The organism is Flavobacterium aquiphilum (assembly GCF_027111335.1).
In the GTDB taxonomy this organism is placed as follows: Bacteria; Bacteroidota; Bacteroidia; order Flavobacteriales; family Flavobacteriaceae; genus Flavobacterium; species Flavobacterium aquiphilum.
Genome location: NZ_CP114288.1, coordinates 4,497,960 through 4,555,630, shown reverse-complemented (window position 1 = coordinate 4,555,630; position 57,671 = coordinate 4,497,960). Strand labels below are relative to the sequence as shown.

Sequence of the window (57,671 nt, the reverse complement as noted above, 5' to 3'; positions counted from 1 at the left end):
AGAGTCTTCAATTTAAATGTATTCTTAAAAATAGTCTTTGCATTTTTCATAAAAAATAACATTACAATGAAATTATATAAACTACTTGCCTTTTCTTTTTTACTAGCGACATTAACAAGCTGCACTTTTACTGAAAACATTTACATCAACGATAATGGAACTGGGAAATTCTCAGTAGATATGGATGGTTCTGCCTTAATGAGTATGGCTGGTGACCAACTTGGAGCCCAACTTGGAGCTGGTAAAAAAAATGACATCGATTCTACTTTTACTTTCAAACAATTATTTGAAGCTAAAAAAGACAGCATTGCCAAATTATCTCCTGAGGTTCAAAAAGAAATTAAAAAGTTGGAAAATTTCGTGGTTACAACAAAAATGAGTTCAGAGAAAAAACAACTTTTAATGACTTTGGCAACTGATTTTAAAAATGTAAATGAACTTCAGGATATTTTGCAAACCGCCAGTACTATGCAAAAATTAGAAGGAGGTGCAAATGCAAGTCCTCTTGGTAGTGGATTTGGGGATAATAATAGCAAACTAAATTACTTTTACGACGGAAAGAAATTTACCCGAAAAGCGGTAATCGATAAGCAAAAATTAGCTGAAAAGGTAAAAGATACCGCTGCAGATATGTCTAAAATGGTTTACGCATCGTCTAATTATATTGTTAAATATCATTTTCCAAAAAAGATAAAGAAAGTTTCAAATCCAGATGCTTTGTTCAGCGACGATCGTAAATCAATTACAATTCAATATTCTTTTACGGATTATATGGATAATCCTGATAAGCTTAACTTTGATGTTGAGTTTGAAAAATAACTTGCAGTAAAATGAAGTGCTAAGAACTTTGTACATTTGCAAAAACTTTTAATTATGCTCGCTCCCCTCTCGAAAGTAGAGGGGTTGGGGGTGAGGAAAAAAAATGAATAAAAAAATTCAACTTCAAGATTTAGGAAATAAGGATTATCAGGAAACCTGGGCGTATCAGGAAGAACTTTTCAAGGGAATCGTTGATTTGAAGATTCAAAACAGGAGAGACGAAACAACACTTGCAACCCCAAATTATTTCCTGTTTGTCGAACATCCGCATGTTTATACTTTAGGGAAAAGCGGTGATTTCAGTAATTTGCTTTTATCCGAAAAACAGTTGGAAGCCAAAGGTGCCACTTTCTACAAGATCAACCGTGGTGGAGATATAACTTATCACGGGCCCGGACAGATTGTGGGTTATCCTATTCTGGATTTGGAAAATTTCTTTTCAGACATTCATAAATACTTGCGTTTTCTGGAGGAAACCATAATTCTGACCTTGCAGGAATACGGATTAGAATGTGGCCGAAGCGACGGCGAAACCGGTGTTTGGCTTGGTGTGGGAACGCCATTTGCTCGCAAAATATGTGCGATGGGAGTGCGAGCTTCCCGCTGGGTTACGATGCATGGTTTTGCTCTCAATGTTAATGCCGATTTGGGTTATTTCGACAATATAATTCCGTGCGGAATCCGTGGCAAAGCGGTTACTTCTTTAAACGTTGAACTGGGTGTAGAAAAAGTTGATGAAGCCGAAGTAAAAGCCAAAATCCTGAAACATTTCAAGCAATTATTCGAAGCGGAATTCGTGAATAAATAGCCCATGGATTTTACGGATAAAACGGATTGACACGGATTTTTATTTTTTAATTGTAAAAGTCTTTGTGAACTTTGCGTTATCCTTTGCGCTCTTCGCGGTTAAATCTGAAATCAAAAATCGTTAATCTACAATCTTAAATCAGAATTCTAAACTCAGCTGTTCCGGCAAAAGTCTGAAACTCATTCGGTGGTATTTTGTGGTGCCGTATTTTTTAATGGCTTCACGGTGTTCTTGGGTTGGGTAACCTTTGTTTTTTTTCCAGTTATACATGGGGAATTCTTCGTGAATTTTGTCCATATATTCATCCCGATAAGTTTTTGCTAAGATGGATGCAGCAGCGATACTCAAATATTTGGAATCTCCTTTTATGATACTTTGATTAGGAATTGATTTAAGCAATTCAATTTCGGCTTTGGTGAATTGTTTACCGAAGGAGTTTTTTAAACCCAATTTGGCATTCAACGAACGGTTACCGTCCACGATTATAAATTCGGGAGTTTGGGACAGTTTTAAAACACTTTCCTGCATGCCTTTCATTGAGGCATTCAGTATGTTTATTTCGTCAATTTCTGCCGGATGCAGATGGGTTACGGCAAATGTAATGGCTTGTTCTTCAATAATTGGTCTTAGTTTTTCTCTCGTTTTTTCAGATAGTTGTTTACTGTCATTTAGGATTGAATTTTTAAAATCAATTGGCAGGATCACTGCTGCCGCTGTGACAGGTCCGGCAAGACAACCACGTCCGGCTTCGTCGGTTCCGGTTTCGAGGAGGAATGAAGAAAAATTATTTTGAAGCATATTGAATTTTTTGTGTGCAAAGATTAATTTTTTTAGCCACAAATTATACTAATTTTTACAAATTTGAATGTTTTCAGTTTGTTGTTTAGGAACAGTTTTTCGCGAGAGGGATGGGAGTAAGTTACCTTGTAACACGGACAGCCCGACAGCATCCTGATAAAAGGGCGTGTACGCGCAAACTAAATTAGCCCTTTTATCGGGATGGTGGCTCGCCCAACTAATTATTATGAAAAGGAAATTAAATTATGTTTTGCGGTTTCTCTTATAAATTGCGGTGTTTTTTCATTTATACATTTTTATCCTTTACCTTTGCTCGGTCTATCGATTAAAATAATTTGCCTAATTATAATTTTTTCAAATGAGGATTTTCTTTTCGTTGTTTTTTTTAGCTTTTCCGGTTCTCCTGTTTTCGCAGAAAAAGAAGGATGTCAATAGTGCTAAAGAAATTGATTATAATTCAAAATACAATGCTACAGATTCGATAAAGAAGAAAAAAGCACCTGAGGCAACTATTGATATGTATCAGATTATTTCGTTGGACAAGGATACCACCTACATTGATACTACACAATCTATTCGAAAAGAGCATAGTTTTAATTATTTGAGAAAAGATAATTTTGGGCTTTTGAGTTTTCCAAATGAAGGGCAAACTTATAATACTTTGCAATATGGATTGAATGGCTTTACTCCTTATCCGGGTATGGGATTTACAGCAAAACGCTTTAATTATAGTAATGCCGAAGATATTAGATATGCCAATGTTGCTACTCCGGTAACCGAGTTGTATTTTAAAACAACTTTAGTTCGAGGGCAATCTACTGATGTGTTTTTTTCTTTGAATACCTCTCCACGCTTGAATTTCTCTATTGCTTATAGAGCTTTGCGTTCTGAAGGGAGATATATTAACGTTGATTCTAGAACTGGGAATTTCAGGTTTACTACCAGTTATAATTCCAAGGGCGGACGTTATATTGCCAATGCACATTATGTAGCGCAGAAAATTCAGAACGAGGAAAATGGAGGTATTAGCAATGTGAGTGATTTTGAAAGTGGTGATCCTCAGTTTGACAACAGACAGCGATTGGGGGTATATTTTGAGGACGCTATGTCTTTGTTGAAAGGAAAACGTTTTTTTGTAGATCAAACCTTCAGGATAAATCCAAAAAAAGGTGACAATAATTTGTATGTTACTGAACAGTTCAATTACGAAGATATCTATTTTAATTATACCCAACAGACTGTTCCTTCGAGTGTAGGCGGTAAGATTGTGGATCGCTTTGGTGAGTCATTTGTTACTAGTGGGATCAGTGATAAAACTACCTATAATAAAATGTATAATAAACTGGGAGCGGTTTATGAAAACATGCTTTTGGGATCTTTTACTTTTTTTGTAGATGATTTGCATTCCAATTATTTTTACAACAATATCTTGTATTTCGATGCCGAAACGGTTCCAAACTTGTTAAGTCAGGCCATAAACAATATTGGTGGTCAGTATAATTATCGTAAGGACAAATGGAATGGGAAATTTTTATATTCGAAATCGGTTACTGACCAAAATTTATCCAATCTAGACGCATCGGCGGTATATGAAATTAATGATGAGAATCAGATATCATTTCGATACCAAAACATGAATAAATTGCCAAATAATAATTTTGATTTGTTCCAAAGCAGTTATAAAAAGTACAATTGGTCGAATGATTTTGTAAATGAAAAAATAAATTCTATTAGTGTTAATGCCGAAACAAAATGGGGTTCTGTGTCCGTTTTGTTGAATTCGATAAATGATCATTTGTATTTTGCTGATGTATCGACCGATGCAGAAAGAGCAGCAGGTACTCAAATTATTGCACCTGCACAATACGGTAAAGCAATAAATTATGCTTCATTGAAGGTTTCGAAAGAGTTTGTTTTTGGCAAATGGGCATTAGACAATACGTTGTTGTACCAAAAAGTAGATCAGCCTGACTTTATTTTGAATGTTCCGGAATTTCTAACTAGAAATACGTTGTATTACTCGAATCATATGTTTGATAGAAAATTGTTTTTTCAAACAGGAGTAGAATTAAATTATTTCACAAGTTATTATAGTAACAGTTACAATCCTTTGATAGGCGAGTTTTTTGTTCAGGATAAAGTGAAGATTGGGAACTTTCCGCTTCTTGATTTCTTTTTTAATGCAAAAATCCAACGCACCCGAGTTTATTTGAAAGCAGAACACTTCAATTCGTTGTTTTCAAAAAGCAATTATTTTTCTGATCCTAATAATCCGTACCGCGATTTCCTAATTCGTTTTGGATTAGTTTGGAATTTCTTCAATTAATTTAGAACTTAGTAACTTAAAAGTTAAGCTTTCAATCGAAAAATGAGTTAACTTTGTTTTGTATATTAATTATATAGATATAGTATAGTTTAAAATTGACTCAAATATTGACACAATGGAATATTCAGAAAATATATTAGGTACTATTGGAAACACTCCATTGGTAAAGCTCAATAAAGTGACTACCGAGGTAGATGCTTTGGTTTTGGCCAAGGTTGAAACATTCAATCCCGGTAATTCGGTAAAAGATCGAATGGCTGTAAAAATGATTGAAGATGCCGAAGCCGATGGAAGATTGAAGCCAGGAGGAACGATAATTGAGGGAACTTCCGGAAATACTGGAATGGGGTTAGCGCTGGTTGCTATTGTTAAAGGATATAAATTGATTTGTGTTATGTCCGACAAGCAGTCCAAAGAAAAAATGGATATTCTTCGTGCGGTGGGAGCCAAAGTGGTGGTTTGTCCAACGGATGTCGAGCCAAATGATCCGCGTTCTTATTATTCGGTTTCTAAAAAATTAGCCGAAGAAACGCCTAATTCCTGGTATGCCAACCAATATGATAACTTATCCAATTCAGTGGCACATTATGAACAAACGGGACCTGAAATTTGGAGACAGACAGATGGTAAAATCACGCATTTTGTTGTTGGAGTAGGTACAGGAGGCACTATTTCCGGAGTTGGTAAATATTTAAAAGAAAAAAATCCGAATATCAAAATCTGGGGAATTGATACCTATGGTTCTGTTTTTAAAAAATATCATGAGACCGGAATTTTTGACGAAAATGAAATTTATTCCTACATCACCGAAGGAATAGGTGAAGATATTTTGCCAAAAAATGTTGATTTTTCTATCATTGATGGATTCACAAAAGTAACCGATAAAGATGCGGCACTTTATACGCGAAAGATTGCGCTTGAAGAAGGAATTTTTGTGGGTAATTCGGCCGGTGCAGCAATAAAAGGCTTGTTGCAGCTCAAAGAACATTTCAAACCGGAAGATGTGGTTGTGGTTTTGTTTCATGATTCAGGAAGCCGTTATGTAGGCAAAATGTTCAATGACGATTGGATGAGGGAAAGAGGATTTCTTGAGGAGGATTACACCAAAGCCGAAGATGTTATCAAAGATCATATGGACAAACAATTGATTGTTGTCCGTACAGAAGAACTGGTTTCGCATGCTATTGAAAGGATGCGTAAGCATAATATTTCGCAACTTCCAGTAGTTGATATTTCTGGTTTTGTTGGTTCTGTTGATGAAACCGATTTGTTTAGAAGTTACGTAGCCGATAAAAATGTGATTGATAAACCGATCAAAGAAGTAATGGGGAAATCGTTTCCTATTGTAAAATTAAATACGCCGTTAGAAAAAGTATCCCGATTGTTTACCAAAGAAAATGATGCCGTTTTGGTTGATCTTGAAAATGGACATCATCAAATCATTACCAAGTCAGATATAATTAAGTCGATGAAGTAAATTATTACAATTTTAAAATCAAAAATCATAATTCGTTAATCTTAAATCTCAAATAAAATTGACCTTCACTGCAATAGATTTTGAAACCGCAACCGGATACCATCCTTGTTCCGTTGGTATTGTTACTGTAGAAAATGGTGTTATTGTTGATGAGTTCGTGACTTTAATCAAACCGCCCAATAATGAATATAATCCTTATACGATAAGAGTTCACGGAATTTATCCGAGTGATACGTTAAACGCAAAGACATTTTTGGAAGTGTTTCCTGAAATTCAGAAAAGACTTCAAAATAGAGTCGTTGTGGCTCATAATGAGAGTTTCGATCGTAATGTTTTGTCAAAGTCAATGGATCTTTACGGTTTGAAGTACGAGGATTTAAATATTGGTTCCCGTTGGGAATGTACAGTCAAAATTTATAAGTCCAAAGGATTGAAACCTACTACTCTGAGTGATTGCTGTAGAGCAATGAAAATTCAGCTGAATCATCACGAGGCGCTTTCGGATGCACGTGCTTGTGCTAAATTATATTTGTTGAAATAATTTTTCCGAATAGGTATAATTGAAGAATTGTCTTTCTTTTTATTTTTTTTGTAAGTTAAGTTGTTGTTTTTTTATTACATTAGACAATTAGTTTATTGTCTAAGGAGTTTATAAAAACGGAACAAAATGAAAGAAGATTTTCTCCATTACCTTTGGAAATTCAAAAAGTTTGACACTTTAAATTTAAAAACTTGTAACCAAGAGGAAATTATAATCGGTAATGTGGGGCAGTTTCTGGAATTGGCTGGTCCTGATTTTTTCAATGCACAAATAACTATTGGTAATCAAAAATGGGCAGGAAATGTTGAAATTCATATTAAATCATCCGATTGGTATTTGCATCATCATGAAAAAGATTCAAATTATGAAAATGTAATTTTGCACGTGGTTTGGGAACATGATTCGGAAATTTACAGAAATAATAATTCTGAAATTCCGGTTCTTGAACTTAAGAATTATGTTAGTAAGGAAACTTTAGATAATTATAAAAAGCTGCTGACGCCCAAATCTTGGATCTTTTGCGAAAAGCAATTAAAGGGAATCCCTCAATTTGAATTAACGAATTGGCAGGAGCGCTTGTTTTTTGAACGCTTGGAACGAAAATCAAAACCTATTTTGGAATTGTTACAGTCAACTAACAATGATTGGGAAGCTGTTTTATTTTGTCTTTTGGCAAAGAATTTTGGATTAAATACTAATGGCGAAATTTTTTTTAAGATTGCTCAGGCTATTCCTTTTTCAGTTATTCGAAAAGAATGTTTTGAAGTCGAAAATCTGGAAGCATTATTGTTTGGATCTGCCGGATTGCTGGATGCTGAGAAAGAAGATAGCTGTTTCAAAGATTTAAAATTCAGGTATTTTTATTTGCTTCATAAACACCAAATTGAAAAGAGTCGCGTCGAACCCGTTCAGTTTTTTAAACACCGTCCTGATAATTTTCCAACAATTAGACTTTCACAATTAGCAAATTTGTATCACAGTCAGCAAAATCTGTTTTCCAAAATAACCGATTTGAATTCTGTCGAAGTTGCTTATGAAATTTTTCGTATTTCGGTAACTCCTTACTGGGAAACGCATTATCAATTTGATAAAGAAAGTCCTAAGAAGACAAAAAAATTAACCAAATCCTTTATAGATTTGATAGTTTTGAATACAATTATTCCGCTTCAATTTGCTTATGCTAAAAGTCAGGGAAAAGAAGTTTCAGAAGATATAATTGCTGTTTTGAATGAAGTTGAACCTGAAAAGAATTCCATTATTGAAAAATTCAGCTCTTTCGGAATAAAAGCTAAAAATGCATTTGAAAGTCAATCACTACTGCAACTTAAAAATGAATATTGTAATAAGAATAAATGTTTGGATTGTGCTATTGGAATGGAATTGCTTAGAAATAATTAGATAAATAGAAAATGTGGGTAATTAGATAATTTGTAAGTTTGTAAAAAAATAAAAATGCGAGCAATTTTAAAACTGAAATTCTTTTTTGAAAAATATGGTTTCCATGTTTCTTCCCGATTGGCAGATAAATTAGGAATGCGTGTGACCAATGTTCGTTTGTTTTTTATATACATATCATTTGTTACTGCAGGTTTGGGATTCGGGGTTTATCTTACGCTGGCATTTTGGATTCGGCTAAAAGATTTAATTCGGGCGAAAAGGACTTCCGTTTTTGATTTGTAGAAATGATTTATACGTACAAATTATAAGAAATAAAAAAGGGATTTTAAAGTGGTTAAGCTTTGAAATCCCTTTTTGTATATATGAATTAATTTAGTCTTTCGATTTTTTGAGACTATACGAATAAACGAATATATGTATAAAAGCAAATGCTAATGAAAAGTAGAATAGAAAATCTTCATGTACTTTTGGATCCAAGTAATTGATTAAAGATACGATAACTAAAGCTACTACCATTCCTAAACCAGAACTTGCAACAGTTTTGTAGTTGTTTAGGCTGAAATTTCCTTTGTTAAGTATGCTGTTTTTCATTCCGTAAAACAAATACAAATCAAAACCAATCATCATCCATACAATTAATCTAATCCAAGTATCTAATGGTAAGAAGATCATCATGAATAAACATACTAAAACACCGGCAATCGGAACAATCGGAACAAAAGGTGTTGAAAATGCTCTCGGTGCTTCAGGCATCTTTTTACGCATGATTAATACACCTATACACACAAGTATAAAAGCAAATAAAGTACCAATACTTGTCATTTCTCCAACTACTCTTGCAGGAACAAAAGCGGCAAAAAGACTCACGATAACCATGAATAATAAATTGTTTTTGGCAGGAGTTCTGAATTTTTCGTGTACTTCCGAGAAAATTTTTGGCATTAGTCCATCTTTACTCATAGAGAAAAACACTCTACTTTGTCCCATTAGCATTACTAAAATAACCGAAGAGTAACCTCCTAAAATTGCTAATATAATTGCATTGTTTAGCCAAGGATAGGCGGGAGTTATTAATCCATTTGCGCCCATAGATCCCATAGCATCAACAGCAATGGCTACTGGTGCAATACCATCTTTACCCGCAAAAGCTTGATAATTTACTACTCCTGTCATTACGTGAGCAAAAAGAATATAAAGGATAGTGCATATTGCTAACGACAATAATATCCCGATTGGCATATCTCTTTTTGGGTTTTTGGCTTCCTGTGCAGCAGTTGAAACGGCATCAAACCCAATGTAGGCAAAAAATACAATGGCTGCGGCTCTAATAATTCCTGAGAAACCGAATTCTCCAAATTTGCCTGTATTTTCAGGGATATATGGATGGTAGTTTTCTGGTCTTATGTATTGCCATCCTACTGCAATAAAAACTAAAACAACTGTGACTTTTAATAGTACAATTAGACCATTTACTAAAGCCGATTCTTTTGTTCCTCTTATTAATATTAATGACATAATCATAACGATGGCAACTGCTGGAATATTGATGATGCCGCCTTCAAATGGAGAAAGCATATAGGCTTCGTTTAGATGAATTCCGTAACTACTCAAGAATTTTCCAAAATACCGTGACCAACTGATAGAGACTGTCGCAGCACCTACTGCATATTCTAAAACTAAATCCCAACCAATTATCCAAGCGACAAATTCACCCATTGTTGCGAATGAGTATGTGTAGGCACTACCCGCAACTGGAATCATTGAAGAAAATTCTGCATAGCATAAACCTGCAAAAATGCAACCAAAAGCAGCTACTAAAAAAGAAATGGTTATTGCAGGACCAGCATTCATTGATGCTGCTAGACCTGTTATTGAAAATAATCCAGCTCCGATAATTGCACCAATTCCTAATGCAACCAATCCAGGTGCTGTTAATGTTTTCTTTAATCCTTTTTCAGAATCCGCTGCTTCTGCTAATAGTTGAGCTAATGGTTTTCTTTTCCAAATAGACATGGTTTATGGTTTAAGTGTTATTAAGTGCCAAATGTATTGTTTTTTTACAAAAAAGTAAAAATTATAATTTCATTTTGCTAACAAATTTTAGAGTTTTCTTATTTTTTTATTTGGAAAAAAAGTAGTAATGATGATTTTTGTAAAATATTCACAAAGAATTGCAATTAATATTTTTCTTTTAAAAAAATATAACTGTTATATTTTTCATATTTTTAGAAATAAAAGAAGTTTCTTTAAAATCTCAAATTTGTGTTATGGCTTTCAATAAAATTAAAGAATATACAAAATTTTCGCGCGATCAGAGGACAGGGATTTTTGTCTTGTTTGGAATCGTGATAGTGTTGCAATTAGTTTGGTTTTTTGCTGATTTTAGTAAAATTGAGAAGATAACTCCGGAAGCACAAAAATGGCTTGCATTGCAATCTGAAGTTGAGGATGCAAAAAGAACAGTTCAGACCGATATGCCAAAGATGTATCCTTTTAATCCTAATTTTATAACAGACTACAAGGGATACAAACTAGGAATGTCGGTTCAGGAAATAGATCGTCTTTTGGCTTTTAGAGAGAAAAATAAATATGTTAATTCTGCTAAGGAATTCCAGGAAGTCACAAAAGTTTCAGATTCATTGTTGAATTTGATTGCTCCGTTTTTTAAATTTCCGGATTGGGTAAATCACAAGAAAGATTTTGTAGAACACAAATATGTTCAAAATTTGGCTTACGCCAAAAAAGAAAAGATAGTTTTGATTGATATTAATCAGGCAACCAAAGAAGATTTGATTATGGTAAATGGAGTTGGTGAGACGCTTTCTGTGCGTATTTTAACCCAAAAGGAAAAACTTGGAGGATTTGTTTCTATGGAGCAACTGAAAGAAGTTTGGGGTTTGTCTCCGGAAGTAATACAAAATCTAAATGTGTACTTTGGTGTTTTAAAGCTTCCAAATTTGAATAAAATTAATGTCAATAATGCTTCATTAAAGGAGCTGTCTCAGTTTTTTTATTTCAAATATGACCTGGCAAGACAAATTGTAAAATTCAGAAGCATGAATGGTGATTTTAAAAATATTGAGGATTTGATAAAAATTAATGGCTTTCCTGTTGAAAAAGCAAATTTTATTGCTTTATATTTGAGCTTTTAATACGAAAGATGTTTATGATGAATTTTGATTACAGTGAAACTCAATCTTTAATAGCGCAATCTATAAGAGATTTTGCCGAAAAAAATATAAGACCACATATTATGGAATGGGACGAAGCTCAGACTTTTCCAGTTCCGCTTTTTAAAAAATTAGGTGAAATGGGATTTATGGGGGCGCTTGTTCCTACTGAATTGGGAGGTTCAGGGCTAAATTACCATGAATACATAACGCTTGTTGAAGAAATTTCCAAAGTTGATCCTTCTATAGGTTTGTCTGTTGCTGCACATAATTCTTTATGTGTGAATCATATTTTGACTTTCGGTAATGAAGAGCAAAAGAAAAGATGGATTCCAAAATTGGCTTCTGCCGAACACATTGGTGCTTGGGGTTTGACTGAGCATAATACGGGGTCAGATGCTGGAGGAATGAATACTACTGCTGTTCGTGATGGAGACTTTTGGGTTGTTAATGGTGCTAAAAACTTTATTACCCATGCGATTTCAGGAGATATTGCTGTGGTAATTGTTCGTACCGGAGAAAAAGGTGATTCTAAAGGAATGACCACCTTTGTTTTTGAAAAAGGGATGATGGGATTTACTTCGGGGAAAAAAGAAAATAAACTGGGCATGCGTGCCAGCGAAACAGCTGAATTGATTTTTGATAATTGCAGAATTCCAGATGCTAATAGGTTGGGAGAAGTAGGTCAGGGATTTGTGCAGGCTATGAAAATTTTGGATGGAGGTCGTATCTCGATTGGTGCATTGGCGTTAGGGATAGCTAAAGGTGCGTATGAAGCGGCTTTGAAATATTCTAAAGAAAGATATCAATTTGGGCAGCCTATTTCAGATTTTCAGGCAATCTCCTTTAAATTGGTTGATATGGCTACCAATATTGAAGCTTCGGAATTGTTGTTGCACAAGGCGGCTTTTTTGAAAGGGCAAAACAGATCGGTAACTACATCCGGGGCAATGGCTAAGATGTATTCATCGGAGATGTGTGTAAAAGTGGCTAATGATGCTGTTCAAATACATGGTGGTTATGGTTATACCAAAGATTATCCTGTAGAGAAATTCTATAGGGATTCAAAATTATGCACAATAGGAGAGGGGACTACCGAAATTCAAAAATTGGTTATTTCTAGAGATTTATTGAAAGATTAAAGAAGAAAATAGAATAAAATAGAATAAAGAGAAAAGAGCCAAGAAGTAAGAAAATGCGTTTGGCTCTTTTTTTGTCTTTTCTCTTGTGTCTATCTTCTTACTTCTATTTTTTTTAAAATAATTCATAATTTATAACTCATAATTCATAATTAATTTTTACTTTTGCAGCCTTAACGAAAGGAGGTGATAAAATTATGCTAATTATACCAATTAAAGACGGAGAAAATATCGATAGAGCACTAAAGCGCTATAAAAGAAAATTTGATAAAACTGGAACTGTAAGACAGTTAAGAGCTCGTACAGCTTTTATTAAGCCTTCAGTTGTTAATAGGATGAAATTCCAAAAAGCCGCTTATATCCAAGGCTTGAGAGATAGTATCGAGAATATCTAATATTGTCATACATTTTGAAATAAATTACCGTTAGTAATTAAAGTTTCTTAACTTTGATTCTAACGGTTTTTTTATGGCTATAAATAATAAAGATGCATTTAGGGATTATTTGCAATTAGAAAAAAAATATTCTCCACATACCATTAATGCTTATTTGAATGATGTTGGTTATTTTGAATCATTTAATAAGGAGTGTTTTGGTGAGGAAGCCATTGATCAGGTAAATTACAGTCAAATTAGAAGTTGGATTGTTTCGCTTGTTGAGGATGGGATTTCGAATACTACAATAAATAGAAAGATTGCTTCTTTAAAATCTTTTTATAAATTTCTTTTAAAAACAAAACAAATTCAGGTTAATCCGTTGTTGAAACACAAGGTTTTAAAAACGGAAAAAAAACTTCAAATTCCATTTTCTGAAAAAGAGTTGGTCGAGGCTTTGTCTCAAAAATCAACCTCTGACGATTTTCAGGAAATTAGGGATAAGCTTATTGTGGAGTTGTTTTATACTTCGGGAATGCGCAGGACTGAGTTGATTCATTTAAAGCTTTTTAATGTTAATTTGATGAGTGGAACTTTAAAGGTGTTGGGAAAAAGGAATAAAGAACGCATTTTGCCGATTTTGCCAATAGTGGCTGAGCAACTATCTTTATATATAAGAGAGCGTTCAAAATTGGAAAATATAGTTGATGGGGATTATTTATTTCTCATAAAAAAAGGGTTAAAATTGAATGATTCTTTTGTGTATCGATTAATAAATTCATACTTTAGTAGTGTCTCCGAAAAGGTAAAAAAGAGTCCGCATATATTAAGACATACGTTTGCGACTCACTTATTGAATAATGGAGCCGATTTGAATTCAGTTAAAGAGTTATTAGGACATTCTAGTTTGGCTTCCACGCAGATTTATACGCATAGTAGTTTGTCAGAACTTAAAAAGGTGTATCAGGAGGCTCATCCTAGGAATAAAAAGTAATTCTTGAAATGTTTAACCATATAAAAAGATTGATTATGAAGGTAAATGTTCATGCAGTTAACTTTACTGTTGACAAAAAGCTGGTAGATTTCGTTCAAGAGAGAATGGATAAGTTGGAGAAATATTATGATAGAGTTGTCTCTTCAGATGTTTTTATGAAAGTGGAAAAGACTAGTGAAAAGGAAAATAAAATTGTGGAGGTAAAGATTAATGTCCCTGGGGATGATTTTTTGGTTAAGAAGCAGTGTAAATCCTTTGAGGAGGCTGTAGAGCAGGCGGCGGAATCGCTGGAAAGATTGTTGGTGAAACGTAAAGAAAAGTTAAGAGCACATATTTAATTAAAATTTTTTTCAAAAAATGTTTTGATTAAAGGATAAAATATCTACATTTGCAGTCCGTTAGAAATAGCGGACTTTTTTTATTGATAACGCCGATGTAGCTCAGCTGGCTAGAGCAGCTGATTTGTAATCAGCAGGTCGTGGGTTCGAGTCCCTCTATCGGCTCAAAAGGTAAAAGTTTTAATAGAAAAAGTTGGGAAGATACTCAAGCGGCCAACGAGGACGGACTGTAAATCCGTTGGGTAACCTTCGCAGGTTCGAATCCTGCTCTTCCCACAAGAATTGTTTTTTTTGGATTACGGATTTTGAGTGGTAGATTGAAAAATTTAAGATCAAAATTTAAGCTCTTCTAAAAATCAAGGATTCTGCCGACTTAGCTCAGGGGTAGAGTGCTTCCTTGGTAAGGAAGAGGTCACGGGTTCAAATCCCGTAGTTGGCTCAAGTAAGTAGGAAATTGAAATAAATATATAAACTAGATTAAAAATTAAGTAAAATGGCAAAAGAAACCTTTAACCGTTCGAAACCACACCTAAATATAGGTACGATCGGACACGTAGATCACGGTAAAACTACTTTAACAGCAGCAATCACAAAAGTGTTATCTGATGCTGGTTACTGTCAAGCAAAATCATTTGATCAAATTGATAATGCTCCAGAAGAAAAAGAAAGAGGTATTACAATTAATACATCTCACGTAGAGTACGAAACAGCTAACCGTCACTATGCTCACGTTGACTGTCCAGGTCACGCGGATTACGTAAAAAACATGGTTACTGGTGCTGCTCAAATGGACGGAGCTATCTTAGTAGTTGCTGCTACAGATGGTCCAATGCCACAAACTCGTGAGCACATCCTTTTAGGTCGTCAGGTAGGTATTCCAAGAATCGTTGTTTTCATGAACAAAGTGGATATGGTTGATGATGCTGAGTTGTTAGAGTTAGTTGAAATGGAAATCAGAGACTTGTTGTCTTTCTATGAGTATGATGGAGATAACTGTCCAGTTATTCAAGGATCTGCTTTAGGAGGATTGAATAATGATCCAAACTGGGTTCCTAAAATCATTGAATTGATGGAAGCTGTTGATAACTGGATCGAAGAGCCAGTACGTGACGTAGCTAAGCCATTCTTGATGCCGGTTGAGGACGTATTTACAATTACAGGTCGTGGAACTGTTGCTACAGGTCGTATCGAAACTGGAGTTGCTAATACTGGAGATCCAGTTGAAATCATTGGTATGGGAGCTGAGAAATTGACTTCTACAATTACTGGAGTTGAGATGTTCCGTAAAATCCTTGATAGAGGTGAAGCTGGAGATAACGTAGGTTTGTTGTTGAGAGGTATTGATAAAGCTGATATCAAAAGAGGTATGGTTATCATTAAACCAGGATCTGTTAAACCACACGCTACTTTCAAAGCTGAGGTGTATATCTTGAAAAAAGAAGAAGGTGGACGTCACACTCCATTCCATAATAACTACCGTCCACAGTTCTACGTACGTACAACTGACGTAACAGGAGTTATTACTTTACCAGAAGGTGTAGAGATGGTAATGCCAGGTGACAACTTAACTATTAATGTTTCTTTGTTAAGCCCAATCGCTATGAGTGTTGGTTTACGTTTCGCTATCCGTGAAGGTGGTAGAACAGTAGGTGCAGGTCAGGTAACTGAAATTGTAGCTTAATACTAAATAAATTCAATAAGCCAGCGTCGTGCTTATTACGACACTGGTTTTTTTCTACGGGCGTAGTTCAAGGGTAGAATAGCGGTCTCCAAAACCGTTGATGGGGGTTCGAATCCCTCCGCCCGTGCAAAATAAACTAATCACTATGACAAAAGTTGTTAATTACATATCAGAATCATTTGAAGAATTAAAATCAAATGTAACTTGGCCTGCTTGGGCTGAAGTACAACGTCTTACAATCGTTGTTGCTGTTTTTTCAGTGGTATTCGCTTTAGCAACGTGGGGAGTAGATGAAGTATTTGCAAAAACATTAGCTGTGTTTTTTAATTGGATAAAAGCATAATTTTTTCTAATGGCAGATAATAATATAAAAAAGTGGTATGTCGTTCGTGCAGTAAGCGGACAAGAAAATAAAGTGAAAGCTTATATCGAAACTGAAATTGCTCGTTTAGGAATGAGTGATTATGTTTCGCAAGTTCTTGTGCCTACCGAGAAAGTAGTTACTGTAAAAGAAGGAAAGAAATTATCTAAAGATAAAGTTTATTTTCCGGGATATGTTATGTTGGAAGCCAATTTAGTTGGTGAGATTCCTCATATTATTAAGTCTATTACAAGTGTTATTGGATTCTTAGGAGAGACTAAAGGAGGAGAACCTGTTCCGTTAAGAATGTCAGAAGTAAATAGAATGCTAGGTAAAGTTGATGAGTTAGCTGTTAACACAGATACTCGTGCTATTCCTTTCAACGTTGGAGAAACTATTAAAGTGATCGATGGTCCATTTAATGGTTTTAACGGTACAGTTGAAAAAATTAATGAAGAAAAGCGTAAACTTGAGGTAATGGTGAAAATTTTCGGTAGAAAAACACCTTTGGAATTGAGTTTTATGCAAGTTGAAAAAGTATAATTTTTGTTACATCTATAATAACCACTGCAATCGCTTCCAATGATTGTTGTGTTAAATTTTTTAAAAATGGCTAAAGAAATTAGTAAGGTAGTTAAACTACAAGTTAAGGGAGGTGCTGCGAACCCGTCGCCACCGGTTGGACCTGCTTTAGGAGCTGCTGGGGTAAACATCATGGAGTTCTGTAAGCAATTTAATGCTAGAACTCAAGATAAACCTGGCAAAATTTGTCCAGTGCAAATCACTGTGTACAAAGACAAATCATTTGATTTTGTTGTTAAGACTCCTCCTGCTGCTGTCCAGTTATTGGAAGCTGCAAAGCTAAAGTCAGGATCTGGTGAACCAAATCGTAAAAAAGTAGCTAGCGTTACTTGGGATGTTATCAAGGCAATTGCCGAAGATAAAATGGTAGATTTAAATGCATTCACAATCGAATCTGCAATGAGCATGATTGCTGGAACAGCTAGATCTATGGGTATAACCGTATCAGGAGATTCTCCTTTTTAATTAAGAGAAAGACATGGCAAAATTGACAAAAAAGCAAAAAGTGGCTGCTTCAAAAATTGAGAAGAACAAATTGTACTCTTTGAAAGATGCTGCGGCATTGATTAAAGAGGTTGCTTCTGCAAAATTTGATGAGTCAGTTGATATCGCAGTTCGTTTGGGTGTTGATCCAAGAAAAGCGAATCAAATGGTGAGAGGTGTAGTAACATTACCTCATGGAACAGGAAAAGATGTTAAAGTATTGGCATTGGTTACTCCAGATAAAGAAGCGGAAGCTAAAGAAGCTGGTGCAGATCATGTTGGTCTTGATGATTATCTACAAAAAATTAAAGATGGTTGGACAGATGTTGATGTAATCATCACTATGCCTGCTGTTATGGGTAAATTAGGTCCATTAGGTCGTATTTTAGGACCTAGAGGTTTAATGCCAAACCCTAAAACAGGTACTGTAACTATGGATGTTGCAAAAGCTGTTGCAGAGGTAAAAGCTGGTAAAATTGACTTTAAAGTTGATAAAACTGGTATCGTACATGCAGGAATTGGTAAAGTTTCTTTTGGAGCTGAGCAAATTGTTGACAACGCACACGAAATTATTCAAACATTAATCAAACTTAAACCAACTGCTGCTAAAGGTACATACATCAAAGGTATCCACCTTACAAGCACAATGAGTCCTGCAATTGCATTGGATCCAAAAGCAGTATAATTGGTAGTTAATAATTTTTAGTATGACTAGAGAAGAAAAATCAATCGCGATTGAAGATTTAACTGCACAGTTAGCTGGTACAAATATCATTTATGTATCTGATATTTCAGGGTTAGACGCAGAAACAACTTCAAACTTGAGAAGAGCTTGTTTTAAAGCAGGTGTTAAATTAGAAGTAGTAAAAAACACTTTGCTTGCAAAAGCAATGGAAGCTTCTGATAATGATTATGGAGATTTACCTTCTGTATTGGCAGGTAACAGTGCTATATTCATTGCAGATGTTGCAAATGCACCAGGAAAAATCATCAAAGATTTCAGAAAGAAAGCTGCAAAACCTATTTTAAAAGGTGCTTTTATCAATTCTGAGATTTATATCGGTGATGATCAATTGGATACATTGGCTACAATTAAATCTAGAGAAGAGCTTATCGGTGAAATCATTGGATTGTTACAATCGCCAGCTCAAAGAGTTATTTCTGCTTTACAAAACCAATTCGCAGGTAGCGAAGAGGCTGAAGCTTAATAACCAAAGCAAGGAGTTTCTCCTTGTTGCTTGAATTAGCGCACAATAAATAAATTATATTTTTACAAATCATTTTAAAAAAATAGAAAAAATGGCAGATTTGAAACAATTCGCAGAGCAATTAGTTAACTTGACAGTTAAAGAAGTTAACGAATTAGCAACAATATTGAAAGATGAGTACGGTATCGAACCAGCTGCTGCAGCTGTAGTAGTTGCTGCTGGAGGTGGTGAAGGTGCTGCTGAAGAGGCTCAAACAGAATTTACAGTAGTATTGAAAGATGCTGGAGCTTCTAAATTAGCTGTAGTAAAATTAGTTAAAGAACTTACAGGTTTAGGTTTGAAAGAAGCTAAAGATGTAGTTGATAGCGCTCCTAGCAACGTTAAAGAAGGTGTAACTAAAGAAGAGGCTGAAGGTCTTAAAAAATCTTTAGAAGAAGCTGGAGCTGTTGTTGAGTTAAAATAATAAAACGTCAGTTTTAAAGTAGGTTTAGACCTTGGACGAAAGCGTCCAACGGTCTAAACCATTTTTCGTATAATAAAATATATCAAGTTTTATTATAAAATAGTTTAAAATACGAAAAGGTTTTTGATCAATACGAAGAAAGAAAATGTACAAAGAGTTTCTTGGTTTATTTTTAAAGATGTATTGATTATAAAAAGAAAGTATAGATTGTTTTATAAATTAAACAGTGTTTTTACACAAATAACTACTTTTTTTTAATCAAAATTTTGTCCATTGATGATAACAAATCAGACTGAAAGATTGAATTTTGCCTCTACCAAAAACATACCTCAGTATCCGGATTTCTTGGATGTTCAGGTAAAATCGTTTAAAGATTTCTTCCAATTAGAAACTAAATCTGACGAAAGAGGCGACGAAGGGTTATACAATACCTTCATGGAAAACTTTCCAATTACAGACACAAGAAACAACTTTGTATTGGAATTCCTTGATTACTTTGTAGATCCACCACGTTACACCATTCAAGAATGTATAGAAAGAGGTCTTACTTATAGTGTGCCTTTAAAAGCTAGGTTGAAACTATATTGTACAGATCCTGAACACGAAGATTTTGAAACTATTGTACAAGACGTTTATCTTGGAACAATACCTTACATGACACCAAGTGGTACTTTTGTTATCAATGGAGCAGAGCGAGTTGTAGTTTCTCAATTACACCGTTCTCCGGGTGTTTTCTTTGGGCAGTCATTCCATGCAAATGGAACAAAATTATATTCTGCGAGAGTTATTCCTTTTAAAGGATCTTGGATAGAATTTTCTACCGATATCAACAGCGTAATGTATGCGTATATTGATAGAAAGAAAAAATTACCTGTTACAACTTTATTCCGTGCAATTGGTTTCGAAAGAGATAAGGACATCCTTGAAATTTTTGACCTTGCTGAAGAAATTAAAGTTTCTAAAACAGGACTTAAAAAATATATTGGAAGAAAACTTGCTGCCCGTGTATTGAACACTTGGCATGAGGATTTCGTGGATGAGGATACTGGAGAGGTTGTTTCTATCGAGCGTAATGAGATTATCTTGGATAGAGATACCATCATCGATAAAGATAATGTTGAGGAAATCATCGAATCAAACGTTAAATCTATCTTGTTACACAAAGAAGATAATAATGCGGTTGATTATTCTATCATCCATAATACATTACAAAAAGACCCAACAAACTCTGAAAAAGAAGCTGTTGAGCATATCTATAGACAATTACGTAACGCTGAACCACCTGATGAGGAAACTGCTCGTGGTATCATTGATAAATTATTCTTCTCTGATCAACGTTACAACTTAGGTGAAGTAGGTCGTTATAGAATTAACAAAAAACTGAACCTTGATACTCCAATGGAAAAGCAAGTGCTTACCAAAGAAGATATCATTACTATCGTTAAATATTTGATCGAGTTGATTAACTCAAAAGCTGAGATTGACGATATCGACCACTTGTCAAACCGTCGTGTTAGAACTGTTGGAGAGCAATTGTCTCAACAATTTGGTGTTGGTTTGGCTCGTATGGCTAGAACTATTCGTGAGAGAATGAACGTTAGAGATAACGAGGTGTTTACACCGATAGATTTGATCAATGCTAAAACATTATCGTCTGTTATCAACTCTTTCTTTGGAACTAACCAGTTGTCTCAATTTATGGATCAAACGAATCCATTGGCTGAGATTACACACAAAAGAAGATTATCTGCACTTGGACCAGGTGGACTTTCGAGAGAGAGAGCTGGATTTGAGGTTCGTGACGTTCATTACACGCATTATGGTCGTTTATGTCCAATTGAAACTCCTGAGGGACCAAACATCGGTTTGATTTCGTCTCTTGGTGTTTATGCTAAAGTTAACGGAATGGGATTCATTGAAACTCCTTACCGTAAAGTAACCAATGGAGTTGTTGATTTAGAATCTACTCCTATTTACTTAAGTGCTGAAGAAGAAGAAGGAATGTTAATTGCCCAAGCTAACATAAAAATGGAAGCTTCAGGTCAAATTACTGCCGAAAACGTAATTGCGCGTCAAGAAGGTGATTTCCCTGTAATTGACCCTTCTCAAGTACATTACACTGACGTTGCGCCAAACCAAATCGCTTCGATTTCTGCATCTTTGATTCCTTTCTTGGAGCATGATGATGCGAACCGTGCGTTGATGGGATCGAACATGATGCGTCAGGCCGTACCATTGATACGTCCTGAAGCTCCAATTGTTGGTACAGGTTTAGAGCGTCAAGTAGCTTCGGATTCCAGAGTATTGATTAATGCAGAAGGACATGGAGTTGTAGAATATGTTGATGCTAATATCATTACTATCAAATACGATCGTTCTGAAGAAGAAAGAATGGTGAGTTTTGATGCTGATGAAAAAACATACAACTTAATTAAATTTAGAAAAACCAATCAAGGGACAAGTATCAATCTTAAACCTATCGTAAGAAAAGGGGACAGAGTGATTCCTGGTCAAGTGTTGTCTGAAGGATATGCAACTCAAAATGGAGAATTAGCTTTAGGTAGAAACCTTAAAGTTGCGTTCATGCCATGGAAAGGTTACAACTTTGAGGATGCGATTGTGATTTCTGAAAAAGTAGTTCGTGATGATATCTTTACCTCTATTCACATTGATGACTATTCATTAGAAGTTAGAGATACTAAATTAGGTAATGAAGAATTAACGAATGATATACCAAACGTTTCTGAAGAAGCTACAAAAGATTTGGATGAAAACGGTATGATTAGAATTGGTGCCGAGGTTAAACCTGGTGATATTCTTATCGGTAAAATTACGCCAAAAGGGGAATCAGATCCTACTCCGGAAGAGAAATTGCTACGTGCAATCTTCGGGGATAAAGCAGGTGATGTAAAAGATGCTTCATTAAAAGCGTCTCCTTCTTTACATGGTGTGGTTTTAGATAAAAAATTATTTGCAAGAGCAGTAAAAGATAAACGTAAACGTACTCAGGACAAGGATGCTTTAGGAGCACTTGAAATGGAGTTCGAAGTTAAATTTGTTGAGCTTAAAGATAGATTGATTGAGAAACTTTTCAATATTGTAAACGGAAAAACTTCTCAAGGTGTAATGAATGATTTGGGTGAAGAAGTTTTACCAAAAGGTAAAAAATATACTCAAAAAATGCTTTATGCTGTTGAAGATTTTGCTCACTTAAGTAAAGGTCAATGGGTTGCTGATGATGCAACAAATACTATGGTAAATGATTTGATTCATAACTATAAAATTAAATTGAACGATTTACAAGGAGCTTTACGTAGAGAGAAATTCACTATTACTGTTGGGGATGAATTACCATCAGGAATCTTGAAATTGGCTAAAGTATATATTGCCAAAAAACGTAAGTTGAAAGTAGGGGATAAAATGGCAGGACGTCACGGTAACAAAGGTATCGTTGCTCGTATCGTTCGTCATGAAGATATGCCTTTCTTGGAAGACGGAACACCAGTTGATATTGTATTGAACCCACTTGGGGTACCATCGCGTATGAACATCGGGCAAATCTATGAGACAGTATTAGGATGGGCTGGTATGAATTTGGGTAGAAAGTTTGCTACTCCAATTTTCGACGGAGCTTCTCTTGACGAAATCAATGCTTTGACTGATGAAGCTGGAGTACCACGTTTCGGACATACGCACCTTTATGATGGAGGTACTGGAGAGCGTTTCCACCAAGCTGCAACCGTTGGAGTTATCTATATGTTGAAATTAGGACACATGGTTGATGATAAGATGCACGCACGTTCTATCGGTCCATACTCGTTGATTACTCAACAACCACTTGGAGGTAAAGCTCAATTTGGAGGTCAGCGTTTTGGAGAGATGGAGGTTTGGGCTCTTGAAGCTTATGGAGCATCAAGTACTCTTAGAGAAATCTTGACTGTTAAATCTGATGATGTTATTGGTAGAGCCAAAACTTACGAGGCAATCGTAAAAGGTGAAACTATGCCAGAACCAGGATTGCCAGAATCATTCAATGTATTAATGCACGAATTGAAAGGTCTTGGACTTGATATTCGTTTAGAAGAATAAATTTTTTTGTCACAGTAGAGATGTTGCATCGCAGTATCTCTACTTGGCATTTTTACGAGTTTTTAAAGATTTATACCCGTAAACCGTTCCGATTTTTTATAGAATTTTTAAAAGTTTTATAATTAGCACTTCAAAAGTAAGTTTGAAGTTTAGAGAAGTAATTCGAGGTGTACAAATGTTGCATTGCAGCTTTTGTAAAGAATCAATTTTTAATTGCAAATAAATCAATAGTAAAAACTATGATAAATAATAGAAATAATAAAGAAAAGAATCTTGTAAAAAGATTTGACAAAATTTCGATAGGATTAGCTTCTCCAGAATCTATCTTGAAAGAATCAAGAGGTGAAGTATTGAAGCCTGAAACTATTAACTATAGAACTCACAAACCAGAGCGTGACGGTCTTTTCTGCGAAAGAATTTTTGGACCAGTAAAAGATTTTGAATGTGCTTGTGGAAAATATAAAAGAATCCGTTACAAAGGTATCATCTGCGACCGTTGTGGTGTTGAAGTTACTGAAAAGAAAGTACGTAGAGATAGAGTAGGACACATCAACCTTGTTGTGCCTATCGCTCACATCTGGTATTTCCGTTCACTTCCTAATAAAATTGGATATATTCTTGGTCTTCCATCTAAGAAATTAGATATGATTATCTACTACGAAAGATATGTAGTTATTCAACCAGGTATCGCCAAACATGCAGATGGTGAAGCTATTCAAAAATTAGATTTCTTGACAGAAGAAGAATATTTGAACATTCTAGATACTCTTCCTGCTGACAATCAATATTTAGATGATTTCGATCCTAATAAGTTTGTTGCCAAAATGGGAGCAGAGTGTATTATGGATTTATTGGCTCGTATAGATCTTGATGAATTATCTTATGATTTAAGACATAAAGCGAATAACGAAACATCAAAACAACGTAAAACTGAAGCGTTAAAGAGACTACAAGTTGTAGAATCTTTCCGTGAGTCTACTTTGAATAGAGAAAATCGTCCTGAGTGGATGATTATGAAAGTAATTCCGGTTATTCCACCAGAATTGCGTCCTCTTGTGCCACTTGATGGTGGACGTTTTGCAACTTCGGATTTGAATGATTTATACCGTCGTGTAATCATCCGTAACAACCGTTTGAAAAGATTGATCGAGATTAAAGCTCCTGAAGTAATCCTTCGTAACGAAAAACGTATGTTACAAGAATCTGTAGATTCACTTTTCGATAATACTCGTAAAGCTTCTGCAGTAAAAACGGAATCAAACAGACCTTTGAAATCATTATCTGATTCGTTAAAAGGTAAACAAGGGCGTTTCCGTCAAAACTTACTTGGAAAACGTGTGGATTATTCTGCTCGTTCGGTAATTGTTGTTGGACCTGAGTTGAAATTGTTTGAGTGTGGTTTGCCAAAAGATATGGCAGCTGAATTATACAAACCTTTTGTTATCCGTAAATTGATAGAAAGAGGAATTGTAAAAACAGTTAAATCTGCTAAGAAAATAATCGACAAAAAAGAGCCAGTAGTTTGGGATATCCTTGAAAATGTAATCAAAGGACATCCAGTATTACTAAACCGTGCTCCTACTTTGCACAGATTGGGTATTCAAGCGTTCCAGCCAAAATTGATTGAAGGAAAAGCGATTCAATTGCACCCATTAGTGTGTACGGCGTTCAACGCGGATTTTGACGGGGATCAGATGGCGGTTCACTTGCCATTAGGACCAGAGGCTATTTTGGAAGCTCAATTGTTAATGTTGGCTTCTCATAATATCTTGAACCCAGCAAATGGTGCGCCAATCACTGTACCTTCTCAGGACATGGTTTTGGGTCTATATTATATGACCAAAGAGCGTTTGTCAACACCTGAGAAAACTATTTTAGGAGAAGGAATTACATTCTATTCTGCTGAAGAGGTAAATATTGCATTAAACGAAGGAAGATTAGAATTGAATGCTCGTGTGAAAATTAGAGCAAAAGATTTTAATGAAAATGGAGATTTGGTTTACCAAATTATTCAAACAACTGCCGGACGTGTATTATTTAACGAAGTAGTACCGGAAGCAGCTGGATATATCAATGACGTATTGACTAAGAAAAACTTAAGAGATATCATCGGACACGTATTGAGTTCGACTGATGTTCCTACAACTGCAGCTTTCTTGGACAATATGAAAGATATGGGGTATAAATTTGCATTCAAAGGAGGATTATCATTCTCTCTTGGTGATATTAGAATCCCAGAACAAAAACCAAAATTGATTGCAGATGCCAGAGAGCAAGTTGAAGGTATTTCTGCTAACTATAACATGGGTCTTATTACCAATAACGAACGTTACAACCAAGTTATTGACGTATGGACTTCTGCAAATGCTCAATTGACAGAGTTGGCAATGAAAAACATTAGAGAAGACCAACAAGGTTTCAACTCTGTGTATATGATGCTTGACTCTGGGGCGAGGGGTTCTAAAGAACAGATTCGTCAGTTAACCGGTATGCGTGGTTTGATGGCTAAGCCTAAAAAATCTACTGCTGGTGGTGGTGAGATTATTGAAAACCCGATTCTTTCCAACTTTAAGGAAGGTCTTTCGATCCTTGAGTACTTTATCTCTACTCACGGTGCTCGTAAAGGTCTTGCGGATACGGCTTTGAAAACTGCCGATGCTGGATACTTGACAAGAAGATTACATGACGTTTCTCAGGATGTTATTGTTAACATCGAGGATTGTGGTACTCTTAGAGGTATCGAAGTTTCTGCTTTAAAGAAAAATGAGGAAATCGTTGAGACATTAGGAGAAAGAATCTTAGGACGTGTTGCATTACAAGATGTAATTAATCCTTTAACAAGTGAAATTTTAGTACACGCTGGTGAGCAAATTACTGAAGCATTAGTGAAAGGTATCGAAGCTTCTCCAGTAGAGAAAGTAGAAGTGCGTTCTCCATTGGTTTGTGAGGCTACTAAAGGTATTTGTGCTAAATGTTATGGTAGAAACTTGGCAACTGGTAAAATGACTCAAAGAGGTGAGGCTGTTGGTGTAATTGCTGCACAGTCAATTGGAGAGCCAGGTACACAGTTGACATTGCGTACTTTCCACGTTGGAGGGGTTGCAGGAGGTATTTCTGAAGAGTCTAGTATTGTTACTCGTTTTGCAGGTAAATTAGAGATTGAAGATCTTAAAACTGTAAAAGGTGAAGATGCTGAAGGTAATTCAGTTGATATCGTTGTTTCTCGTTCTACAGAATTAAAATTAGTTGACGAAAAAACAGGTATTTTATTAAGTACTCATAACATTCCTTACGGTTCTAGTATTTTTGTGGCTGATGGTCAATCAGTAGCAAAAGGTGATGTAATCTGTAAATGGGATCCATATAACGGGGTTATCGTTTCTGAGTTTACCGGTAAAATTGCTTACGAAGATTTAGAGCAAGGACAATCGTTCATGGTTGAAATCGATGAGCAAACTGGTTTCCAAGAAAAAGTAATCTCTGAGGCAAGAAACAAAAAATTAATCCCTACATTATTGGTTTACGGTAAAGATGGAGAATTAATTCGTTCTTATAACTTACCAGTAGGTGCACACTTGATGGTTGATAACGGTGAGAAAATTAAAGCTGGTAAAGTTTTGGTTAAAATCCCTCGTCGTTCTTCTAAATCTGGGGATATCACAGGAGGTTTACCAAGAATTACCGAGTTGTTAGAGGCTCGTAATCCTTCGAATCCAGCTGTAGTTTCTGAGATTGATGGTGTTGTTTCTTTTGGAAAAATTAAAAGAGGTAATCGTGAGATCGTTATTGAGTCTAAATTTGGTGACGTTAGAAAATACTTGGTTAAATTATCAAGCCAAATATTAGTTCAGGAAAATGACTTCGTAAGAGCTGGTGCTCCTTTATCTGATGGTGCAATTACGCCAGATGATATCTTAAGAATTCAAGGGCCTGCAGCTGTTCAACAGTACTTGGTAAATGAAATTCAAGAGGTATACCGTCTTCAAGGGGTAAAAATCAACGATAAGCACTTTGAGGTAGTAATCCGCCAAATGATGCGTAAAGTACAAGTTGAAGATCCGGGAGATACATTGTTCCTAGAAGATCAATTGATTCATACTAAAGATTTCATCGTTCAAAACGATAATCTTTACGGAATGAAAGTGGTTGAAGATGCTGGAGATTCAAGTGTATTGAAACCAGGTCAGATTATTACGCCACGTCAATTGCGTGATGAAAATTCATTATTGAAGCGTACGGATAAAAATCTTGTTGTTGCCCGTGATGTAATTACAGCGACTGCAACACCAATTCTACAAGGTATTACCAGAGCTTCTCTTCAAACGAAATCATTTATCTCTGCTGCTTCGTTCCAAGAAACAACAAAAGTATTGAATGAAGCTGCTGTTGCAGGTAAACTTGATTTGTTAGAAGGATTGAAAGAAAATGTAATTGTTGGACATAGAATCCCTGCTGGTACAGGTATGAGAGAATATGACAATGCAATTGTAGGTTCTAGAGAAGATTATAATGATATGATGGCTAACAAAGAAGAATATATTTATTAATTCTTTTTGCAATATTTCTCTCTTTGCTTGAGTAGAGAGAGAATATTGAAAAAATATAATTTTTTTATGAGCAATCCTAAACAACAACAAGAACAAATAAATATAGAGTTAGATGAAAATATAGCAGAGGGGATTTATTCTAACTTAGCTATTATTAATCATTCTTCATCAGAATTTGTATTGGATTTTGTATGTATTATGCCTGGTGTTCCAAAAGCAAAAGTGAAATCAAGAATTGTTTTGACTCCACAGCATGCTAAAAGATTGCTCAAAGCAATTGGTGAAAATATCCATCGTTTTGAAATGACACATGGTGAAATCAAAGAGGTTGAACAGCCCCCAATTCCACTAAATTTTGGTCCGACAGGACAAGCATAATTTGAAATTAGAAAAAAAGACTACCTTTTGGGTAGTCTTTTTTTTGTTCTTATTATTTAAAAGAGCATTTGAGTTAAACTCATTACGGTAGAATTTAGTTTTTTTTCTAACGCTTTGATCTAAGAGTTGCATTTAAACGATTTTTTTTATTGTTCAACGACTATTTTTTTTCTCAAAAATGTATTCCAGTAGTTTTGCGCCTTGTTTACAACCCCAAAGTATAGAAGGAATAATGGATAACGTTTTAAAATTGAGAACAAAGAGTAATAAGAGAATTCAATTTTTGATTTCTGTTCTGTTTGTTTTTTTTGCTGGTTCATCTGCATTTGCCCAAAAGGCAGATGTTGAAAGTCGTTTAAATGATATTTCAATAAACAGAAATGATAATGCTGTTGGTACAGCACCAGTTAATGCGTCCAGTAGCGTAAAATTGAATTCAAGTATGAATTTTATTTTATGGTTTATGGGTACAAAAGAAGATGTCGATTGTACTAAATCAAAAGATACATTTTTCACCAAAAAAAGCATTTTAACTTCTGGTAGAGAACCAAATCATTTGCTGTTGAAAACCCTTTTGAAAAAGGCTTTAAATGTTGAATCTTGTTAGAATTTAAGGTTAAATTTAATTTGTATATATGAAAAAACGCCAACTTTACGTTGGCGTTTTTTTTGTATTTTCTAATAATTGAGTTAATCGAATTCAGAAGTGAAAAATAATTTGACACTTGGGTATTTGCTTTGTGTCATTTGGATTGTAAAATCAGAATCGGCTAGAAAAACCAATTGGTTGTATTTGTCCTTAGCCAAAAACTTCTGCTTTATACGCTTGAATTCTTTGAACTCTTCATTTTTGGCATCATCGGGTTTTACCCAACAAGCTTTGTGAACAGGGAAGTTTTCATAAGTACATTTTGCTCCATATTCGTGCTCCAATCGGTATTGGATAACTTCATATTGTAATGCCCCAACTGTTCCGATTACTTTTCTGTTATTCATTTCCAAAGTAAATAATTGAGCAACCCCTTCATCCATCAATTGATCAACTCCTTTGTCAAGTTGTTTGGCTTTCATTGGATCGGCATTGTTGATGTATCTAAAGTGTTCCGGAGAGAAACTTGGAATACCTTTGAAACTCATTATTTCACCTTCGGTCAAAGTATCACCAATTTTGAAATTCCCGGTATCATGTAATCCAACTATATCGCCAGGATAAGAAATATCTACTATTTCTTTCTTCTCGGCAAAAAAGGCATTTGGACTTGAGAATTTCAAGTTTTTCTTTTGACGTACGTGGAAGTAAGGTTTGTTTCTTTCAAAAGTACCGGAAACAATTTTTATGAAAGCCAATCTGTCTCTATGTTTTGGATCCATATTGGCGTGAATTTTAAAAACAAATCCAGACATTTTTTCTTCTTTCGGATCAACTAATCGAGTTTCAGAATCCTTGGCTCTTGGTGATGGTGCAATAGCTATAAAACAATCCAATAGTTCACGAACTCCAAAGTTGTTTAAGGCAGAACCAAAAAAGACAGGTTGTAATTTTCCGTCCAAATAATCTTGTTGATTAAATTTAGGATAAACTTCATCGATCAATTCTAATTCCTCACGTAAACGGTCAGCTGGTTTTTGACCGATTATTTGCTCTAATTCTGGGTTTTGAACATCTGAGAAAGCGATTGTTTCCTCAATGTTTTTACGACTATCGCCACTAAATAAATTTATATTTTGTTCCCAAAGATTGTAAATGCCTTGAAAGTCATAACCCATACCAATTGGGAAACTTAGAGGAGTTACTGTTAAGCCAAGTTTTTGCTCAACTTCGTCCATTAAATCAAAAGCATCTTTTCCTTCTCGGTCTAATTTATTGATAAAAACAATGATAGGAATTTTGCGCATTCTACATACCGCAACCAGTTTTTCGGTTTGCTCTTCGACCCCTTTTGCAACGTCAATTACAACAATTACACTGTCAACTGCTGTCAGAGTTCTAAAAGTGTCTTCGGCAAAATCTTTGTGACCAGGTGTATCAAGAATGTTGATTTTTTTGTCTTTATAATTAAAGGCCAAAACAGAAGTGGAAACCGAGATTCCTCTCTGACGTTCAATTTCCATGAAATCGCTCGTTGCTCCTTTTTTTATTTTATTACTTTTCACAGCACCAGCTTCTTGAATCGCACCCCCAAAAAGAAGCAATTTTTCAGTTAGTGTTGTTTTTCCGGCATCGGGGTGTGAAATAATCCCAAAAGTGCGTCTTCGTTGTATTTCTTTTAAAAAACTCATATTTCGTATAAATAGGTTGCAAAAGTACTATTAAATTGCGGCTTTATAAAAAAATATTAACTTCTTAATTTGGATGTTTGTTTTCGTAATTTTATTGAATAAAAAATAAGGCTGTTTTGAAAACAGCCTTATAATAATTTTTTTAACTTATTGATTAATTGACCAAACTGAATATCCTTTTGGCGGACATTGGATTTTTACCCATTTATCTCCCTGAGTTGTTGGATACCAATTTGAATTTCCTGTAAAATCTTTAATTTGAGTATTGGACCAGTTTGTTTGGATCCATCTTTCCTGCCAATAATCAGAGTTGTTTATGTAAACAACTAATCCTGGATTTCCGTTATATCCATTTCTTCTTGCTACATATTCATCATTATCAGAATATAAAATAGAAGTTGTTCCCGTAGCTTTGTTGTTATGGATCCAGATTAAGTTGTTTAATTTGTTTTTATCTAGCCATTCTTCATAATCTCTATAGAAAATCGTAGGATAACCTTCGTGGGTTAATATGTAGGCATAAGCCAGCATTTTGTTCCAAATTTCATCAGTGTCATGGTTTGTTACAAAAGTTACCGCTTTGAAAGGGTTTCTTTTCCACATCATATCGTCATTTAAAAGAGCCAGATTATTTCCGTCAAAAGCATCATTCATTTTATAATAGCAAGCAAAATCGAAAACAGAACTATTGGCATTATTCGCCCACCATTCCAAAGTATTTACATTAGAATCCCAATATTCTCCAACTGAGAATCCTCCAACATTGGCATTCCAAGCATTTACTACCCATGGTCCAAAACCTTTTACGTAATCAAATCTCCATCCATCAAATTTCATTGTGTTTTTATAATATTTTCCAACACCATCAGCTCTGAGCCATAACCAGTCTTGTACATTTGGAGAGGCATGACACAAATCTGGAAAACCGCCAAATGCACCTTCATCATTATTACCATAACTGTTTTTGTAAAAATCATTGTAGTTACGTTTAAATTTCCCTGAAGCAACTCCAGTGAAATCTGTCCAAGTATTTGTTCCTGTGAAAGGGTTGCTTTCAGAAGCTCCTCCGCTGTTATGATTAATTACAATGTCGGCAAACACTTTAATGTTTTCGGAATGGGCTTTTGTGATTAAATTGACTAATTCTGTTTTGGAACCAAAGCGAGTTTCTAAAGAGCCATTTTGATTGTAGTCTCCAAAATCAAAATAGTCGGTAGGGTCATACCCCATGGAATAAGCCCCGTTTTGGGCTTTGGAAGCGGGAGGTAGCCATATCGATCCAATTCCGGCATTTCCCCAGTCCGTAATTTTTGATGCAATTGTATCCCACCAGTTTCCTCCTGCAGGTACATCCCAGTAAAAGGCTTGCATCATTACCCCTCCGCCGGGATTGTCAACATATTTTCCCGTGAGTGATGTTTTTGAAATTCCTAGGCTAAATGGACGTCCGTCATGCGTTGTAACATTAATAACCTTGAAAGGGGTTGTCGATGAAGTATTTGAATTTTTGATTTCATCCTCAGATGAATTGCAGGAATAAAGCCCAGCTAGTAAAGCGGTTAATAAATAAATTTTAAAAATTGGTTTCTTCATGGTTTGGTTAATTTAAGTTTGGTAATTGGTTTTTTGGTTTAATTAATAATTTTTGCTTCTTGAAAATCTGTTTTGTTTGTACTTTTTTGTGTTTTGTAATCACTTGTAAACTATTAGATTAACTTTTAAGCGTGACGAATGTATTTAAAATACAATAAGATTTATATTTTTTAAATTTCAAATATTTACTATTACGATATAGTGTTTATAAATTGTTTTGAAGAACAATTAATTTGTCGGATTTGGAATAGCTTTTTAGGGATGATAATTATATTGACTATGTTTTAAAAATTATCAAAAAATGCAAAAAGCAATATAATCTTGTGAAAAATGTATTTTTTACATTTTAAAAAGAAATAAATGATAATTTATTAATAAAACAAGGTGAAAGATTGAAGTGAAAAAAAGTGAATTATTGAAAAAGATATTTTTTTTAAGTTTTTACTTTTTTAAATTAGGATCCGTTTCTTGGATTTTGAATTATAATAATAAAGGCTATAAGGAACTTAATAATTTTTTGTTAATAGTACCGAGGAAACTTGTTTAATGCCTTTGAATTGTTATTTTTGTTCGGTTTAAGTTTGGTAAAATGTAAGGATTTTGCAGAATTAATGTGTTTTAGTTCTTTAAAACTTAAATATAAATAAACTTGTTTCGTTATAAAGTATGTTATTTGATATAAAATTGCTTTTATTGTGAAACTTTGGTTGAAATAATATTAATATAAAATATAAAAAATGCCTTTAAAAAATGCACAAATGAAATCCATGACTAATAGAGTTGTGTTAACTTTTTTTCTTTTGTTTTCTGCTTTAACCTTTGTAAATGCACAGGAAATTATAAAAGATAATGCTGTTGCTGATACAAAACAGGTGGCACCTTCCGGAAAAAAATTGAAGGTTGATGGAGTTGTTGCAACTGTTGGGGATTACATGATTTTGGATTCTGATATTGATAAAGGCTTTTTGGAAATTACAGCAAATGGAGGATCTACAAAAGATATAACGAGATGTCAGATTTTAGGGAAATTGTTGGAGGATAAATTATACGCGCATCAGGCGGTTCAGGATAGTATTATAGTTAGTGATTCTGAAGTAAAAGGAATGATGGATGAAAGGTTGAACTATATGCTTGAGCAAATCGGGGGTATGGATAAATTGGTGAAATACTATCAAAAAAATTCGGAAGAAGAATTTAGAACTTACTTCTTTGATGTGTTGAAAGAGCAAAAGCTTACAAGCGAAATGCAAAAGAAAATTGTTGAAAAAGTTGAAATAACTCCTGAAGAAGTCCGCGAATTTTTTAAAAAAATACCAGCTGCTGATTTGCCAGTTTTTGGTGCAGAATTAGAAGTAGCCCAAATTGTGGTAAAACCTAAGGTTACCGAAGCGGACAAGAAAAAGGTAATTGATAAATTGAACGCTTGGAGGAAAGAATGTCTTGAAGGAGCTAGTTTTGCAACCAAAGCGGTATTGTATTCTGAAGATCCAGGATCCAGTAAAAATGGTGGGTATTATAAAATGACCCGAAAAACACCTTTTGTAAAAGAGTTTAAAGATGTGGCTTTTAGTCTTGCTGAAGGTGAAATTTCTGAACCTTTTGAAACTATTTACGGATTTCATATTATTTATGTTGAAAAAATAAAAGGTCAAGAAATTGAATTAAGACATATCTTGATTTCTCCTGAAGTTAGTAAAGAGTCTTTACAAGAAGCTAATGATAAAATTACACTGATAAGAAAAAAGATTCTTGATAAAGAGATTACTTTTGCGGAAGCGGCAAGAACAATGTCGGACGAAAAAGAAACAAGAGCCAATGGTGGAACTTTGGTGAATCCTAAAACACAAGACACACGATTTGAATTGACTAATATGGATCCTTCCATATATAGCCAGGTTTCTAATTTGAAAGACAACGAAATTTCAACGCCATTTTTGGAAAATGTTCAAGGGAAAAAAGATTATAAAATAATGATAGTTACCAATAGAATTGATTCCCATACTGCTGATTATGCCAAGGATTATATTAAAATTAAAGATTTGGCTTTAAAGGATAAACAATTCAAAGCGATTGGTAAATGGTTTGATACAAAAATAAAAGACACTTATATTAAGATTGTTGACGAATATAGAGATTGTCCTTTTACCAATAATTGGTTAAAAAAATAATTTTCATTAAATAGATAAAAAGAGTTAGTTTTATGTTTGATAATACTAACTCTTTTTAATTTAAAAAAAATACAATATAAAATGTCGGATGTAGCAGCGATACAAAATTTAGTTGAAAAACGTAACGAATTAAAAAAAGAAATAGCCAAAATTATAGTTGGTCAGGAAGAAGTCGTTGATCAGATTTTGCTTTGTATCTTTTCAGGAGGTCACGCGCTGTTGGTTGGGGTTCCTGGATTGGCCAAAACATTATTGGTGAATACTTTGGCCAAAGCGTTGGGGTTGGATTTTAAAAGAATTCAATTTACGCCGGATTTAATGCCATCGGATATATTAGGGAGTGAAATATTAGATGAAAACAGACAATTTAAATTTATAAAAGGGCCATTGTTTTCTAATATTATTTTGGCTGATGAGATAAACAGGACTCCGCCAAAAACACAGTCGGCTTTATTGGAAGCGATGCAGGAAAGATCGGTTACTATTGCGGGAGTGAATCATAAGTTGAGTTTGCCGTATTTTGTGTTGGCAACTCAAAATCCTATAGAACAAGAAGGAACCTACCCTTTGCCTGAAGCGCAATTAGACCGATTTATGTTTGCTATAAAACTGGAATACCCTTCGTTTGAGGAGGAAGTTCAAGTGGTAAAACGCACAACTGCAGATGCTGACACAAAGGTAAATGCATTGTTTACAGCTCAAGAAATTATCGATTTCCAACATTTGATTCGTCGCATTCCTGTTGCGGATAATGTGGTGGAATATGCTGTGACACTGGTAAGTAAAACGCGTCCGGATAATGCGCTTTCTAATGGATTTGTGAAAAACTATTTGGATTGGGGTGCAGGGCCAAGGGCTTCGCAGAATTTAATTTTGGCAGCAAAAGCCCATGCTGCTTTTCACGGTAAATTTTCACCTGATATAGAAGATGTGAAAGCAGTCGCAACCGGAATATTACGACACCGAATCATTAAAAACTACAAAGCTGACGCCGAAGGGATTTCTGAGGAAATGATAATTGATAAGCTGATTTAAGGCTAAAAAATAATAAATTGATGAAAAGTGCTACATTCAAATAAAGATGTAGCACTTTTTGTTTTAACAATAGATTTTATTTTTGTTAAAATCCAATTTACCTATTGCTGAATTTGCAAATTTGACAGGTGAAATGTGCTTATTTCTTATTTAAACGTATTGAAATCGTTTATTTTGCAATAATAATTTTTGAAAAAGGGACATCTATTAAATTTTTTAAAATAATCATCTTTAATTATTAAATTTGCAGGACAAAAAAATAAAAAAGACTAATAATTATGGTTTTTTGTATTGAAATAATCAATAAAATAGGCCATTAACCGACTTCAATTATGAATATTTATAACGATTACATCAAGGAGATCGAAGAAAGAAAAATACAGGGACTTCATCCGAAGCCAATTGATGATGCTCAATTATTAAGCGAAATCATTGCGCAAATTAAAGATTTAGATAATGCTAATAGAGAAGATTCTCTTAAGTTTTTTATTTACAACACTTTGCCGGGAACTACAAGTGCTGCTGGGGAGAAAGCGAAGTTTTTAAAAGAGATTATCCTTGGTGAGTCAGTGGTTAAGGAAATAACGCCAGCTTTTGCTTTTGAGTTATTGTCGCACATGAAGGGTGGACCTTCTATTGAGGTGTTACTTGACTTGGCGTTAGGAAATGACGAAGATATTGCAAAGCAAGCTGCGGAAGTTTTAAAAACTCAGGTTTTCCTTTATGAGGCTGATACTGATCGTTTGAAAGCAGCTTACAATAGTGGTAATGCAATCGCTACAGCCATTCTTGAAAGTTATGCTAAGGCTGAATTCTTTACTAAATTACCGGAAGTTGCAGAAGAAATTAAGGTAGTTACTTTTATCGCAGGTGAAGGGGATATTTCTACGGATTTACTTTCTCCAGGAAATCAAGCGCACTCACGTTCTGACCGTGAACTTCACGGTAAATGTATGATCACTCCTCAAGCTCAAGAAGAAATTAAAGCACTTCAAGCACAACATCCAGACGCAAGTGTGATGTTAATTGCTGAAAAAGGTACTATGGGTGTTGGATCATCAAGAATGTCAGGTGTAAATAACGTGGCACTTTGGACAGGAAAACAAGCAAGTCCTTATGTTCCATTTGTGAATTTTGCACCAATCGTTGGGGGTACAAATGGTATTTCTCCAATTTTCCTTACTACAGTTGATGTAACTGGAGGTATTGGTCTTGACCTTAAAAACTGGGTTAAAAAAGTAGATGCATCAGGAAATGTTGTTCGCAATGAAAGTGGAGAACCTATATTGGAAGAAGCATATTCTGTAGCTACGGGAACTGTTTTAACAATCAATACAAAAACTAAAAAATTATACAATGGCGATAAAGAATTAATTGATATCGCTAAAGCATTCACTCCTCAGAAAATGGAATTCATTAAAGCGGGAGGATCTTATGCTATTGTATTTGGGAAAAAATTACAAACATTGGCTGCTAAAACTTTAGGAGTTGAAGCTCCTGCTGTATTTGCTCCATCAAAAGAAATTTCTCATGAAGGACAAGGTTTAACAGCAGTTGAGAAAATTTTCAACAGAAACGCTGTTGGAACAACTCCTGGAAAAGTGTTGCACGCAGGTTCGGATGTTCGTGTGGAGGTAAATATTGTAGGTTCACAAGATACGACTGGTCTTATGACTGCTCAGGAGTTGGAATCTATGGCTGCCACAGTGATTTCTCCAATCGTTGATGGTGCTTACCAATCAGGATGTCACACTGCTTCGGTTTGGGATAAAAAAGCGCAGGCAAACATTCCAAAGTTGATGAAGTTCATGAACAACTTCGGTTTGATCACAGCACGTGACCCGAAAGGTGTTTATCACTCAATGACTGACGTAATCCACAAAGTACTTAACGATATTACAATTGATGAGTGGGCTATCATTATTGGTGGTGACTCTCACACAAGAATGTCCAAAGGTGTTGCTTTTGGTGCTGACTCAGGAACAGTTGCTCTTGCACTTGCTACAGGTGAAGCTTCAATGCCAATCCCTGAATCAGTGAAAGTGACGTTCAAGGGAGACATGAAAAGTTATATGGATTTCCGTGATGTGGTTCACGCTACTCAAGCCCAAATGCTTAAGCAATTTGGTGGAGAGAACGTATTCCAAGGTAGAATCATTGAGGTTCATATTGGAACTCTTACTGCTGACCAAGCCTTTACGTTTACTGACTGGACTGCAGAAATGAAAGCAAAAGCTTCTATCTGTATTTCTGAAGACGATACTTTGATTGAATCATTGGAGATTGCAAAAGGCAGAATCCAAATCATGATTGACAAAGGAATGGATAACCATAATCAAGTTCTTCAAGGATTGATTAATAAAGCAAATAAGAGAATTGCTGAGATTAAATCAGGTGAGAAACCTGCTTTGATTCCTGATGCAAACGCTAAATATTACGCTGAAGTTGAAGTTGATTTGGATCAGATTGCTGAGCCAATGATTGCTGACCCAGACGTAAATAATGCCGATGTTTCTAAACGATACACTCACGATACAATCAGACCGTTATCTTACTATGGTGGAGATAAAAAAGTAGATCTAGGATTCATCGGTTCTTGTATGGTTCACAAAGGAGATATGAAAATCCTTGCTCAAATGCTTAAAAACATTGAAGAGCAACAAGGTAAAGTTGAGTTCAAAGCTCCTCTTGTTGTAGCTCCGCCAACTTATAATATCGTTGATGAGCTTAAAGCTGAAGGCGACTGGGAAGTATTGCAAAAATACTCTGGTTTCGAATTTAATGACGATGCGCCTAAGGGAGCTGCCCGTACTGAATACGAAAACATGTTGTATTTAGAGCGTCCGGGTTGTAACCTTTGTATGGGTAACCAAGAAAAAGCGGCTAAAGGAGATACTGTAATGGCAACTTCTACACGTCTTTTCCAAGGAAGAGTTGTTGAGGATTCTGCTGAGAAAAAAGGAGAATCGTTGCTTTCTTCAACTCCTGTTGTTGTTTTGTCAACTATTTTAGGTAGAACACCTTCAATTGAAGAATATACAGCTGCAGTTGACGGTATCAACTTGACTAAGTTTGCACCATCACATAAATTGTTAGTTAAATAATCGAAAGATTAGTTAATCATAATTCAGAAGCCCGAGTTTTGACTCGGGCTTTTTTTTTGCTTTGATTCCAAAAAGGCCAAATGTTGCCTTTTTAGCCCCGATGGAAGTTTGTATCCTTTTATGCCGGGGTTTGGCATAAAAGATACTGCGGACAGCGGGAACCATGTCTCCAAAAATGCTAAATGTTTCTGCTTCAAAATAATAATCGGATTCAGGTTAATAGATGCTCGATTTTTTTGTAACTTGTATTGTTTAAGGAAAAATAACAAAAACAATTAAATCTTATGGCATTTGATATTGAAATGATTAAAAAGGTGTACGGCACTATGGCAACTCGTGTGGATAAAGCACGTGAGATTGTTGGTCGCCCACTTACTTTAACGGAGAAAATTTTATATAGTCATCTTTGGGATGGAGTTGCTACGCAAGCCTATGGAAGAGGTGTTGATTATGTTGATTTTGCTCCGGACAGGGTTGCTTGTCAAGATGCAACAGCTCAGATGGCATTGCTGCAATTCATGCATGCCGGTAAATCAAAAGTTGCAGTGCCTACAACGGTTCACTGCGATCACTTGATTCAAGCCAAGGTTGGTGCTTCTACAGATTTGGCCGTGGCAAATAGTCAGTCTAAAGAAGTTTTTGATTTTCTGTCATCCGTTTCAAATAAATACGGAATTGGTTTCTGGAAGCCGGGATCAGGAATTATTCACCAAATTGTGTTGGAAAATTATGCTTTTCCCGGAGGAATGATGATAGGTACCGATTCGCATACCGTAAATGCGGGTGGATTGGGGATGTTGGCCATCGGAGTTGGTGGAGCTGACGCAGTGGATGTAATGTCCGGAATGTCTTGGGAACTGAAATTTCCGAAATTAATCGGTGTAAAATTGACCGGAAAATTATCCGGCTGGACGGCTCCAAAAGACGTTATCCTAAAAGTCGCCGATATTCTTACCGTAAAAGGAGGAACCGGTGCTATAGTGGAATATTTTGGCGAAGGCGCTACTTCAATGTCTTGCACGGGTAAAGGGACAATCTGTAATATGGGTGCCGAAATTGGCGCTACAACATCTACATTTGGTTATGATGATTCGATGCGCAGGTATTTGGCGGCCACAGATCGTCAGGATGTAGTGGATGCTGCCGATAAAGTGGCTTCTTACCTGACTGCCGACCCCGAAGTATATGCCAATCCGGAACAATATTTTGACCAACTTATAGAAATCAACCTATCGGAACTGGAACCGCACATCAATGGGCCTTTTACGCCGGATCGCGGAACTCCTGTTTCTAAAATGAAAGAAGAAGCAGCGGCTAACGGTTGGCCAATAAAAGTAGAATGGGGATTGATTGGTTCTTGTACTAATTCTTCTTACGAAGATATGGCTCGTGCCGCTTCGATTGTTGAACAAGCCGTTGAACACGGAATCACCCCAAAAGCTGAATTCGGGATTAATCCTGGGTCGGAGCAAATTCGTTACACGATTGAAAGGGATGGGATTATTTCTACTTTCGAAAAAATGGGAACCAAAGTATTTACAAATGCTTGTGGTCCTTGTATTGGGCAATGGGACAGGGCTGGAGCCGACAAAGAAGAGAAAAACACCATTGTACATTCATTCAACCGTAATTTCTCCAAAAGGGCTGACGGTAACCCAAATACTCACGCCTTTGTGACTTCGCCCGAAATGGTGGCTGCATTGGCTATTTCAGGGAGATTGGATTTCAATCCGCTTACTGATACTTTATTGAACGATAATGGCGAAGAAGTAAAATTGAACGCTCCGTTTGGTGACGAATTGCCAAAAAGAGGTTTTGATGTTGAAGATGCCGGTTTTCAGGCGCCGGCCGAAGACGGGTCAAATGTTCAGGTAAATGTAAGCCCCACTTCAGACCGTTTGCAGTTATTGGCTCCCTTCGAAGCTTGGGACGGTAAAAACATTTCAGGTGCCAAATTGTTGATCAAGGCTTTTGGGAAATGTACCACAGACCATATTTCAATGGCGGGACCATGGTTGCGTTTCCGCGGCCATTTGGACAATATTTCAAATAATATGCTGATTGGTGCAATTAATGCATTCAACCAAACCGCAAATTCTGTTAAAAATCAATTGACTGGTGCTTACGAAGCCGTTCCCGCTGTGGCGCGTGCCTACAAAGCGGCCGGAATTCCGTCCATTGTCGTTGGTGACCACAACTATGGCGAAGGATCTTCCCGCGAACATGCCGCGATGGAACCCCGTTTCTTGGGTGTAAAAGCCGTGTTGGTTAAATCATTCGCCCGTATCCACGAAACCAATTTAAAGAAACAAGGTATGTTGGCGTTAACATTTGCAAACGAAGGGGATTATGACAAAATTCAGGAAGATGACACAATTAATTTCCTTGATTTGGTTGATTTTGCTCCGGGTGTTCCATTAAGTTTAGAGCTTGTTCATGCAGATGGAAGTAAAGATATAATCTTTGCTAATCATACTTACAACGAGGGACAAATTGGATGGTTTGTTGCAGGTTCTGCACTGAATCTAATTGCCGCTGAGGCTTAATACATAAATGTTTAAAATCTTTATAGTAGAAACTCTCAAGGAAACTTGGGAGTTTTTTGTTTGATACAGATTTATAAAGGAGAATCTGAGTTTTTGAAAAGAGATTAAAACTGTTTGATTCTATTGGGTTTTGTGTTTTCAAATTCGTTAATATCAATACTGATAAAACTTGATGAAGGATATTGGGAGTAATAGTTTTCTTTGAAACCGCCTATTATATACAATTTGTCTTGAAAATAATGAAGTTTTGATGCTTTCAAAGGTAAATCGATTAGATATTCCTTCATTTCTCTATTATTGATGTCGATTGTATATATTTTTTCGTTTTCAAAGACAAATATTAAATTTTCTTTGTGGTCAATTGCAGGATAATCCAAATTGTCAAATAATTCTCCTTCTGTTTTCCAGGTTTCGGTAGTCAAATCAAAGCTTTCTATGGATGATAAAGGCTTTCCATTGTTACCACCAATTAGAAATATCTTGTCTTTAATCAGAGTTCCGTTTACTTCCTTAGATGTTGGCATATTTGTTAATTCATACCAATAACCGGTATTTGTGTCGAAAGAATGTACTTTGTTAGTGTATTCTTTTGCTTTTTTTTCATTCATTTTTACTGAACCTCCCATTACTATTATGGAGCCGTTATAGGCGAAAGAGGCAAAATTAACAGCTTGATGCGGATTGGTGTTGTCAATAGTTACCGTTTTTTTATTCGTGTCAAAAACTTCAATTTTGTCATCCAGATATTCAAATTTACCGTTGGCAGAAATCCTTTTGCCTCCTAAAACATAAATGGTATTGTTGTAAGAAATTAAATTATCATAGGCTCTTTTTCTGAATTTTATCTCTGAAGTTTCCCATAGGTTTGTTTTTAAATCGTAAATCAATAGATTGCCATTGTAATATTGACCGGAAAACTGAAATTGAAGTTCTTTGAGGTAGTCTTCTAATTTAGTATCAGGATTTGAATTTTCATATTGTAATTTTTTCCACGCATCTGTTTTGAAGGAACCATCACCACCAATTATATATAATTTATCGTCTCTTAAAACAGAACCAAACGAAGAAATAGGATGTTTTAATGAAGGCAATTTTGTAAAAGCCAATTTAGATTTTAAATTTTTATGTTCAGAAGTAACTATTACGCCGTCTAAATATTCTTTTTTCTCATCAAGAAGAACCAAATAATTATTCTTTTTTAATTCAAATAGACTAATTTTTGTTGGTGTATATCCAATATGTGATACATACAGAGAATCATTTTCCTGAAGTTTTTTTGAAGAGGTTAAATTGAATTTTCCTTTTTCATCACTTGTTGTACTCTCTCTGTTTTGGTTGAGCGTTACATTGGCATCCTGAATGGGCAGGTTACTTTTTTTATCCAAAACTATCCCTTTGATATTTTGTGTAAATACAAATAATGGGGTAAGAAGTAAAAGAAAAATTATTTTTTTCAAGAGACAATTTATTTAGATACGAATTAGCAGCTTAAAAGTACTATTATTTGTGGGAATAATATATAATTTCTGTCAGAAATTAATGATTTAAGTTGCTGGGGATATTTGTTTAAAGGGAACATGGACAAACGAGCGACAGTGGGGATTATCCGTAAAGATTTGTCATTTCGACCAGCGGGAGAAACGAAGTTCAGCGAAGCTAAATCACATAACGTGAGCAACTAATGTGATTTCTCCTTTGTCGGAATGACAAACTACGCGTAAAACCTTGTGAATTCGATCATTTTCAACTCTTTCGAAGACTTGCGATTCGCAACCGTGCCCTCAAAGATTGATTTTTTTTTAGTCTTTTGTGTTAACTTTATGGCTTATGATCGTGGGCATATATTGCAAATCCACACAATATGGATGGTCTGATTTTTATGCTTTGTTTGCAATACTTTGCGGGCACAGAATGCAATTCTGCGCTATCGTTGCCGAGACATGTCATGGGTGTTCGGGTTTATCATTCGATAACGAAATCTCTAAGCGCTTTCCTGCCTTCAATTATAAGTTTCGACGATTTTTCTTGTTCTTCATCTTTTAATTTTATAGCTGTCGACAATCTTTCATGACCGTATTCCGAATATTTGTCTATACCCAGTCCCTTTTCAAAATACGCAATAGATTCTGTATAGAACCCTTTATTTTTAAGTATATTTCCAATGTTAAGAATAATCCAGCTTTGTTGTTCTCCAGCAATTTCATTAGCTCTTTTACAAGCAATCATTCCCAAGTCATAAAGATTTAATTGAACATAGCAATTACTTAAATAACCCCAATACTCTACATTGTCATAGCTTTGGGTTAATGGCTTCAAGAAAAATAGCGCAATATCATTAAGATTGAGATCCAGAGCAATTCTAGCGTACTCATACTTTATTTTTTCATTATTTGGATGTTTTTGATAACACGCATGCACAACTTTTCGAGCTTGTTCCCAAGATTTTTTATCTCTCAATATTGAAAGAATATTAAGTGTTATATCGATACTGTCGCTAGGTTTCTTTGTAGATAGGTATTCAATAACTTTGTCTTCGCCTTCTGTCTTTTTGTAACAATCGGCAAGTGTCAAAATAAGTGACTCATCTTCTCCAAATTTTACAATTGCGGCCTCCAATATGGAAATTGCATGGTCGTAGTAATCGTCCCAAAGATAGAATTTTGCGATACCATGACTAACAACCAATTTCTCGGGAAATTCTACAAGTAATTCCTCCAACGCTTTTTTACCGTCTATGGAATCAGATTTAAATTTGCAGTAAGAAATCCATATTTTCTTTTGAATGACTTCATCTTCGTCTATTTCAGTGGCAAGTTGTTTTTCTAATATTTTTATTGCTTTTTCATAGTCACCTTTAGCAAAAATGGAATACCATACATCATCTTCATAGTTATTCGTTCCTTCTGTTTTTTCCGGCTCCTGAGCTGTCTCAGTGCTTGTATTTAATAATCCTTCTTTTTGAACTTGTGTTCGGATTTGATGACAAACCGGCCCAGTTGCAGCTTGGAGGCTATTGTCTTCGCGTCTAGCATCATATGTGCCTGGAGTGACACCAAGTAGATCTGTTGGTAGGTGTAATTCCGAGTTTGCCGGAATAACGAAAAAAACACGTTGGCGAGTTAGTTTTCCAATGAAAAGACCAAATTCGAAAAGAACATTATCGCGAACAACACTTTTTGTTTCTTGTTTAATTGTGGCAATATCATCTTCATTAAATACGAAAATTCCAAAGTCACTTTTATTCAAGATTTCGAGTAATGACTCAATTGTTGTTTTGGAAAGTTCAAACACTCCTTGATCCCAGACAGTGACATCGGCATCATGAGTTAAATTTTGTTGAATCGAATAAGCAACGCCCAAACCGGCGACAGATGATCCGATAAAAATCTTTGGTTTCATAGTTTATAGTTTCTTAAGCTCGCATATAACTTGTTTATATGTGTGACTTCCTCACATACATCCACCCCAATATGGATAGCTTTGTGTAAAAGACGTCAGTTTTGTTTTCCCAAATATAATTAATTTGTCTCATTCAACTTAGGTTATTTTTTAATCATTTCTCGCAGGGTTTCCATCTGGATTTCCATTTTTTGTATGATCGCCTCTTTCTGGGCAAGTTCTTCTTTCAGGGTTTTTTCGCGAATAGTTTCAAAACGATAGGGTAGGTATTCGCCCAAGTGCGCAATAAAATTGTAGTTCATTGCCATACTGAGTTTCCATATAATGGCAAACTGCAAGGACTCTTTCTTGAAATATTCGTTCAATCCCGTTGGGAGTATGCCTAGTGCTCTGGCAACATCGGCTTTCTTGATTTTATTCTGGATAATGTAATAATGGATAAAATTGCCAATCGCTGGGTAATGTTCCCCTTTTCCATTCTTGTATTTGTTGCTGGTCGATATCATTTTTTGTGTTTTTAAGGTTAGGAATACCTACTGTTTTTCTAAAAAAGTAGTGCTAAACACTAATAGTGTTGGTTGGAACTACATTGTTTATTGGTTCAAACTACATATACTATTGGTTCGAACTACATATAGTATTGGTTTAAACTATATACTTTATTGGTTCTAATACCATATAGTATTGGTACAAACTAGTTGTTCTATTGGTTCGTCGAACCAATAAAGCAGGTTTAAACTACCTATGTTGTTGGTTCGAACTACATACAATTGCTTTTGGATAACAAAAAAGAACGGCAAAAAAATCGCCTCTTTTATTTCAAAAGAGGCGATTGCGGTTATTTTTAAGCAAATTGTTTTGCTACACCGCAGGTAGTACGGGCGGTACCGTAACGGCATTTCCGCCGCTAGTGGCAAAACGTTTTTTGAGTTGATCGACGATGCTGTCTGCTCCCTGAACTCCGGCATCGGCTGCCGCCCCAAAGGATTTGTAGAGTGACAGTGCTACAATGTAGGCCTCACTGCCTGCCAGCATTTTGGTGTCTTCAATACGCTCACAAAGCTGGTTTGCCAAGCCCGAGATTTCATCCAGTTGTGTAAATAGCGTTAAATCATTTTGCATATTTGCCACCGAAAGATAAGACGGAACAAGTGTTGGGTTGTTTACTGCCGCATTAATGGCGTCTTCGGTAAACGCCTTGTTGGCGACATCAACAGCGATTAATGATTTTCTCTCATCGGCGGTTAAACCTACGAGAAACGGAAGGTTGGTTAGAATAGTTTGGAAAGCGGCTTTGACTGCCGTTACCTGTGCTGCCGTAGCAGTGGCGTTTACGCGATTGTTAAGCAAATTTGACATAAAATAGTTGTTTAATGGTTATTGTAATAATAGTTTACAAACCAAATATAAACTATTCTTACTTTTTTAAATAGTTTTTTTCTGTCAATTTTCATGTATTTTGTTAAATGTGTAAGTAAAAAGTGATGTATGTGAGTAAGTAGAAAGATTTTATGGAATACTGTTGTAGTCTTGACAGAGGAGTGAGTATACTTGTTTAAAGGTACTCCTGTTTTTAATTAACCGCGTTGCAAACGCTACGATTTGTTTTTTAATTTAAATAGGTACTCGTCGCAGACAAGCACCAGAGAGCAATTTTGAAGCAAAAATAAACCTCGCTCTAAATACATAAAACGAGGTTGTTTTTTACAGCTTTTTTAAACTTCGTTTCTTTTTTAGAAGTTGTGCAACAGTTACAAGTGTTAGCTGTGGTTTTTTTCTATTTCCGATGGGTTTATTTTAAATTCTGTTTTAAATGTCCGAGAAAAATGAGCGAAACTTATAAAGCCAACGTCATAGTAAACTTCTACTGGTTTTTTGTTTTGTTTAGTAATTAAAAAATGTGCCAGGTCAAGTCGCTTTTTGATAAGCCACTTACTTGGTGTTTCTTTAAATATTTCCTGAAAATCTCTTTTGAATGTTGAAATACTTCTTCCTGTTAGTTTTGCAAATTGTTCTAACGGAATATTGTGCGTAAAATTTCTATTCATATAAGCTTCTAAATCAATTTTAAAATCATCTTGAAAATTGAATAGAAGATTTTGCATTTGTGTTTTTTTAATCAAAAGCTCTATGATTTCGTTGGTTTTTATTGTCGCCAAATTTTCGGTTAACGCATCTGGATTTTCAAAATAAGGGACAATAGAGTCAAAAAAACCTTTTAAAAATGGGTCGTGAGGAAATATAAAATTTGGTTTGCCTGTATACTGTCCTTTTGGTAAAATGTTATGTTCTTTAGAGAAATTATAAAGTGTTTCTTTAGGTAAAAAAACACTAATTCCCATAAATGGTTTATTGTCTTGGGGCAGTTTTTGCGTTTTTACCAATTGATTTTTTGATATAAAACCAATCTCGCCAGCATTGTATTCGGTAGTTTCTGTTCCGTTGTTAATTGTCATTTTTCCTGTTAAGATAAATGACAAAGCAAAGTCTTGAACAAAGGGCTCAAAATCCTTTTTTGGTTCGCCTGAGCAAGAGAAAAGAATATTTATTTTCGTTCTGTCTTGTACCATTTAGTGTTTGAAATGTGTTAGTTTTTCATAATAAATAGTGGCTCTTTCTTTTGAAAAATAATCTATAAAGGCAAAGCCTGCTCCAAAGATTATTAGAGCCATTGCAATTGCCTGTAAATTTACGCTTTTAGAAAAATATAATAAGCTCAAAGCGACGATAAAACAAACCGCACTAACACCAATTGATAAAGGGTATAAATATTGAAAGCCCTCCACTCGTTTTATTTCGGTTTTTACAAATGCTTTATTGTCTTCTTGGAAAATCTGTTCCACTTTTGCCATTTTTTTACTGTTAGAATTAACCATCGTAATACCTGTTACAGCAAAAAATAGTCCTATCACAAGTAAGGGAATTAATAATGCTTTTGCCGATGGTCCACTTCCAAAAAAATAGAATAGTAAGGACGAAATAATTAAAATCAGTCCAAAACCTAATATAAATCTGCCTTCAAAAATTTCTCCGTTGTACCAATCAAAAGTGTCTTTTATCATAATTTCATTTTTTAAATTAAGGAACATAGATTTATCTGTCTAAAGATAAATCTATGTAAAAATATTCTATTTATTTTAAAATGATTATTGTGCATTATAACCGCCATCAATATTTAAAATAGTTCCTGTCATAAATGTATTTTCGTCAGAAGCTAAAAAGTAAATTGCTTTTGCAATATCTTCAACTTCGCCTAATCTATTCATCGGATGAATGGCTTCAATGCTTGAAACATCATATGTTCCCGAAGCAATAGCGTTTTTCAAAATATCTGTTTTGATTGCTCCTGGTGCAACTGCATTAATACGAATTCCTTGTTGTGCATAATCAATAGACGCACCTTTTGTTAAACCTACAACTGCGTGTTTTGATGCATTGTATTGTGCGGTTGCATACAAGCCATTTAATCCTGCTATAGATGCTAAATTTACAATTGTTCCGCCACCTGTTTTCAGCATTTCAATAATTGCATATTTCATTCCATAATAAACGCCCATTACATTGGTTTCAAGCATTTGTTTTAAGTCATTAGATTCTGTTTCAGCCAATATGGCATTTCCTAATGAAATCCCCGAATTGTTTACAATAGAATCCAATTTGCCAAACTTTTTAACGGTCGTTTCAATAACTGATTTTACTTGTTGTTCGTTTGTTACGTCTAAAGGTATAAATGTAACATCTGCTCCATTTTGTTTAAAGTCAGCAAGTACAGCTTCTTCTTTGTCAGCATTTCTGCTGGTTATTACTACATTGTAACCATTTTTTGCAAAATGTAGAGCAGTTGCTTTTCCAATACCTGTTGTTCCTCCTGTGATAATTACTGTTTTTTTCATTTTATTGATTTTTAATGATTTATACAGCAAAGGTAAGTTGATGTTAAATGAAAAATTTGTCTGTGAGGTTCAATGTTTTTGTCTGTCGAGTTCTTTTGATTTCACTCGGTAAAATCACAGCTAACTTGTATTATACTCAGTTTTTTACTCATTTGTTGAGTTTAGTTATCTTTATTTGGCTAGCTTTGCTCAATAGTCGTCAGTTTTGTTTTCCCAAATATAAATGATTTAACTCAATTTAACTTAGGTTATTTTTTAATCAATTCCCGCAGGGTTTCCATCTGGATTTTCATTTTTTGTAGGAGTGCTTCTTTCTGGGCAAGTTCTTTTTACAGGTTTTTTTCTTTGCACGATCTTTGTGTTTCCTATGAGTAAACATTTTCAGGGAATTCATTTCTTATGCGGAATTTCGGTTAAAAGCTTAAGCTTCGGTATGCTTGAAATTAAATGATGAAATCGTATCTTTAATGAAATTAAAAGTGTAGAAATGAATACGATGTCAACCAGAATCCAGACCCGAAAAGAAGAATTGGCAAACGGAATTTCACATGTCCTCGGGATACTTTTTTGTTTGATTGGAATACCTTTTCTTATTGCAAAAGCAAATGAAGGGCACAATTTTGTTACAGTAACCTCAGTTATTGTATTTGGGATTGGAATGTTGTTGGTTTATACGTTTTCGACTTTGTACCATTTGGCACAAAAGGAGAAAAAGAAACAAGTGCTCAAAATCGCAGATCATATCTGTATTTACTATCTGATTGCCGGGACTTACTCACCTTTGATGATTGCTTATTTGGATAAAAAAACTGCTTTGGTTTTTTTAGGGATAATGTGGTTAATCGTTTTGTTTGGGACTTTTTTTAAGGTTTTTTACGTTGATCGTTTTAGGTTTGTTTCGGTTATGATGTATGTGCTTATGGGATGGATGATTGTTTTTGTATTAAAGCCTTTGCTGGAGGTTATGCCTATGTCAGTTTTTTTATGGATAGTTGCGGGAGGAATTAGTTATTCTGTCGGGGTTTATTTTTATATGAAAAGTTATAAAAAGTACTTTCATGTAATTTGGCATTTCTTTGTGCTTTTGGGTACGATATTTCATTATATCGCTATTTTAAAAAGTTTGTGAGAATCTTAAAAATAGTTAATAAAAAGTTAATATTATCGACGAAATGCAGGTAATTGTAGTTTTCTTAAGAATTTTAGTAAGTTTTTAATTTTTGTTTCTACTTAATCACTTATATTTGTAATCCTTCGAAAAAAGTGCTTTTTTGAGGCAGAAAATACTGCAATTTAATAATTCCCTCAAAGTGCATGTATTTTAAAGAATGAGGAAAAAAATTAAATGATGAAGTATTTTAAGCAAATTGTTATAGTCCTTTTTTTATGTAGTATTAATGTTTTTTCGCAGGAGAATAACATCAAACACACGATAGTGAAAGGGGAAACAATTTCCAGTATTGCCCAAAAATACAATGTCTCAATTCCTTCAATTTACAAGCTAAACCCAAAAGCGAAAAAAACTTTGCACCTTAATCAGGTTTTGTTGATCCCAAATTCCGAATCAAAAAAGAGTGATAATTTGGCGGTTGCAGATACTGAAAAAATCACAGAAATCAAGCATCAGATCGTACCCAAAGAAACCTTATACGGAATTACAAAACAATTCAAAACAACTACAGAATTACTCTATAAAGCCAATCCTAAATTAGAAACAGAAGGATTGAAAGTGGGTCAGACAATTACGATTCCATCTAGCCTGACTAAAACCGAAATTGCCAGTTTGTCAAATTCAACTGGACAAGAAACTGCTGAAAAAGTTGAAACAGTTACTTCTTTAACTCATGAAGTAAAATCTAAAGAATCGTTGTATGTTATTGCGAAGATGTATGGTGTTTCGTTAAAAGAATTACAAGAAGCCAATCCAAAAATAGGGAAAAAAGGAATTAAAGTTGGGCAGACAATTGATATTCCAAGCAATGGAAAAATGCCTGAGAAGGAAGTTGTCGCTGAAGAAGTAAAAAATGTAGTAAAAGAATCTGTTCCCACAAAAGAAACCAAAACTGAGATTGCCAATTTGCCAAAAGTAAAAGAACAGGAAATCGATGAGAAAAGCGAAACGGTTACTTCTTTGACACATGAGGTAAAACCAAAAGAGTCTTTGTATGTTATTGCGAAGATGTATGGCGTTACATTAAAAGAATTGCAGAATGCTAATCCTAAAATAGGGAAAAAAGGAATAAGGGTTGGGCAAACGCTCGCTATTCCAAGCAACGGAAAAATGCCTGAAAAAGAAGTTGCCGCCGAAGATGAAAAATCGGTTGTAAAAGAATCTGTTACTGCGGTTGCTGAAAAAGAGTTTAAAGCGAAAGAGGCAAAAACGGAAACTCCAGTTAATACTTCTGAAATCATTCATGAAGTTTTGACTAAAGAAACTAAATACGGAATTGCCAGAAAATATGGTATTACCGTAACTGAATTAGAAAAGCAAAACCCTTCCATTAAACAAAAATTGAAAGTTGGTTCAAAATTAACTATTCAGGTTCCTAATGATAAATTTGAAGAAATAAACAAAGACAAAGTTGTTGAAAATAAAGAAAGAGTAATAAAAGAAGTAGCAAGCGCCGTAGTAAAAGATACGAGTACTATAACTTCAACTATTCCCAGCAGAGATTTGATAGATAAACTGATTCAATCAGCAACAGAAATGATTGGGACTAGATATAGAAGTGGCGGTACAACAACAGCAGGCTTTGATTGTTCTGGTTTGATGTATTCTACTTTTGCGTCTTTTGATATAAAATTGCCTAGATCATCGATTGAACAGGCTTCTATTGGTGATAAAATTAATGATGAAGATGTTCAAAAAGGCGACTTGATTTTCTTTAGAACTAATGGTAGACACCACATCAATCACGTTGGGATGGTTATTGAAGTTGCTGAAGATGAAATAAAGTTTATTCATTCCTCGACACATTCAGGAGTAATAATTTCTTCGACCAAAGAGCCTTATTACCAAAGAAATTTTGCACAGGTAAATCGGGTTGTCAAATAAATTTAAAATACTATAAAAAAAAACTCTTAAGATTTCTTAAGAGTTTTTTAGTTTTTGTAAAGTTTATTTTTTGTCAGAAGCTACAATATATCCAAACAAACCGTGCTCTTCGTCATCAGGACCGGCAGTGAAATAGAGTCGGTTACGAGATGCTTCATAAGCGGGGGCTTCTTGAGGAGGATATGAAATTTGCCACAATCCTTCAATTTCTAATGGAGAACCATTTTTTTGGAATTGACCAATTAATTTTCCTTTACCGTCAAAGGCATTGATGCGTCCGTCTCCAAAATTTCCGATGAGGATTGTTACTTGTGATGGAGGAAAATCAGGAGTTGTTTCAAATCCAGTGGTATATTTCATGAGTTCTATTCCCCAAGGAGAGTTGAGGGTTCCTTGTGATGCAAATCGTTCTATTAGTTGGCCATTGGTGTCAAAAACATTCACATATCCATTGCCTTCTCCAGCTTCATCGTCTTTATTTTCAGGTCCTTTTTGTTTGGCATAGGTTACAAATAATTGTCCATTTATTGCTTTGATGTTAAATGGTGCGAAGCCGGCCGGAATTGTTGGATCAGCAAACATGTCGTTTCCAACGAAATTAAAATTTTCGTCAAACATGTCCACTTTTCCATTGTGAAAATCCGTAGCATAAAGAAACCATTTACCATTATTGTTTACCATTTCCAGACCTTTGTAGACTGCTCCTTGTGCCGATCTGTCTGCGACCGTTACTGCATTATTTCCAGTAGCCCATGCTGCTACAGTTCCATTTTCGGTAACAAAAATGAAGCGACTTGCCCTTGCTGCAGAAGGAATGATAAATGTGGTGGTTGTGTTGAACACCTGACCTGTTGGATTGCCTCCTCCGGTTCCAAACGGAATATGGACAGGAACTCGAAGCGTTTTTCCTGTTTGGTCGTAAATAGTAGAAACACTAGTCTCGGCTGCAGAAATCCAAATTGCACCGCCAGGATTAAAGGCAATACCCCATGCATTTACAAGATTTGGGTCAATGAACTGAGGATTGTATTCTGCCACATCTGAAACCAGATTTACTTGGGTGTAATTAACGTTGGTTTTGAATTTTTTTCCGGTAAGATTTGTGTTCATTCCTGAATCTGTAGTTGACTCATAATTGTCGCATCCTGAAAAAGCCAGAAACAGCATAATTGTAATCAAGGTAACATAAATTCTTTTTTTTGAATTCATGATTGCTTTGAAATCACTTTTTGATGATTTGTTTTCCATGTCATAATTTTTTTTGATGTTTATAAATGGTTTTTGTTACTCATCCTTTTAATGAAGATTTTTATTTTGGAGTGTACCTTTTATAGAGCATTAGTGCATGGAAACGTATTGTATTTCATTACAAGGAATATGATTTTATTCTTTTGTAAAACAGTTTTTTAATAGTGAATTAAAGAACTGTAACAATAGAATATAATTTTAATTATGCTTGATTTGGGGAGTTTTATTTCTGACTTCTGATAGTGTCAATGCATCATCTGTGAGGATGTCAAACTTTGGGGTAGTTTGTTTTGGTTCGGTTGGTATTTTGGTTTGCTTTTTTTAAAAAAAGAGCTATAAATTTAAGAAATAATTTTAATATTTTATGTTTAAAACACTTGTTTTTAATTGGTTGTGTGTTTTTATGTATGGTTTTCAAAGCTTTGTTAATTTAAATCCTAATTGTATTGTTAAAAATAATGAGCTATTTATTAGTTCGATTCTCATTGATTTTTGGGCTTCATCTTTTTCTTAATATTAGTCAGTTTATAAAAAAAGTATATCTTTAGCCAACCAAAAAATAAACCAATAATAATGGAAGAAAACAAACCAGTTGAATTTAAAAGAGAACTCGGATTATTAGACGGAACCATGCTTGTTGTGGGATCAATGATAGGATCGGGGATATTTATTGTGAGTGCCGATATTGCCAGACAAGTAGGGTCAGCAGGGTGGTTAGTGTTAATATGGCTGATTTCAGGATTGATTACGATGATCGCAGCAGTAAGTTATGGGGAACTAAGTGCCATGTTTCCCAATGCAGGAGGGCAATATGTTTATCTCAAAGAGGCTTATAATAAATTAGTGGCATTTTTATATGGCTGGAGCTTTTTTGCCGTAATTCAAACTGGGACTATTGCAGCGGTTGGTGTTGGTTTTTCCAAATTTGCTGCTTATTTATATCCGCCTTTTAGTGATGAAAATGTTTTGTATGAGTTGGGTGATTTTAAATTAAATGCTGCCCAAATTGTGTCTATAGTTACTATCATTTTATTGACTTATATCAATAGCCGAGGGGTAAAGAACAGTAAAATTCTTCAAACGATTTTGACGATAATTAAAATTTTATCCCTTTTCGGATTGATTGTTTTTGGGTTTATATTGGCCGCCAAGTCGGATATTTGGAATGCCAATTGGTCTGGTGCCTGGGGAGCAAGAGCTTTTGATGTAAAAACCGGGACTTGGTCTTCGATAGGTGGAACCGCTTTATTAACCGGAATTTCGGCTGCAATGGTTGGTTCTTTATTTTCAAGTGATGCTTGGGTTGGAGTGACCTTTATCGCGGGAGAAATTAAAAACCCAAAACGCAATGTTGGACTGAGTTTGTTTCTGGGGACCTTTATTGTGACGATTATCTATATCTTGGCCAATTTGATGTATTTGGCTGTAATTCCGATGCAGGAAATAGCAACGGCAAAATCGGATAGGGTAGCTGTGGTTGCTTCCCAATATACTTTTGGAGATATGGGAACCATCATTATTGCCTTGATGATTATGATTTCGACTTTTGCCTGTAACAACGGATTGATTATGGCTGGGGCGAGAGTGTATTATACGATGGCCAAAGACGGTTTGTTCTTCAAGAAAGCTGCCGTTCTTAACGATGCGAGTGTGCCGGCATGGGCTTTGTGGGTACAGTCTTTCTGGGCTTCAATTTTGTGCTTGACTGGTAAGTATGGAGATTTGTTGGATTATGTAATTATCATTGTATTGATTTTTTACATACTTACTATTTATGGAATTTTTATTTTGAGAAAGAAAATGCCAGATGCAGAAAGACCGTACAAGGCTTTTGGGTATCCATTTTTACCATTAGTATATATAGTTATAGCAGTTGCTATTTGTATAGGTTTGTTACTGACTAAAGTTTCAACTTGTGGATGGGGAGTATTGATTATGTTGACCGGTATTCCGGTATATTACTTGACCAAGCCAGAAGAGTAGGATTGAAATTATTATAGATAAAAAAAGAAATCCGTCCTCTAATTGAGACGGATTTTTTTGTTTTCTATAAATAAAGGAAAGCTATTTTGGATACTTTCATAAAAACAGAAAACCCGTGTTGTTGAGCGACAACCGGGTTTTTCTAGTGTGTAGTAAGCACTTATCTAATATTAGCAAACAGCGTTTTCTAATACTAACTCTTCATTAAAAGGAAGGTTCCAAGCTTCGGCTACTCCTTTGTAAAGGATTTTTCCGTTGGCAATGTTTAATCCTTTTTTTAATTCTTCGTTTTCTGCACATGCTTTTTGCCATCCTTTGTTTGCCAATTGCAGAGCGTAAGGTAAAGTGGCATTGGTAAGAGCCAATGTTGAAGTATATGGGACTGCACCTGGCATGTTGGCCACGCAGTAATGTACGATATCGTCAATGATGAAAGTTGGGTTTTCGTGAGTTGTTGGAGTACAAGTTTCAATACATCCTCCTTGATCTACAGCTACGTCTACAAGAACAGTTCCCGGACGCATAGATTTTAACATGTCACGTTTAATCAAATGTGGTGCTTTTGCTCCTGGGATTAATACAGCTCCTACTACCAAATCAGCTTCTGTGATTGCTTTTTTGATATTATAGTCGTTAGACATTAGAGTTGTTACATTGGCTGGCATGATATCATCCAATTGTCTCAAACGAGGTAAACTTACATCCATTATAGTTACTTGAGCTCCCAAACCTGCAGCCATTTTTGCAGCTTGAGTTCCTACGATTCCACCACCAAGAACTAATACTTTTGCAGGTGGTACACCAGGAACACCACCAAGAAGAATTCCTCTTCCTTTTAATGGTTTTTCCAAATATTTAGCACCTTCTTGAATTGACATACGCCCAGCAACTTCAGACATTGGAACCAATAGTGGTAAACTACGATCTGTTTTTTCTACCGTTTCGTATGCCAAACAAATAGCTTGACGCTCAATCATGGCGTGAGTTAATGGTTCTGATGAAGCAAAATGGAAGTATGTGAAAAGTAATTGGTCTTTTTTGATAAGAGGATATTCAGAAGCGATAGGCTCTTTTACTTTAATGATCATTTCAGCAATGCTGTAAACTTCTTCGATAGTTGGCAGAATTACTGCACCGGCAGCGACATATTCTTCATCTGAAAATCCGCTTCCTTCACCAGCAGTTGCTTGAACATAAACACTATGACCGTTATTTTTCATCTCAGCAACACCTGCCGGAGTTAAAGCAACACGGTTTTCGTTATTTTTAATTTCTTTTGGTACACCGATTATCATAACAGTTCTTTTTAGTGATTAAATCAATATTTCAATACAAATGTACTAGATAAAGAAAATTTTTATTCACTTGAAAAATAAATAAGAAAATTTTATTTTTAATTGTTATTTTAGTAGAAAATAATTTGGTATGCATGCCTTTTTATATTTCTAAAAAGAAAATTAATCTGATTATTTTGTTACAATTTAACTAATTTAATTAAATTTTTGTTATGATTTTAGATGAAAACGACAGAAAAATATTGCGGCTTCTGCAGAACGATGCGCATTTGACATTAAAAGACATTTCAAATCGAATAAATCTTTCGTTAACGCCAGTTCATGATAGGGTAAAACGGCTTGAAAAAGAGGGAATTATTGAGCGGTATGTTTCTGTTTTGAACCGAAAAAAATTAGGTATGAACCTGACGGTTTATTGTCAGGTGACTTTGGTGAAACAGACATTTGATATTTCGGATAGTTTTAATCAGGCTATATTGAATTTGCCCGAAGTGGTAGAGTGTAATTTCGTTTCTGGAAATTTTGATTATTTGCTCAAAATTGTATTGCCGGATATGGAAAGTTACCATCATTTTCACCAAATGAAACTCTCGATTTTGCCTGAAGTGTCTTTGATCAACAGTTTTTTTATTATTTCCGAAGTAAAGAGTACGACTGTTTTACCTATTTAGAAGCAAGATAATAGATGAAAGATAATAGAGGAGAATGATGTTTAATTGTATTACCTGATCTTTATAATAATCTTGGATGTTTACAGTATCCTGCGTGAAGGATAGAAGCAATCCGCCAAAGCGGAGCGGATAGCCTGACAGCATCCTCATAAAAGGGCGTGTACCCGCAAAGTTGATAGCCCTTTTATGGGGATGGTGGCACGCCCAAATGAATTTTAGAATTTTGGATTTGATTTGTAACCAAAAAAAATCCGCTCGTTTCAATAACGGAGCGGATTTGTGTTTTCAGGCTGAGGCAATTTAATAACAAAACAACTAAAATTAAAAACTAAAAAAAGCACTCCCCAGCCTGTAAGCTGAATACTAGTAGTATGTAAAACGTCTTACTTTGGCAATGTATTTGGCAAGGCGAATAACCTGATGGCTGTAGCCGTATTCGTTGTCGTACCAAATGTACAGCACTATGTTTTTTCCGTCATTTGAAACGATGGTGGCATTACTGTCATAAATCGATGGAGCGGAAGTTCCTACGATATCAGATGAAACCAATTCGTTGTTGATTGAATATTTAATTTGCTCTACCAATTCGCCTTGGAGCGCGTATTTTTTCATGATTGCATTGATGGCTTCAACGGAAGTTTTTTTGCCAACTTCAAGGTTTAAAACAACCAATGATCCGTTTGGAACTGGAACCCGAATGGCATTTGAGGTTAATTTACCTTCTAATGATGGTAGAGCTTTGGCAACTGCTGATCCGGCGCCGGTTTCGGTGATAACCATGTTTAGAGCTGCGGCTCTTCCACGACGGTATTTTTTGTGCATATTATCGACCAGATTTTGGTCATTGGTGTAAGCGTGAATCGTTTCCAAATGTCCTTTTACAACTCCAAGGGTATCTTCAATCGCTTTTAGGATAGGAGTAATCGCGTTGGTGGTGCAGGAAGCGGCTGAGAAAATGTCAATCTCGTCAGGGTTGTATTCATTTTGATTGACACCGTGAACGATATTTGGAATCCCTTTTCCTGGCGCAGTAAGTAATACTTTGTCTACTCCTTTTGAAATTAAATGACGGCTCAAGGCTTCTTTGTTTGTGAAAGCACCTGTGTTGTCAATTACCAAAGCATTATCGATTCCGTATTGTGTATAATCAATTTCTTCGGGAGCGTTTGCGGTAATGATATGAACGGTTGTGCCATTAATAATTAAGGCATTGTTTGCTGTATCGGCAACAACTGAGCCTTGAAAATCGCCGTGAATAGAATCGTAACGCAATAAAGAAGCTCTTTTCTCTAGACTTGTTGCATCGTTTTTGTCTCGGGTAACGATGGCTCTCAAACGCATTTGTTCTCCTTTTCCTGTTTTGGACATTAGTTCTCTTGCTAATAATCTTCCAATTCGTCCAAAACCATAAAGGATTACATCTTTCG

General features: G+C 35.2%; 45 protein-coding genes and 4 tRNA genes (1 of these 49 only partly in view). 35 read left to right on the top strand and 14 right to left on the bottom strand.

Translation table 11 applies throughout. From position 1 onward, the window contains the following. The first annotated feature begins 66 nt into the window (after positions 1-66). Together OZP12_RS18445 and lipB are read left to right on the top strand one after the other, a co-directional pair. Positions 67-819: a hypothetical protein gene (locus OZP12_RS18445; RefSeq protein WP_281226544.1), complete on the top strand. Its 753-nt coding sequence runs from the start codon at positions 67-69 to the stop codon at positions 817-819. Positions 820-922: 103 nt separating this feature from the next. Continuing rightward, the gene (gene lipB / locus OZP12_RS18440; RefSeq protein ID WP_281226543.1) at positions 923-1,627 is read left to right on the top strand and encodes a lipoyl(octanoyl) transferase LipB; all 705 of its coding nucleotides are present in this window, start codon (positions 923-925) and stop codon (positions 1,625-1,627) included. A 138-nt stretch (positions 1,628-1,765) separates the two neighbouring features. Here the strand turns inward: lipB and rnhB are convergent, their stop codons facing one another. After that, the gene (gene rnhB / locus OZP12_RS18435; RefSeq protein WP_281226542.1) at positions 1,766-2,425 is read right to left on the bottom strand and encodes a ribonuclease HII; all 660 of its coding nucleotides are present in this window, start codon (positions 2,423-2,425) and stop codon (positions 1,766-1,768) included. A 358-nt stretch (positions 2,426-2,783) separates the two neighbouring features. Here rnhB and OZP12_RS18430 point away from each other — a divergent pair, with 358 nt between their 5' ends. From OZP12_RS18430 to OZP12_RS18410, 5 genes are all read left to right on the top strand, one after another. Further along, a complete protein-coding gene (locus OZP12_RS18430; protein WP_281226541.1) occupies positions 2,784-4,751 on the top strand; it encodes a putative porin in 1,968 nt (655 codons plus the stop codon). 115 nt (positions 4,752-4,866) lie between these two features. Further along, the gene (locus OZP12_RS18425) at positions 4,867-6,228 is read left to right on the top strand and encodes a pyridoxal-phosphate dependent enzyme (protein WP_281226540.1); all 1,362 of its coding nucleotides are present in this window, start codon (positions 4,867-4,869) and stop codon (positions 6,226-6,228) included. A 58-nt stretch (positions 6,229-6,286) separates the two neighbouring features. Beyond that, complete coding sequence (locus OZP12_RS18420) at positions 6,287-6,769, top strand: 3'-5' exonuclease (RefSeq protein WP_281226539.1); 483 nt, start codon at positions 6,287-6,289, stop codon at positions 6,767-6,769. Between the two features lie 126 nt (positions 6,770-6,895). Beyond that, complete coding sequence (locus OZP12_RS18415) at positions 6,896-8,167, top strand: DUF2851 family protein (protein ID WP_281226538.1); 1,272 nt, start codon at positions 6,896-6,898, stop codon at positions 8,165-8,167. Positions 8,168-8,221: 54 nt separating this feature from the next. Then, a complete protein-coding gene (locus tag OZP12_RS18410; RefSeq protein ID WP_281226537.1) occupies positions 8,222-8,449 on the top strand; it encodes a PspC domain-containing protein in 228 nt (75 codons plus the stop codon). A gap of 90 nt (positions 8,450-8,539) precedes the next feature. Here the strand turns inward: OZP12_RS18410 and OZP12_RS18405 are convergent, their stop codons facing one another. Further along, positions 8,540-10,180, bottom strand: a complete 1,641-nt coding sequence (locus tag OZP12_RS18405; RefSeq protein WP_281226536.1) for an amino acid permease — start codon at positions 10,178-10,180, stop codon at positions 8,540-8,542. A 254-nt stretch (positions 10,181-10,434) separates the two neighbouring features. Here OZP12_RS18405 and OZP12_RS18400 point away from each other — a divergent pair, with 254 nt between their 5' ends. From OZP12_RS18400 to OZP12_RS18305, 20 genes are all read left to right on the top strand, one after another. Continuing rightward, positions 10,435-11,319, top strand: a complete 885-nt coding sequence (locus OZP12_RS18400) for a ComEA family DNA-binding protein (protein ID WP_281226535.1) — start codon at positions 10,435-10,437, stop codon at positions 11,317-11,319. A 17-nt stretch (positions 11,320-11,336) separates the two neighbouring features. Beyond that, entirely contained in the window at positions 11,337-12,479 is a 1,143-nt protein-coding gene (locus tag OZP12_RS18395; protein ID WP_281229088.1) for an acyl-CoA dehydrogenase family protein, read from the top strand. Positions 12,480-12,673: 194 nt separating this feature from the next. Next, entirely contained in the window at positions 12,674-12,871 is a 198-nt protein-coding gene (gene rpsU / locus OZP12_RS18390; RefSeq protein ID WP_035639407.1) for a 30S ribosomal protein S21, read from the top strand. 73 nt (positions 12,872-12,944) lie between these two features. Beyond that, positions 12,945-13,844: a tyrosine-type recombinase/integrase gene (locus tag OZP12_RS18385; RefSeq protein ID WP_281226534.1), complete on the top strand. Its 900-nt coding sequence runs from the start codon at positions 12,945-12,947 to the stop codon at positions 13,842-13,844. Positions 13,845-13,879: 35 nt separating this feature from the next. Next, a complete protein-coding gene (hpf, locus tag OZP12_RS18380; RefSeq protein ID WP_281226533.1) occupies positions 13,880-14,182 on the top strand; it encodes a ribosome hibernation-promoting factor, HPF/YfiA family in 303 nt (100 codons plus the stop codon). 91 nt (positions 14,183-14,273) lie between these two features. Further along, a tRNA-Thr gene (locus OZP12_RS18375) sits at positions 14,274-14,347 on the top strand. 30 nt (positions 14,348-14,377) lie between these two features. Continuing rightward, positions 14,378-14,458: transfer RNA gene (locus OZP12_RS18370), tRNA-Tyr, on the top strand. 91 nt (positions 14,459-14,549) lie between these two features. Continuing rightward, a tRNA-Thr gene (locus OZP12_RS18365) sits at positions 14,550-14,621 on the top strand. A gap of 54 nt (positions 14,622-14,675) precedes the next feature. Next, the gene (gene tuf, locus OZP12_RS18360; protein WP_281226532.1) at positions 14,676-15,863 is read left to right on the top strand and encodes an elongation factor Tu; all 1,188 of its coding nucleotides are present in this window, start codon (positions 14,676-14,678) and stop codon (positions 15,861-15,863) included. Positions 15,864-15,919: 56 nt separating this feature from the next. Beyond that, a tRNA-Trp gene (locus OZP12_RS18355) sits at positions 15,920-15,990 on the top strand. 18 nt (positions 15,991-16,008) lie between these two features. Beyond that, entirely contained in the window at positions 16,009-16,206 is a 198-nt protein-coding gene (secE, locus tag OZP12_RS18350; protein WP_116763649.1) for a preprotein translocase subunit SecE, read from the top strand. A 9-nt stretch (positions 16,207-16,215) separates the two neighbouring features. Further along, positions 16,216-16,767, top strand: coding sequence for a transcription termination/antitermination protein NusG (gene nusG / locus OZP12_RS18345; protein WP_035639366.1), 552 nt, complete (start codon positions 16,216-16,218; stop codon positions 16,765-16,767). Positions 16,768-16,833: 66 nt separating this feature from the next. Beyond that, positions 16,834-17,271, top strand: coding sequence for a 50S ribosomal protein L11 (gene rplK / locus OZP12_RS18340; RefSeq protein ID WP_035639405.1), 438 nt, complete (start codon positions 16,834-16,836; stop codon positions 17,269-17,271). Positions 17,272-17,284: 13 nt separating this feature from the next. Next, on the top strand, positions 17,285-17,974 hold the full coding sequence (rplA, locus tag OZP12_RS18335; RefSeq protein WP_281226531.1) for a 50S ribosomal protein L1: 690 nt from the start codon (positions 17,285-17,287) through the stop codon (positions 17,972-17,974). A 22-nt stretch (positions 17,975-17,996) separates the two neighbouring features. Then, positions 17,997-18,497 carry a 50S ribosomal protein L10 gene (gene rplJ, locus OZP12_RS18330; RefSeq protein ID WP_281226530.1) on the top strand — a complete coding sequence of 167 codons (501 nt, stop codon included), beginning with the start codon at positions 17,997-17,999 and terminating at the stop codon, positions 18,495-18,497. 91 nt (positions 18,498-18,588) lie between these two features. After that, a complete protein-coding gene (rplL, locus tag OZP12_RS18325; RefSeq protein WP_035639358.1) occupies positions 18,589-18,960 on the top strand; it encodes a 50S ribosomal protein L7/L12 in 372 nt (123 codons plus the stop codon). A gap of 276 nt (positions 18,961-19,236) precedes the next feature. Next, complete coding sequence (gene rpoB / locus OZP12_RS18320; protein ID WP_281226529.1) at positions 19,237-23,049, top strand: DNA-directed RNA polymerase subunit beta; 3,813 nt, start codon at positions 19,237-19,239, stop codon at positions 23,047-23,049. A 239-nt stretch (positions 23,050-23,288) separates the two neighbouring features. Then, on the top strand, positions 23,289-27,596 hold the full coding sequence (gene rpoC / locus OZP12_RS18315; protein WP_281226528.1) for a DNA-directed RNA polymerase subunit beta': 4,308 nt from the start codon (positions 23,289-23,291) through the stop codon (positions 27,594-27,596). A 66-nt stretch (positions 27,597-27,662) separates the two neighbouring features. Further along, the gene (locus OZP12_RS18310) at positions 27,663-27,974 is read left to right on the top strand and encodes a DUF3467 domain-containing protein (RefSeq protein WP_281226527.1); all 312 of its coding nucleotides are present in this window, start codon (positions 27,663-27,665) and stop codon (positions 27,972-27,974) included. 232 nt (positions 27,975-28,206) lie between these two features. Beyond that, entirely contained in the window at positions 28,207-28,581 is a 375-nt protein-coding gene (locus OZP12_RS18305; RefSeq protein WP_281226526.1) for a hypothetical protein, read from the top strand. Between the two features lie 83 nt (positions 28,582-28,664). On the opposite strand, the gene OZP12_RS18300 is transcribed toward OZP12_RS18305, so the two are convergent. Both OZP12_RS18300 and OZP12_RS18295 read right to left on the bottom strand, forming a co-directional pair. Next, positions 28,665-30,254, bottom strand: coding sequence for a peptide chain release factor 3 (locus OZP12_RS18300; RefSeq protein WP_281226525.1), 1,590 nt, complete (start codon positions 30,252-30,254; stop codon positions 28,665-28,667). Positions 30,255-30,401: 147 nt separating this feature from the next. Then, complete coding sequence (locus OZP12_RS18295) at positions 30,402-31,847, bottom strand: alpha-amylase (protein ID WP_281226524.1); 1,446 nt, start codon at positions 31,845-31,847, stop codon at positions 30,402-30,404. Between the two features lie 737 nt (positions 31,848-32,584). On the opposite strand from OZP12_RS18295, the gene OZP12_RS18290 reads away from it, so the two are divergent. The 4 genes from OZP12_RS18290 (at position 32,585) to OZP12_RS18275 (ending at position 40,700) form a co-directional block, all read left to right on the top strand. Next, positions 32,585-34,015 (top strand): peptidylprolyl isomerase, encoded by a 1,431-nt coding sequence (locus tag OZP12_RS18290; protein WP_281226523.1) that lies wholly within the window; start codon positions 32,585-32,587, stop codon positions 34,013-34,015. Between the two features lie 81 nt (positions 34,016-34,096). Beyond that, positions 34,097-35,050 carry an AAA family ATPase gene (locus OZP12_RS18285; RefSeq protein ID WP_281226522.1) on the top strand — a complete coding sequence of 318 codons (954 nt, stop codon included), beginning with the start codon at positions 34,097-34,099 and terminating at the stop codon, positions 35,048-35,050. A 332-nt stretch (positions 35,051-35,382) separates the two neighbouring features. Next, the gene (locus OZP12_RS18280; RefSeq protein WP_281226521.1) at positions 35,383-38,154 is read left to right on the top strand and encodes a bifunctional aconitate hydratase 2/2-methylisocitrate dehydratase; all 2,772 of its coding nucleotides are present in this window, start codon (positions 35,383-35,385) and stop codon (positions 38,152-38,154) included. Between the two features lie 284 nt (positions 38,155-38,438). Next, positions 38,439-40,700, top strand: coding sequence for an aconitate hydratase (locus OZP12_RS18275; protein ID WP_281226520.1), 2,262 nt, complete (start codon positions 38,439-38,441; stop codon positions 40,698-40,700). 104 nt (positions 40,701-40,804) lie between these two features. Here OZP12_RS18275 and OZP12_RS18270 read toward each other — a convergent pair whose 3' ends face one another. From OZP12_RS18270 to OZP12_RS18240, 7 genes are all read right to left on the bottom strand, one after another. Then, positions 40,805-42,157 carry a Kelch repeat-containing protein gene (locus OZP12_RS18270; RefSeq protein ID WP_281226519.1) on the bottom strand — a complete coding sequence of 451 codons (1,353 nt, stop codon included), beginning with the start codon at positions 42,155-42,157 and terminating at the stop codon, positions 40,805-40,807. 505 nt (positions 42,158-42,662) lie between these two features. Continuing rightward, a complete protein-coding gene (locus OZP12_RS18265) occupies positions 42,663-44,099 on the bottom strand; it encodes a TIR domain-containing protein (protein WP_281226518.1) in 1,437 nt (478 codons plus the stop codon). A gap of 143 nt (positions 44,100-44,242) precedes the next feature. Next, entirely contained in the window at positions 44,243-44,605 is a 363-nt protein-coding gene (locus OZP12_RS18260) for a transcriptional regulator (RefSeq protein ID WP_281226517.1), read from the bottom strand. Between the two features lie 355 nt (positions 44,606-44,960). Next, entirely contained in the window at positions 44,961-45,458 is a 498-nt protein-coding gene (locus tag OZP12_RS18255; protein WP_281226516.1) for a hypothetical protein, read from the bottom strand. A 401-nt stretch (positions 45,459-45,859) separates the two neighbouring features. Next, a complete protein-coding gene (locus tag OZP12_RS18250) occupies positions 45,860-46,669 on the bottom strand; it encodes a helix-turn-helix domain-containing protein (protein WP_432419512.1) in 810 nt (269 codons plus the stop codon). Beyond that, positions 46,670-47,161, bottom strand: coding sequence for a hypothetical protein (locus OZP12_RS18245; protein WP_281226514.1), 492 nt, complete (start codon positions 47,159-47,161; stop codon positions 46,670-46,672). 84 nt (positions 47,162-47,245) lie between these two features. Further along, entirely contained in the window at positions 47,246-47,992 is a 747-nt protein-coding gene (locus OZP12_RS18240; protein ID WP_281226513.1) for an SDR family NAD(P)-dependent oxidoreductase, read from the bottom strand. 487 nt (positions 47,993-48,479) lie between these two features. On the opposite strand from OZP12_RS18240, the gene trhA reads away from it, so the two are divergent. Together trhA and OZP12_RS18230 are read left to right on the top strand one after the other, a co-directional pair. After that, on the top strand, positions 48,480-49,121 hold the full coding sequence (gene trhA, locus OZP12_RS18235) for a PAQR family membrane homeostasis protein TrhA (protein ID WP_281226512.1): 642 nt from the start codon (positions 48,480-48,482) through the stop codon (positions 49,119-49,121). Between the two features lie 216 nt (positions 49,122-49,337). Then, complete coding sequence (locus OZP12_RS18230; protein WP_281226511.1) at positions 49,338-51,047, top strand: peptidoglycan endopeptidase; 1,710 nt, start codon at positions 49,338-49,340, stop codon at positions 51,045-51,047. Between the two features lie 63 nt (positions 51,048-51,110). On the opposite strand, the gene OZP12_RS18225 is transcribed toward OZP12_RS18230, so the two are convergent. Next, positions 51,111-52,295 carry a TIGR03118 family protein gene (locus OZP12_RS18225; protein ID WP_281226510.1) on the bottom strand — a complete coding sequence of 395 codons (1,185 nt, stop codon included), beginning with the start codon at positions 52,293-52,295 and terminating at the stop codon, positions 51,111-51,113. Positions 52,296-52,868: 573 nt separating this feature from the next. On the opposite strand from OZP12_RS18225, the gene OZP12_RS18220 reads away from it, so the two are divergent. Beyond that, positions 52,869-54,278 carry an APC family permease gene (locus OZP12_RS18220; RefSeq protein WP_281226509.1) on the top strand — a complete coding sequence of 470 codons (1,410 nt, stop codon included), beginning with the start codon at positions 52,869-52,871 and terminating at the stop codon, positions 54,276-54,278. Positions 54,279-54,448: 170 nt separating this feature from the next. Here OZP12_RS18220 and ald read toward each other — a convergent pair whose 3' ends face one another. Continuing rightward, positions 54,449-55,573, bottom strand: a complete 1,125-nt coding sequence (gene ald / locus OZP12_RS18215; RefSeq protein WP_281226508.1) for an alanine dehydrogenase — start codon at positions 55,571-55,573, stop codon at positions 54,449-54,451. 212 nt (positions 55,574-55,785) lie between these two features. Between ald and OZP12_RS18210 the strand changes: the two genes are divergently transcribed. Further along, on the top strand, positions 55,786-56,244 hold the full coding sequence (locus OZP12_RS18210; protein WP_281226507.1) for an Lrp/AsnC family transcriptional regulator: 459 nt from the start codon (positions 55,786-55,788) through the stop codon (positions 56,242-56,244). Between the two features lie 363 nt (positions 56,245-56,607). Here OZP12_RS18210 and OZP12_RS18205 read toward each other — a convergent pair whose 3' ends face one another. After that, positions 56,608-57,671, bottom strand: partial view of a glyceraldehyde-3-phosphate dehydrogenase gene (locus OZP12_RS18205; RefSeq protein WP_281226506.1) — the 3' portion only. 385 nt of this gene lie beyond the right edge of the window; the window shows 1,064 of its 1,449 coding nt (coding positions 386-1,449); the start codon falls outside the window, past its right edge — the gene reads right to left on this strand; its stop codon occupies positions 56,608-56,610.

What these genes read in the sequence shown, in the direction of transcription:
- rplJ (WP_281226530.1), top strand. Translation starts at nt 17,997, where the DNA reads ATGACTAGAGAAGAAAAATCAATCGCGATTGAAGATTTAACTGCACAG.
- tuf (WP_281226532.1), top strand. Translation starts at nt 14,676, where the DNA reads ATGGCAAAAGAAACCTTTAACCGTTCGAAACCACACCTAAATATAGGT.
- OZP12_RS18310 (WP_281226527.1), top strand. Translation starts at nt 27,663, where the DNA reads ATGAGCAATCCTAAACAACAACAAGAACAAATAAATATAGAGTTAGAT.
- OZP12_RS18285 (WP_281226522.1), top strand. Translation starts at nt 34,097, where the DNA reads ATGTCGGATGTAGCAGCGATACAAAATTTAGTTGAAAAACGTAACGAA.
- OZP12_RS18250 (WP_432419512.1), bottom strand. Translation starts at nt 46,669, where the DNA reads ATGGTACAAGACAGAACGAAAATAAATATTCTTTTCTCTTGCTCAGGC.
- rnhB (WP_281226542.1), bottom strand. Translation starts at nt 2,425, where the DNA reads ATGCTTCAAAATAATTTTTCTTCATTCCTCCTCGAAACCGGAACCGAC.
- hpf (WP_281226533.1), top strand. Translation starts at nt 13,880, where the DNA reads ATGAAGGTAAATGTTCATGCAGTTAACTTTACTGTTGACAAAAAGCTG.
- nusG (WP_035639366.1), top strand. Translation starts at nt 16,216, where the DNA reads ATGGCAGATAATAATATAAAAAAGTGGTATGTCGTTCGTGCAGTAAGC.
- OZP12_RS18275 (WP_281226520.1), top strand. Translation starts at nt 38,439, where the DNA reads ATGGCATTTGATATTGAAATGATTAAAAAGGTGTACGGCACTATGGCA.
- OZP12_RS18210 (WP_281226507.1), top strand. Translation starts at nt 55,786, where the DNA reads ATGATTTTAGATGAAAACGACAGAAAAATATTGCGGCTTCTGCAGAAC.
- OZP12_RS18300 (WP_281226525.1), bottom strand. Translation starts at nt 30,254, where the DNA reads ATGAGTTTTTTAAAAGAAATACAACGAAGACGCACTTTTGGGATTATT.
- OZP12_RS18395 (WP_281229088.1), top strand. Translation starts at nt 11,337, where the DNA reads ATGAATTTTGATTACAGTGAAACTCAATCTTTAATAGCGCAATCTATA.
- ald (WP_281226508.1), bottom strand. Translation starts at nt 55,573, where the DNA reads ATGATAATCGGTGTACCAAAAGAAATTAAAAATAACGAAAACCGTGTT.
- OZP12_RS18290 (WP_281226523.1), top strand. Translation starts at nt 32,585, where the DNA reads ATGCCTTTAAAAAATGCACAAATGAAATCCATGACTAATAGAGTTGTG.
- secE (WP_116763649.1), top strand. Translation starts at nt 16,009, where the DNA reads ATGACAAAAGTTGTTAATTACATATCAGAATCATTTGAAGAATTAAAA.
- OZP12_RS18445 (WP_281226544.1), top strand. Translation starts at nt 67, where the DNA reads ATGAAATTATATAAACTACTTGCCTTTTCTTTTTTACTAGCGACATTA.
- OZP12_RS18260 (WP_281226517.1), bottom strand. Translation starts at nt 44,605, where the DNA reads ATGATATCGACCAGCAACAAATACAAGAATGGAAAAGGGGAACATTAC.
- OZP12_RS18430 (WP_281226541.1), top strand. Translation starts at nt 2,784, where the DNA reads ATGAGGATTTTCTTTTCGTTGTTTTTTTTAGCTTTTCCGGTTCTCCTG.
- rpoC (WP_281226528.1), top strand. Translation starts at nt 23,289, where the DNA reads ATGATAAATAATAGAAATAATAAAGAAAAGAATCTTGTAAAAAGATTT.
- OZP12_RS18220 (WP_281226509.1), top strand. Translation starts at nt 52,869, where the DNA reads ATGGAAGAAAACAAACCAGTTGAATTTAAAAGAGAACTCGGATTATTA.
- OZP12_RS18385 (WP_281226534.1), top strand. Translation starts at nt 12,945, where the DNA reads ATGGCTATAAATAATAAAGATGCATTTAGGGATTATTTGCAATTAGAA.
- rplL (WP_035639358.1), top strand. Translation starts at nt 18,589, where the DNA reads ATGGCAGATTTGAAACAATTCGCAGAGCAATTAGTTAACTTGACAGTT.
- OZP12_RS18265 (WP_281226518.1), bottom strand. Translation starts at nt 44,099, where the DNA reads ATGAAACCAAAGATTTTTATCGGATCATCTGTCGCCGGTTTGGGCGTT.
- OZP12_RS18425 (WP_281226540.1), top strand. Translation starts at nt 4,867, where the DNA reads ATGGAATATTCAGAAAATATATTAGGTACTATTGGAAACACTCCATTG.
- OZP12_RS18305 (WP_281226526.1), top strand. Translation starts at nt 28,207, where the DNA reads ATGGATAACGTTTTAAAATTGAGAACAAAGAGTAATAAGAGAATTCAA.
- OZP12_RS18280 (WP_281226521.1), top strand. Translation starts at nt 35,383, where the DNA reads ATGAATATTTATAACGATTACATCAAGGAGATCGAAGAAAGAAAAATA.
- rplA (WP_281226531.1), top strand. Translation starts at nt 17,285, where the DNA reads ATGGCAAAATTGACAAAAAAGCAAAAAGTGGCTGCTTCAAAAATTGAG.
- OZP12_RS18400 (WP_281226535.1), top strand. Translation starts at nt 10,435, where the DNA reads ATGGCTTTCAATAAAATTAAAGAATATACAAAATTTTCGCGCGATCAG.
- OZP12_RS18245 (WP_281226514.1), bottom strand. Translation starts at nt 47,161, where the DNA reads ATGATAAAAGACACTTTTGATTGGTACAACGGAGAAATTTTTGAAGGC.
- OZP12_RS18225 (WP_281226510.1), bottom strand. Translation starts at nt 52,295, where the DNA reads ATGGAAAACAAATCATCAAAAAGTGATTTCAAAGCAATCATGAATTCA.
- lipB (WP_281226543.1), top strand. Translation starts at nt 923, where the DNA reads ATGAATAAAAAAATTCAACTTCAAGATTTAGGAAATAAGGATTATCAG.
- OZP12_RS18405 (WP_281226536.1), bottom strand. Translation starts at nt 10,180, where the DNA reads ATGTCTATTTGGAAAAGAAAACCATTAGCTCAACTATTAGCAGAAGCA.
- rpoB (WP_281226529.1), top strand. Translation starts at nt 19,237, where the DNA reads ATGATAACAAATCAGACTGAAAGATTGAATTTTGCCTCTACCAAAAAC.
- OZP12_RS18410 (WP_281226537.1), top strand. Translation starts at nt 8,222, where the DNA reads ATGCGAGCAATTTTAAAACTGAAATTCTTTTTTGAAAAATATGGTTTC.
- OZP12_RS18295 (WP_281226524.1), bottom strand. Translation starts at nt 31,847, where the DNA reads ATGAAGAAACCAATTTTTAAAATTTATTTATTAACCGCTTTACTAGCT.
- OZP12_RS18255 (WP_281226516.1), bottom strand. Translation starts at nt 45,458, where the DNA reads ATGTCAAATTTGCTTAACAATCGCGTAAACGCCACTGCTACGGCAGCA.
- trhA (WP_281226512.1), top strand. Translation starts at nt 48,480, where the DNA reads ATGAATACGATGTCAACCAGAATCCAGACCCGAAAAGAAGAATTGGCA.
- OZP12_RS18240 (WP_281226513.1), bottom strand. Translation starts at nt 47,992, where the DNA reads ATGAAAAAAACAGTAATTATCACAGGAGGAACAACAGGTATTGGAAAA.
- rplK (WP_035639405.1), top strand. Translation starts at nt 16,834, where the DNA reads ATGGCTAAAGAAATTAGTAAGGTAGTTAAACTACAAGTTAAGGGAGGT.
- OZP12_RS18230 (WP_281226511.1), top strand. Translation starts at nt 49,338, where the DNA reads ATGATGAAGTATTTTAAGCAAATTGTTATAGTCCTTTTTTTATGTAGT.
- OZP12_RS18415 (WP_281226538.1), top strand. Translation starts at nt 6,896, where the DNA reads ATGAAAGAAGATTTTCTCCATTACCTTTGGAAATTCAAAAAGTTTGAC.
- rpsU (WP_035639407.1), top strand. Translation starts at nt 12,674, where the DNA reads ATGCTAATTATACCAATTAAAGACGGAGAAAATATCGATAGAGCACTA.